Consider the following 55,713-nt stretch of genomic DNA (forward strand, 5'->3'; position numbering starts at 1 on the left):
TGCGAACAGGTTGCGAAAGATACGGAAGAAAAAATCCTCTGCCGTTCCCTTATTTCGCAGCGGTCACATGTCGGCAATCTGCGCCAAACTATCCAAGGGAAAGGGGTGATCCACAAGAGGGTGGAAACCGCAGTTTTTCAAAAGCAGTTTCCCTTCAATTATACGAAAAGTTCAAAGGTAGAACAAAAGTATAGCATTTCCCCTTTAAAATGCTTACAGTCTGTAATTTTGAAATCAGAAGTTTCAATAATGCAGTGTAAAGGATCTACGAAAAGCACCGTTTCAGGCCGTTTCAAAATTATAGTAGCCGAAATCTCTGGTGTCATTTGTGGTGTCAAAATCCAGGTGGCAGCAGCAGCTAACATGAAATGACACTATTTTAACGAAATTGATGTCATTTTTTAGATGATCTCGTCCGTATATCTAAGATGGGGATGGGCGAGTTTGCATTAAAATAAAGATTTAAGGCTCTAGTCTCCCTGTGTAAAAATTGATTAAATTTCCAAAATATGCAAAAACTGTTTGATAAAATCCACTGCATCTTTTAACAAGGGCCACAGCTTTGGTGCGTTGACGGATATCGAGCAAATTTGTGAAACCTTTGATAGCATATCAGAGAATCGTGATTTTTTCTTGTCCGTTTTACTTTCATGTGCCAATTCTCTTAAATCGACTTCTACTTTAGATAGTAGTTCCAGAACCTCTTTTTCCTTAACTACGTTGCTACGTTTTGCCGAATTAAATCCATATTGCACTTTTTCAAAAAGCGCCTCTAACTCATCGTTTTCGCCTTCAAAATATCCATCAAATTCACCGGCAACGACTTTTTCTTTTATTTGATTTACATCTTGCTGAATAGACTGCGGATTTAATGTCGAATCGGATTCTGTATAAAATAAAATATTATTTTGGTTTGCCATTGATATTCCTTCATTATTTTGAATATTTCCAACATTCCCGTTGATAACTATTCCCATATTAGATTCCTCCGTGATTATCCCTTCACGATACCATAATAATCTTCTCAATTCATCACAAGTTGTTGAATCGCTATAATCTTTCAATATTTTGGTGATTTCCCCGCTTTCTTTTTCATGATCAATTAGAATTTGAATAAATAGTATCACCAAGGGTAACTGTTTATCATCGTTCTCATCTAATTCTAAAAATGCACTTGCTATTGGATATAACATTTCCCCTAATGGATAATGTGCACTACAAATGCCTCTTAATATACCCATTTGCACAACTTGAGGGTAAATCAGAAAGTCTTCAAGAATATTTATAATATGATCCACATTTTCTTGAATATAATTTTCATCTTTAAATAATCCTGTATAGTACCATGCTAGACTTTTAGATGGTAATTTTTTTGCATCATATGGATTGATTTCAATTACTTTTACATTGACTTTTTCTAAAGTAGAAAAGGCCCATAAAGCATATCTTTGAATGCTGGTATCTTGCAACAAAGAATTCATCACGTTAGCGTTGATCAAATTCGAATAATCTCTCTTTTTTTGTCGATTATAATTACAGCCAAAAACTTTGGTTAACCACATTTTAGACAGAAAATCTTCCCCATCAACAATATGATTGATTTCTTGAGCGTTAAGCATATTTGAATTTGAAGAAAACAAGGTAGAGCATAAAGTATATGTTTGCTGTGATATTTTTGTATCTGGACATTTTTTATATAACTCGTGAAGCATATCCGAGTTATAAGATCTTGACACAATCGCCAATATCCAACTAATATTTTCTGCATCTTTTTCGAATCCAGATTTCAAGTTATGAATGCAACGATTTACCAATGCACGATTTTGTTTGTAAACAATGAGGTGATATGCCCATTTCCTGATTTTATAATCATCGTTCTGAACAACATCATATAGTACTGCACATAAATCTTTTGAACAGACATTATTCATACGTTGACCATATTCTAACTTAGTAATAAGATTCTGTAATGCAATTTTTATCAGTTGATTGTTGTTAGATACCAGATTTTTTCGTATTGAATCATATTCGGCCTTAGTGATATAAAATCCTCGCATTCCTAGCATAATGACCTCCATCATCATATCTAAAAATACGACACCCCGATCTTCAATTTTATGGAATTTATATCATAGCTCAATGATATACCATAAAAACTTAGATTAGGGTGCCACAGATATAATAATTATGGTGATATGAATCAAGGATTTATTTCTTTCTCACGTTTTTTGAAATCTAAATATCTTTCATAGTAATGAGTGGCTACTGCACTCTTCATATCAAAAGACTCAGTTTTATTGAAATAAATCCTTGTTTCTTTTTCATTAATAACAGTTTTTAAAACTTTTATCATGCCGATGCAACCCTGTTCTTTAACGATTAATGGAATTTGGAAACCTATTGGATAAATGCGTTTTTCACTCTTTATTGTATAGAATAGGTTTTCTTGCTCTTCAAGTATTTTATTTTCATTAGCGACAACCATAAACCAATTAAACTCAATAATCATACCCATGTAGCAAATCTCCTTTGAAATATCTTTTGATGTTAGAAATTATGTTAAAATTCTGTATTCTGCTTTTTCTAATAAAAGGATATCTTAGATTGCCTTTTTTGTCAAGGTGAATCATGTGTGACAAAAATATTATGTAGAAAGAATAAGTTTATGAACAACCGAACAATCCACCGAACCGCCCTGTCCGGGCGGTTATTTTTATGCCCTGAGATCGTCACTCACCATGCCCGCCCGCCGCCGGGATCTGTGCAGGCCATCAACCAACCATCAAAAGGAGGACAGCTTATGTACTATCACACCTGCCCCTACTGCGGGGCGAATTTGGACCCGGACGAACGCTGTGACTGCTTCTCCCGCATCCGTGGGAAATCCCCAAAGTGGAACAGCATGGACGGCGTGCGGGCGCGGGGGCGCAAGAGGTCCGGCCGTGTCCGCACTTAAACTCGGCAGTCTCTTTGACGGCATCGGCGTGTTCCCTCTCGCCGCGTCCCGCTGTGGCATTGTCCCCGTGTGGGCCAGCGAGATCGCCAGAGCGCCGGTATCCATCACCAAGCGGCATTTCCCTGAAATGCTGCATCTGGGCGATATTACGCAGATAGACGGCGGCAAAATACCGCCCGTGGATGTGGTCACGTTCGGCTCGCCGTGCCAAAATCTGTCGCAGATCGGCAACCGTACCGGTCTGGCAGGCAGTAAATCCGGCCTGTTCTATCAGGCCATGCGTATTATTGAGGAAATGAGGAATGCAACAGATAACCGGTATCCAGCTTTCGCTGTCTGGGAGAACGTCGCGGGAGCTTTTGTGTCAAATGACCGGCTGGATTTTGCAGCCGTGCTCCACGCATTCACAGGTACCGAGATTCCAATGCCTGATAGTGGTATCTGGGCGCACGCCGGAATGGTGCGAGGGGGACGGGCTGATACCGCTTGGCGGCTCATGGACGCCCAGTATTGGGGAGAACCCGCTCTTTCGCAGCGTAGGCGGCGGGTGTTCGTCGTGGCGGATTTTGCAGGAGAACGTGCCGCAGAAGTATTATTTAAGCCCCGCAGTATGCTCCCGTATCCTGCGCCTTGCGGCGAAAGCAGGCTGCCCGCCGCCCGCGGAGATCGAATACCTGCTGCTCAAGCAGGGCGGCAGGTACCCGTCGTGCGTCCCTTCCAGCTCCGGCGGATGCGGTCAATGGCAAAGCAGGGCGATCAAAAAGGTTTCCGCACGTGTTTCGGCAGAAACGGCGAACCCTTCCCAACTTTGCTTGCCAGTGTAGGTCAGCCCTTCGCATTCTGGTATGAGGGAAAAGAGCAGGACGGTTTTATCCGTGACCTTACGCCCTTGGAATGTGAACGGCTCATGGGCCTGCCCGAGGGCTGGACGGCATACGGCTGCAAGGATGAACCCATCAGCAACCATGCCCGCTGCTTTGCGCTCGGCAACGCGATCGCCCTGCCCTGCGCGGAGTATATCATGGCGGGTATCGCAGAAGTAATGACAGAATAAACCATAACAGCAGTTTGGAGGTAACATTATGAATTTACTGTTTGTAGTCCCGGACAAGGAAAAAGACCTTGGCAATCTGGAATTTGGCGGGCCGGAACAGGCCAGCCGTGAAGATAAAAAGCGTGTCGGGCGGCAGGAAGTTGTTGTCCAGCGGCGGTACAAGCTGTTTTCGGATGTACAGCGTGCGGACGATATCGAAGTCGTGATCCCGGCGCAGGCGGGCGAAAAACATTTTGACTATATGGAGCCGGTGCAGCTTGTCAACCCGTGGGTGACGGCGGAAGGTTACGCGATCAACGGGAATGGTTATATAGATTTTATTATCCACGCGGATGATATCATCAAGGCGTAAGGAAGAAAGGACGGGTATTGTTTATGGCAAGATTCGGAAATGGATTTACAGGGAGACATGTCCCTACGCTGGGTGAGCTGCGCTTTTCTTCCATGCGCCGTGAGGTCTATGTGCAGAATGAGGACGGTACGCGGTCGGATGTGGTAAAAGAACGTACCTACGATCTGAAAAGCAAAACGCAGGGCCGCATGATCCAGGTGAGTATCCCGGCCAGCGTCCCGGTCCGGGACTATCCGTATAATGCGGTGGTAGACCTCGTGGGCGCGAAATTCGGCGCTGTGGCGCACGCGACGTTCGGCGACAACGCAGATGTAGACTGGTATATCAAGGCGGAGGATATCGTATTGGTCAAGCCCGAACCGGCTTCTGCGCCGAACAGCGGGCAGCCCGCCCAGCCGCGCAAGGACAACCCGCCGGAGAAGAAAGCGTAAGTGATATGAAGCTTTTCCGGTATCGCGGCAAGCGTATCCGTCCGGCAGATAGGGATTTGGTGTTCCGGTCTGCCTGTTGTGTGGTGCTTCCGGTGTTCCTTGCGGCTTTCGCTTTACTCAACTTGAAAACCATCCTGCAAACAGACTGGCGCAGGCTGTTCATGCTGGGCGTCGGCGGCTTTGGTTGGCATATGCCGTATCTGCTGCTCAGTAGTATTGTGTCGGCGGCGGTTGCTGGGACAGTGCTTGTCCTGCTGTACCGTCTATTCCCGGATGTCGTGCGGCAGCTCATGCACCGTCAAAAGCTGGCGCGCATGGTGCTCGAAAATCAGTGGTACGAGCAGGCCGAACGGACAAAGCAGGACGGCTTTTTCAAGGATTTACCCAGTCCGGATACAAAAACGAAGATAGCCCGTTTTCCACGGATGTATTACCGCATGGAAAACGGGCTTTTGCATTTTCAAGTGGAAATCACGATGGGGAAATATCAGGAACCGCTGCTTCATCTGGAAACCAAGCTGGAAAGCGGCCTGTACTGCGAGCTGGTCAGCCGCGAGCTGCGGGACGGGTATGTGGAATATACCCTGCTTTATGACATGGTGGCAAACCGTATCCCGATTGCCGAAGCGAAAGCCGAGGGCGGGCGTCTACGGCTGATGAAGAACGTCTGGTGGGAGTATGACACGCTCCCGCACATGCTGATCGCAGGCGGTACGGGCGGCGGCAAGACGTATTTCATCCTGACGATCATCCAGGCGCTTTTACAGACCGATGCTGTGCTGCATATTTTAGACCCGAAAAATGCTGATCTGGCAGACCTGTCTACTGTGATGCCGGAGGTGTATTACCGCAAGGAGGATATTGCTGCCGGTGTCAGCCGGTTTTGCGACAGGATGATGCAGCGAAGCGAAAGCATGAAATCCATGCAGGGCTATAAGACCGGCGAGAACTACGCCTATCTCAGCTTGGAACCGCACTTTTTGATATTCGACGAATACGTCGCGTTCATGGAAATGCTGAACACGCGCGAACGTGAGGACGTATTAAACAAGCTCAAGCAGATTGTCATGCTGGGACGGCAGGTGGGATTCTTCCTGATCCTCGCCTGCCAGCGCCCGGATGCAAAGTATCTCGGTGACGGTATCCGTGACCAGTTTAACTTCCGTGTCGCGCTGGGGCGTATGTCCGAGCTGGGATACAGCATGATGTTCGGTGAAGTGAAGAAAGAGTTTTTCTTCAAGAACGTCAAGGGGTGCGGCTATGCAGATACCGGTAAGGGTGTCATTACCGAGTTTTATACGCCGGTCGTACCCAAAGGGTATGACTTCCTAAGGGAGATCGGCACACTGGCGGCTGGACTAAAGCAAGTGTGTTCAGATAGGGATATAATGGAGGATTTGCAGTGAATGACAAAGTAGAACGCTTCGTTACAACAAAGGATAGGGACGAAAATATTACGGGAATGGTGCTGTTTCCATACAATGAGGACAAGATAGCAACATGGTTTCATGTAAACGAGCTGGATGAATTGCAGTTCGTAGGAGGTTCGGCATCTGATCTCACCGTACCGGAATTTAATCAGGTCATGCGGGAAGCAGACGGACGGATGCAGAAGGTCGAAAGCAGTATTGACGCTGCTGTGCGTTTCCTTGAAGCGAAGATGCGGGATAATCCGGAGCAGAAAAAAGTTTCCGAAATGGTCTGGCTGGGGTTTGAGGATGCGGCAGTGTGGGAGTTCTGTATGCAGGACAGTTACCGTCCAGCGGATGAGCATGTCGAACTTTCCTTTTCCGGCATACTCCTGCAAGTGACATACCATGTATAGCATTTCTGTCTGCACGCCCCGCCCTGCCGCGCGCGGTGTGCAGCGCGAAAGCCGCCAGCGCGGCAAGGGCGGATGGCGGGCGCGGCGAAGCCGCGCCCGCGTGCCTGAACCCCCTGTATCTAACAGGGGGGTACAAATCGCCAATGGCCAGCCGCTTTACAAAGTAGAAACCCTGATGCCGTCTGGATTTTGGGCTTTTAAGGGTTATGTCAAAAACGGGCGTCAATGTCACATGACGCAGAAAGGAGACCATCTCATGGAAAACAACGAATGGATTTGGCATTTCCGTGAAGAACGGGAACGCAACGGTATTTCGCGCAAGGCGGTTGCCGCTGTTGCAGGTATTTCGCGTGAATACCTGTGCCGTCTGGAAACCGGAAAGCTGCCGGTGACAGACAAGACAAGGAAAAGGCTCGCCGCGGCGCTCAAGACCCTGTACCCAGACCCGCTTAACCTGATGATCGACTATGTGCGGGTGCGCTTCCCTACGATGGACGCAAGGCATATTATTGAAGATGTGCTGCGGCTCAAAATGAACTATATGGCGCAGGAAGATCACGGGCTTTATTCCTATTCCAGTATGTATGTGCTGGGCGATATTGCGGTCATGACTTCACCGATGGAGGAAAAAGGTGTGCTGCTTGAGCTTAAAGGCAAGGGCTGCCGCCAATTTGAAGCCTATCTGGATGGACAGAAAAGAAGCTGGATTGAATTGTTCCGGATGTTTCTCGATGAAAAAGCGGTTTTCAAGCGGATAGACCTTGCAATCAATGATCGGGCGGGGATTTTGGATATCCCCTATCTGTGTGATAAATGCGACCGCGGGGAATGTATCTCGGTATTCCGCAGTTTCAAGGCGTACCGCACGGGCGGGCTTGCACATCTGCGGGAGGAAAACAAGGAAAGCATGGGTGCGACGCTGTATATCGGCTCGATGCAGTCTGACTTGTATTTCTGCATTTACGAAAAGGCATATGAACAGCTTGTGAAAAAAGGAATCCCCGTTGAAGATGCGGAAGTCAAAAACCGGTTTGAAATCCGGCTCAAAAACGACCGTGCTTTCTATGCGGTTTATGATCTGGTGTCTAACGAAAGCCCCGAAGATACTGCATTCGGCATCATCAACCGGTATGTCCGGTTCGTGGATAGGGATAGCCGTAAGCCGCCCGAAGATTGGCCGCTGAATCATATGTGGTCGGTGTTTATTGGGGAACATCGTGACCGGCTCAAACTGACGACTGACCCTGAGCCGTACAGCCTTGAAAAAACGCTGAACTGGCTGTCCCATCAGGTCGCGCCGTCGTGGAAGATGCTGCTGGAGTTAGACCGCAAATGCGGGACAAATATCATGGAAGAAATGCTTGCGGCAACCGAGCTGGCAGATAAGCACCGCAAGATCATTGAACAGCAGCTTCAGGAAATCGGGGATGTTGTAATTACAGAATAAAATGCAAGCAAAAGTTTAATTACAAGCGGAATGGAGGAATATTAGCCTATGAATTTCGGCGTCAACCTTTACAACTGGTTTCTTACGAACGCCCAGTCTCTTGTGCTTATGGCGATCGTGGTGATTGGTATTTATCTCGGCTTTAAGCGCGAGTTTTCCAAGCTCATTGGTTTTCTGGTCGTGTCGCTGATCGCGGTCGGCCTTGTATTCAATGCGGCAGGCGTGAAAGACGTTCTGCTCACGCTGTTCAATCAGATCATCGGCGCATAAGGAATGGGGTGTGGATGTGCGCTATCGTCAAAACCGTATCAAGATGCTGCGCAGGGCGCGTGGTATCACAGTAAAACGACTTGCGGTACTGGTAGGCGTATCACAGAGTATGCTTACAAACTATGAAAATGGAAGCAGTATACCGAGAGATCAGGAAGTATGGGACAGGCTCGCAGTGTATTTCGGTGTGTCTGTCCCTTATCTCATGGGCTTTTGAGTTTGATGTAACGGCTGGTTTCAATGTGAGACCGGCCGTTTTTATGCCTGCATGGTGGAGGTGAGAATGGATTATGGAAGAAATGCGGGTATATGTAGCGAACCTCGGCAAATACAACGAGGGCGAGCTTGTCGGCGACTGGTTTGAACCGCCCATAGACTATGACGAAATGGCGGAGCGCATCGGCCTGAACGAATTTTACGAGGAATACGCCATCCACGACTACGAGCTGCCCTTTGAGATAGACGAGTACACGCCTATTGAGGAAGTCAACCGCCTGTGTGAAATGGTGGAGGATTTGCCGGAGTATATCCAGGATAATTTACGTGAACTGCAAGGCTATTTCAGCAGTATTGAGGATTTGTGCGACCATCAGGACGACATTATCTATTACCCCGGCTGCGAAGATATGGCGGATGTAGCGCGTCAAATGGTGGAGGAAGGTTATATCTCCGTACCAGACCACCTGATATACTACTTTGACTATGAAGCGTATGGGCGCGACTTATCTATGGAGGGTACGTTTGTTGAAACGCGGAATGGTGTGTTTGAGATCGCAGTTTAACCGTTTTCTCTTTCGCCCGCCGCTGTGAGAATGGTGTGGGGGTGTGTCCGGCTGTGGGTAACTGCATGGCAGTTATCCATAACCGGGCGCAGGGGGCGAGGAAAGACGCAGGCGGCGTGGGCCTCGTTCCTCGCCCCCTTACCCATATATTTTTGGAAAACAGGAGTTAGAACAAATGAATCATACTAAAGATGCCCGCCGTATCGGCCTTGTCGATGTGGACGGGCACAACGGTTTCCCGAACCTTGCGTTGATGCGGATTTCTGCATGGCACAAGGCACTGGGTGATATGGTCGAGTGGTGGGACGGGATGCTGCCCTATGACCGCATCTATATGAGCAAGGTGTTTACCTTTTCACCGGATAACGATACGGTCATGCAGTCGGATGAGATCATCAGGGGCGGTACCGGGTACAGGGATTACGGCAGCCTGCCGGAGGAAATAGAAGCCATGCCGCCGGACTACTCGATTTACCCGCGTTACCCGTATGCTGTCGGTTTCCTTACGCGCGGCTGTATCCGTTCCTGCCCGTGGTGTATCGTCCCGCGCAAAGAGGGCGGCATCCGCCCTGCCGCGACATGGCAGGAGATCAAGCGTCCGGACAGCCGGACGATCATTTTTTTGGACAATAATGTGCTGGCGCACGAGCACGGTTTGCAACAGATAGAGGAAATGGGCCATGCGGATGTGAAAGTGGATTTCAACCAAGGGTTAGACACCCGGCTTATTACACCGGAGATCGCCGCAATGCTCGCTAAGCTGCATTGGGTGAAGTATGTGCGGCTGTCCTGTGATACGTCTGATATGCTGCCTGTGATCGCGCAGGCCGTCGCCTATCTGCGGGAAGCCGGTATCGGTACACACCGCCTGTGGTCGTATATGCTGGTGCAGGATGTAGAGGAAGCGTATCACCGCGCGCTTGTCTTGAAAGCATTAGGCATCCAGCCATTCGCACAGCCGTACCGGGACTATGACGGCGGGTGTGAGCCGACAGCAGAACAAAAGCGGTTTGCCCGCTGGGTAAACCGCAAAGAAATATTCTATACCTGCGGCTGGCATGAGTACCGCAGACGGAAATAGAAAGAGGTGCAATGATGTGAAGAAAATACGAAGTTACAGCAGTATCTGGTCTGTTGAGAAAGTCATATACGCGATCAATGATATGCGCCTGCCGTTCCCCATCACCTTTTCGCAAATGGCTTGGTTTGTCGCCTGCGAGTTTGCGGTGCTGGCGCTGGGCGGACTGCCGCCGCTCTCCATGATAGACGGTGCGCTGCTCAAGTATTTCGGTATCCCCGTCGGCGTCACATGGTTTATGAGCCAAAAAACGTGGGACGGCAAGAAGCCGTTCAGCTTTGTCAAGTCGTATACGGCCTACCTGCTGCGCCCTAAACAGACCTTTGCAGGCAAGGCAGTAAAATTCCGCAAGGAGAAAACAGGACAGCCCATTACGGCGGTTAGGAGCGTGATAATAGATGCAGTATCCGATTAAATATATCGAAAACAACCTTGTCTGGAACCATGACGGGGAATGCTTCGCATACTATGAGCTTATCCCATACAACTACTCGTTTTTAAGTGTGGAACAGAAAGAAGCGGTACACGATGCGTTCCGTCAGCTTATCGCCCAGAACAGGGACGGCAAGATACACGCCCTGCAGATCAGCACGGAATCCAGCATCCGTGCGGCGCAGGAGCGTTCCAAGGCGTATGCTTCCGGCAACCTGCGGGAAGCGGCGCTGCGCCGCATAGACGGACAGACGGAAGCCCTTGTCTCCATGATCGGGGAAAATCAGGTGGACTACCGGTTCTATATCGGCTTCAAGCTGCTGCTGAACGAGCAGGACAGCGGGAATATCGGCCGTCAGGCGGCAAATATCTTTTCCGGTTTCCTGCGGGATGTGAACCATACCCTGATGGGTGATTTCGCATCCATGCCGAATGATGAAATACTGCGCTATCAGAAGATGGAAAAGCTGCTGGAAAGCAAGATTTCGCGCCGGTTTAAGGTGCGGCGGTTGGATAAGGATGATTTCGGCTATCTGCTGGAACACCTGTACGGGAAAAGCGGCACCGCGTATGAGGACTATGAATTTCATTTGCCCAAAAAGAAATTAAAGGGTGAAACGCTTGTCAAGCGGTACGACCTGATCAAGCCCACGCGCTGCCTGATGGAAGAATACGGGCGGTACCTGCGCATATCGCATGATGACTGTGAGGCGTATACTGCTTATTTCACGATCTCGGATGTGGTCGGGGAGCTGGATTTCCCGTCGTCCGAGATTTTCTATTATCAGCAGCAGCAATTCACGTTCCCCGTCGATACCAGCATGAATGTTGAGATCATCACCAACAAGAAAGCCCTGTCCACTGTCCGCAATAAGAAAAAGGAATTAAAGGATTTGGACAACCATGCGTGGGAAAGCGGGGACGAGACCAGCACATCAATTGCGGAAGCACTGGACAGTGTGAATGAGCTGGAAACCGAACTGGGGCAAAGCAAGGAAGCCATGTACAAGCTGTCCTATGTGGTGCGCGTCACCGCGCCGGACGAGGAAGAACTCAAGCGGCGGTGCAATGCGGTACGGGATTTCTACGACGATATGAACGTCAAGCTGGTGCGCCCGGTGGGTGATATGATCGGCCTGCACCATGAGTTTATCCCGGCAAGTAAGCGGTATATGAACGACTATATCCAGTATGTTACGAGTGATTTCCTTGCGGGTCTCGGTTTCGGCGCGGCGCAGATGCTCGGGGAAAAGGACGGTATCTATCTTGCCTATGGCGTGGACACCGGCCGGAATGTGTATTTGCAGCCCGCGTTGGCCAGCCAGGGCGTGAAAGGCTCGGTCACAAACGCGCTGTCTGCGGCGTTCCTCGGCTCGCTCGGCGGCGGCAAGAGCTTTGCCAATAACCTGCTGGTGTATTACGCGGTGCTGTACGGCGCGCGGGCGCTGATCGTAGACCCGAAAGCGGAGCGCGGGAACTGGAAGCGTGATTTCCCTGAGATCGCGGACGAGATCAATATTGTCAACCTGACCTCGGACGAGCGCAACCGTGGGATGCTGGACCCCTATGTCATCATGCGCCGCCCCAAGGACGCGGAAAGTCTTGCGATAGATATTCTCACGTTTTTAACCGGCATTTCCTCGCGGGATGGCAACCACTTCCCCATCCTGCGGCGGGCGGTGCGCACGGTCACGAACAGCAAACGGCGCGGCCTGTTCTGTGTCATTGAGGAATTACGCAAAGAGGGTTCACCGCTTGCGGTGAGTATCGCAGACCATATTGAGAGCTTCACGGACTACGACTTTGCGCACCTGCTGTTTTCGGATGGGAACATCAAAAAGTCCATCAGCCTTGAAAAGCAGCTCAATATCATACAGGTGGCCGATCTGGTGCTGCCGGACAAGGGTACTTCGTTTGAGGAATTTACGACGATGGAGCTTTTGTCTGTCGCCATGCTCATTGTTATCAGCACCTTTGCGCTGGATTTCATCCATACGGACAGGAGCGTGTTCAAGATCGTGGATTTGGATGAAGCATGGTCGTTCCTGAACGTGGCGCAGGGCAAGACGCTGGCAAACAAGCTGGTACGTGCAGGCCGCGCCATGAATGCAGCGGTGTATTTCGTCACGCAGAACGCGGCAGACCTCGCGGACGAAAGTCTGAAAAACAATATCGGTCTGAAATTCGCGTTCCGCAGTACGGACATTGTGGAGATCAAAAAGACGCTGGAATTTTTCGGCCTTGACCCTGAGGACGAGGGTAACCAGAAGCGGCTGCGGAACCTCGAAAACGGACAATGTCTGATGCAGGACTTATACGGGCATGTGGGCGTCGTGCAGTTCCATCCGGTGTTTGCGGATTTCCTGCATGGGTTTGACACAAAGCCGCCGATGAAAGCCGGGGTGGCAGTATGACGTACGGGAGATATAATTTCAGACAGATAAAGCGTACAGCGGTTGCCTTGCTGATGATAACGGCAATCGCTGTTTTGCTGTTTACTGCTTTTTGCCCGTCTGCGGGCGCGGTGGGGCTGGTGGATGATAGTGTGGATGCGGCGCACGAGTACAGCCGCTACCCGCTGGAAAATTACCAGCTTGACTTCTACGTTGACAACGGGTGGGATTGGCTGCCGTGGAACTGGATAGACGGCATCGGCAAGCAGGTCATGTACGGCCTGTACTGCATCACCAACTTTATCTGGACGATCAACCTGTATCTTTCCAACGCATCCGGCTATCTGGTGCAGGAAGCATACGGGCTGGATTTTATTTCAGATGCGGCGGACGAGATCGGCCGGAACATTCAGTCTATCGCAGGCATTTCGCCCAGCGGACTTTCTTCGGATGGGTTTTATGCGGGATTCCTCCTGCTGATTATCCTGATTGTTGGCGCGTATGTGGCTTATGTTGGTCTGATAAAAAGGGAAACCACAAAGGCCGTACGCGCGGTGATGAACATGGTGATGATCTTCGTGCTGTCCGGTGCGCTGATCGCCTATGCGCCGGACTGTGTGAAGCGCCTGAACGAGTTTTCCGAGGACGTCAGCACAGCGAGCCTTTCGGTTGGGACAAAGATCGTCCTGCCGGACGCGGAGAACAGCGGCGCGGACAGTGTGGATTTGATACGGGACAGCCTGTTTTCCATCCAGGTAAAGCAGCCGTGGCTGCTTCTGCAATTCGGCGATACGGACACGGACGCGGTAGGCGAAGAACGCATTGATAACATCCTATCCGCGAGCCCCAGTGAAAACAATGGCGAGGATCGGGAAAACGCAGTCAAGGCCGAGATCGAGGACAACGGGAATACAAACCTCACGGTTACGAAAACGGTGAACCGGCTCGGCACAGTGTTTTTCCTGTTCCTGTTTAATATCGGCATTTCGGTGTTCGTGTTCCTGCTTACCGGCATGATGATCTTCTCGCAGGTGCTTTTCATCATCTATGCGATGTTCCTGCCGGTGTCGTTTGTGCTCAGCATGGCGCCGACGTTCGAGGGCAGCAGCAGGCGCGCGGTAATCAAGCTGTTCAATACGATCCTGGCGCGGGCGGGTATTACGCTTGTCATCACGGTGGCTTTCAGCATTTCCACGATGCTGTACCGCATTGCAAGCGGCTATCCGTTTTTTATCATTGCGTTTTTGCAGGTGGTCGTGTTCGCGGGGATCTATTTCAAGCTGGGCGACCTGCTCAGCATATTCTCCCTCCATGACGACGGTGCCCGCGGCATGGGCAGGTATATCATGCACCGCCCGCGGATGTTCCTGCACCATCAGCTTCACAGGCTCAACCGTACCATGCGCGCGGCGACGGCCAGCAGACCGAATGATGGCGGCAGTGCGCAGAACAGCCGTTCCAGCAGCGCATCAGGGGGAGCATACCGGTACCGCAGTAACCGGCCGAACGGTGGAAGCAGCGGGGCATCACAGCCGGGTGCTGTACACAGTTTACCGGAAACATCTGCAAAGGAGATTACGTCTGGTGGGGTATCCCATACAGAGGGCTATGCGGATAAAGCCGTTTCGGCTGATGCAGAGAACCGCAGACCGGATGCCCCTGCGGTTTATCTGCTTGGCGCAGCGCGGCAAGTATCCGGACAGTCCGAAACGGATATGCCGCGGCAGGCAGCAGATTCGGATAGTGCAGCGCCGGACAGTGCGCACAGGGCGACAGAAAGCAATGCGCGCCCGATGGCAGTCCCGGTTTCTCACAACTATGATATTTCGGATAGGAAAAATATGAAACAGGCGGAGCAGTCGTCCATACACGCAAGGCCGGCCGTAGCAGCTCCAGCGGCAAAGCCGGTGCAGGAGGAAGGGCAGCGGACAGCGGCAAAACAGCCTGCCCCGCCACAGCAGGAGCGCCCTGTCAGCCCGGTACACAGTACAGAGACACAGCCGCATGAGCGTCCGGCAGCGGTGGCAGCGCCGAAACTCGTATCATCTACAGGTAATGCGTCAAGCAATCCAGCGCCGCACAAGCGTCCGCTGGCAGCACAGCCGGTAAGTACAGTCCAACAGGCCGCGCCGCAGACAGAAGCGGCAAAGCAGCCCGTCCATGTCGGGATCCGGAGGACGGATGCAGTAAACCGTCCGGCTGTGCGGCAGGACGCAGAGGGCAAGCCTGTTATGCCTATGCAGGAAAACCATGCCGCGCGGGAACAGGACAAACCGGCGGTTTCGCGGCCTGCGGTGAAGGGTTCGGTTGTATCAAAGCGGGCTTCCGCAAAAGGGAAGGCGGGAAAGGCACAGCGGAAAAATGCTTCCTCTCCGAAAAACAGGGGGGATAGCAATACCAGCCGTACAGACAGCACGAAGGACGGGGGCGGCGGCAGATGAAACTGAAATATCTTGCGCTGCCCCTTGCAGGGCTGTTTGCCGCCTTTTTCTGCCTGCTCCTGTTGGTTGCCCTCCTGTTTGCATCAGACGAGGACGGCGGCAGGGGCGGCATTTACTATGGCGGCGCAAACCTGTCTGCCGAGGTGCTGGCGCACAGGCCGATGGTGGAGCGGTACGCGGCGCAGTACGGCATTTCCGAGTACGTCGATGTCCTGCTTGCGATCATGCAGGTGGAATCCGGCGGTACGCTGGAGGACGTGATGCAGTCGTCAGAATCTATGGGCCTGCCGCCAAATTCTCTGGATACAGAAAGCTCAATCCGGCAGGGCTGTGAGTATTTCTCGGAGCTGCTTGCCAAGGCGGACCGGCTCGGCTGCGATCTGGACAGCGTGATACAGGCGTACAACTACGGCGGCGGGTTTCTGGATTATGTAGCGTCGCACGGCGGCAAGTACAGCTTCGAACTGGCGCAGGCGTTTGCAGAGGAAAAGTCCGGCGGGGTGCGTGTTACCTACAAGAATGAAATATCCATCGCGGAAAACGGCGGCTGGCGCTACAACTACGGCAATATGTTCTATGTCCGGCTGGTATCGGAGTATTTGTATGCCGCACAGTTTGATAACGAGACCGTAAATGCGATCATGAATGAAGCACTGAAATACCAGGGCTGGGAATATGTCTACGGCGGTGCGTCCCCGACAACATCCTTTGACTGCTCCGGCCTGACGCAATGGTGTTATGGCGTGGCGGGTATCACGCTGCCGCGCACCGCACAGGCGCAGTATGACGTGACCCGGCACATCCCGTTCGGGGACGCCCAGCCCGGCGATCTGGTGTTCTTTCAGGGGACGTATAACTGCGGCGATTATATCACGCACGTTGGGATTTATGTGGGCGATAACCGGATGTACCACGCAGGAAACCCGATCGGGTTTGCAGATTTGACCAGCGCCTATTGGCAGGCGCATCTGGTCTGTGCCGGACGGGTAGGACAATGAATGACGAAAGGCAGGAAAATGATATGTTCCAGAATAGAAACAAAAGTCAGGAGAAACAGAAAAAACCGCGTGTCCTCAGCATTGGGACGCGGCGGCCGGTGGTGATCGCGCTGTGGGCGCTGCTTATCTGCGCGTTTGCTTTCGCGGTGTATAAGGATTTTACAGCGGTGGATACGCATACCGTCCATGAAACGACGGTAGTGCAGGAGGAAGTCACGGACACGAATGCAATAGAGAGCTTTGTGACCAATTTCGCCAAGGTGTATTACTCATGGGAACAGTCTGCGGCTTCAATAGAGCAGCGCACGGAAAATCTGAAATATTATCTCACGGACGAGCTGCTGACCCTGAACGTGGACACGGTGCGCAGTGATGTGCCGGTATCTTCTAAAGTGGAAGATGTGCAGATTTGGTCTGTGGAAGAAATTGGGGATAAAGTGTATAAAATTGTCTATTCTGTGTCGCAAAATGTCATAAACGGGGAGGAAAGCAGTGTTATAACGTCTGTTTATGAGGTTTCCGTGTATGTGGACGATGCGGGCGATATGGTCATCATCCAGAGCCCTACAATCACGGGCAAGCCCCAAAAGTCCGGCTACGTTCCTGAAACTGCCGAGCCGGACGGTACGGTATCCGCGGAAGAAACTACGGAGATCACAGAGTTTTTGACCACGTTTTTCACGCTGTACCCAACGGCGACGGAACAGGAGCTTTCTTATTATGTCAGCGGTGGTGCGCTGCCGGTGATTGGGAACGACAGCTATGTGTTTGCGGGGCTGGTGAATCCGGTCTTTACCAAGAACGGCGATGCTGTGACGGCGAATGTGGCGGTGCAGTATCTTGACCAGCGGACGGGTATGACGCAGGTGTCGCAGTTTACGTTGCATCTGCGGCAGGTTGAGGGGAATTGGAAAATCAGTTGTTAATATTAGAAAAACCATCCGTCCAATGGGCGGATGGTTTCCTTTTTATCAGTCATAGCTGATTTTACCGTTCTTATCACAGGTTATAGACATAGTGAGTTTTTTCCCGCCTGCATAATTGAAAGTGCAGTAGCCGGATACTTTGTTCCCCGACCGCGACGAATCGCCGGAATAACCATACGAGGAGGAAGCGGACCAGCTATCGGCCGTTGCCTTAGAAGTTACAGTATCATACTGAAATGTTCCATTCAAATAGAACGTGCCGATATAGGTGTTTCCATGATAAGCATCAGCTTTAGATGTTGCGGTTTTCTGATAAATGGCTCTGGTTGCTGCTTCGGGAACATACTCAGTTAGCGTTACTTTCAGGTAATAGCCGTCTCCACAATCAATAATTGTGGTGTTGGAAACATCAGCAGCAAAGGCTGGAATTGTAAAACATACAAGCATAAGAACTGCTAAAACTATGGAACAAATACGCTTTTTCAAAATGAAGCCTCCTAATTTTCTAACATTTCATCAGAAATAAGTTGCCCGTCGCTTTCTGTGTTAGAACGAGTAAAATAGAAATCTCCGCGTATAACTTGCTGTGCATGTATGTAATATGCAGCCAGCAATAGTAACAATACGATTAAAATGCCTATTACGAGAGTAATGACAAATCGATGCTTGCGCTTGCTAACAGCAATTTCAGTCTCGTCAACGCTTTCCAGCAGTTGTTCTGCAATCTGCTCAGGATTACCAACTTTTGCACATAGTTCGTTGTATGACAATTCCGAATAAGCCGATAATTCCTGTTTCAATCCGTTCAATAACTTGGAGCGTGTTGCTTTAGAACAGATTAGTTTGCGGGAAACTGCACGTACATATTGACGCACAATCTTATCCTCCATCATGCGTTGCCACCTCCGGTGTTTTGATGAATTTGCTGTATCGCTTTAGACATTTCAGCATAAACGGCCTCTATCTGTCGCAAATACGATATCCCATCGGAAGTGATTTCGTAATACTGGCGGACACGGTTATCGTCTGAAATCGCTTTTTGGCCTTCGCACACATACCCTTGAGATAACAGGCGTTGGATTACAGGATAGAGCAGAGAAATAGTATATCTGCCATCACTGCGTTTAGATATCTCTCGCATCATCTCATAGACATACATTGGTTGCTCAGATAGCAACAAAAGCACGAGCAAGGGATTCAATGCGCGTTTGAAGTAATCTGCAAAGGAGTGGCCAGTATCCTTGGTAGATTTGCTTTCCTTTTTCATGGCGCCACCAAACATGTTTGTTGAAATTATACTATCACATCATTTCAGTTTCGTCAATATTTAGTATTGCTTAATAATTTGCATTTATATATAATTGGATTATCAAATTACATCATATAAAACAGTTTTTTACAAAGGGGTGATAGAAGAATATACTTTAGGAAGATTTACTATCTAATCGAGAAAGAAGGGTGAAGTATGTATAGTAAATGTAAAAGAATGGTTGGTTTATTACTGATCTGTGTCCTTGCATTGGGAGTTTCAGCCGCTGCGTTTGAAACGCAGATAGAGCCTCGTGATAATTGGCATGATTATACCGGTGAGCTTCCGGCGGATACTGGTGATGTGGAAGTTTCAACAGTTAAAAAGGCATATACAAACAACTATTTTGCTGTGTCTTGCAAATCATCGCGATCCGGATTAGGTTCTGTAAATGTTTGGACTGAAACCGGTTGGGGGGTAAATGCTTCATCTCCCAATCACCCCATTACCGCAAATGGAATAATTAATAATGTGAATTATACTAACAAACCGTCTATTCAAACTGAAGTCACACTGAATATTGATAATAATAGCGTTACCTCTACCACTTATCCAATTGAGGGTAGGTGGTCTCCATACTAAGCGTATTGCTATTATGAATTTAAGTTAAACGTATTGTATAACATATTATATGAAGATACCTTGGGGAGTGCTTATATGGCGACTTCCCAAGGTTATTTATGAGGTTAATATGAGTTGCTTAAGAATAGATATCAAAAGGTTATATAATTCAATTACTGTAAGGATAGTTTTGGGTGTGCTGTTTTTTTTAGCAATTGTAGATCCCTTATATTCTCGTTTTTTAACGCTTGATTCTATGTTTGCTTCATACTATGGAATCAACGCTTACCAGTATTGGCTTTTCAACTTTCCCGGTGGCATTGGATTTAAAGTTTATCATGCACTGTTTTTACTTCTTCCTGTATTATCGACTGGTTTTATTCTATTTTATGATCAGAAAACCTCTTTCAAAATATATAACATTGTTAAACAAGGTAGAGCAATATATTTGACTTCCAAGGTTATATCTGTGTTTCTTGTTACAATGGTAAACTCAATTGTCTCTTTTTCTATAAATATTTTAATAACATTTTCCATATTTCCACAAAATTCGATCATGACAGATGTCTATCGGATGTTTATTCCTATTGAACATTCTGCAGCAAATTTTTTTTACGAAATTTCACCTGTTTTATCAGCAGTTTTTTTCGCATTTTTAAATTCCCTGGCACTGTCTGTATTGGCGGCTTTAACTGTTATTATACATATGATATTTAGATTTCCAAACATATATGTGGCTTTTTTCGTTCCCTCTATTTTATGCCTATTAATAACTTATGGAAGTGACTTTTTACTACCTAAACGTTTTGTCTTACGAAATTTTTTGCAGCCGTTGAATTCGTGTTACGAAGGAGCTGCGCAGCTTAAGGACATACTATTGGTTTTAAGTGGATATTTTATTCTCGAAATATTATTATTTACGATTGCTTATAGAAGAAATAGGGATATAATATGATTCTATTTAGTCACAAAAGTAAATATTTTATTTGGGTGGGATTCCTTTACTTTATATTCCCGTTATTATGTATTTCTTTTTTTGCTGATACGCAAGATTTGTGGTTCAAAAACATTTTCTCAGACAAAACATTTGTTATGCTTATTATGCCTGCATTTGTGCTTGGTGCTGTCATAATAGATTCTTCTATCAGTCCAGTTATTATGGTACGTACAAAAAATAAGTTACATTCATTTACTTTGTTGCGTGATCAGCAGTATTGGTTTGCAATAATTTATACCATTATTTGGATGCTTTCTATCATTTTCATTACTCAGATTATTTTCGGAAAAATTTATGCAATATCCTTTTGGGGGTTAATTAGAGAATTTGCAAGATGTATTTGTGGATTTATTATATTTATAAATATATCTTTAATTATAAAAGTAAAATGCAAGAAAAAATATATGGCAGCATCATATATTGTAGTCTATATTTTTTTTACTGCAGAAATTTTTTCGATTGTTCCACTATTAAATAAGTTTTTCCCAATTAATATATATTTGATTTTTAGCTGGTTATTTAGAGATACTATAATAAGTTATTTAGTTATCGCCGGCTGGATAAGTGTTACATATTATCTTGGAAGAAAATCGTCCAAAAATATGGATGTCCTTTAAATGATAATAGTGTTGGAAAGAGGATATTATGCTTATTAAATTACAAGATGCTACAAAAATACTTGATCACAGATTTGTAATTAATAATATAAATTTTGAGTTTAAAAGTGGAAATATTTATGGGATTGTTGGACAAAATGGTAGTGGAAAGACAATGCTTCTACGAGCTATAGCAGGGCTAATCTGTTTAAATCGTGGTACTATTACTGTAGATGGCAAAGTTTTGAATAAAGATATATCTTTCCCGCCTGATATAGGAATCATTATTGAAAAGCCTGAACTATTACCATATCTTAGCGGGTTAGAGAATTTAAAATTACTTGCAGAGATAAGAAACATAATATCTTATGATGATATTAAGCATTATATGGATAAATTCGGATTAAATTTCAACTCCAAGCAGATTGTAAAAAAATATTCTTTGGGAATGAAACAAAAATTAGGAATTATTCAAGCAATTATGGAGGATCCTTCCTTACTTCTTCTTGACGAACCATTCAATGCGCTTGATGCAGAGTCGGTAGATATTTTGCGAAGTATATTACTTCAATACAAAGAACAGGGAAAATTAATCATTTTAACTTCCCATCATCAAGAAGATATAATGTCAGTCTGTAATCAAGTTATCCATTTACAGGATGGATGCATATTAAACTGATAGCAAAAATATCATAAAGATAATGCCGCTTCAAGATGAGGCGGCATCATTTCTGTTATAAGTGGTTATAATGTATTCTACTAATTCCGGCGTTAGTCCGCATATATCGGCTATTTGATAAAGAGTATAGCCGCATTGAGCATAGTCCTGAATCTCAGTTGCTGGATGCAACAGCAGCGCCATAAAACGGTTCGCTTCTGTTTCCAGCTTGTTTACAGAATAGAGCGTGTTTGCTCTCAGAAATGGTGTATTGCTTTTCGGGTGTAAGATTGCATGTCCTAATTCGTGCGCGCATACTTGCCGCTGTCGCTCTTTTGAAAGGTCTTGATTGATATGTATGAACTTGATTCTGTGTGTGCGGCTGTAATATCCTCTGATACTTCCAAGGGGTTCGTGGAGAACTCGAATACCGAGTTTTGCAGCGATTGTGAACGGGTCTCTGGTATCACATTTTCGGCATAACATATCGACCTTATGCTTTATTGACAATATGCAGCACCTCTATTTCATTTCCGGTACTTTTTTGGAGTAAACTTTTGCTTGGCAATCCGTTTGGAAATTTCAAGCTGGTTTTGCAGGCTAATGCGCAGGAGTTCCCGCGTTTCATCGTCGATTGGCTCACCATCAAACATCAGGCTTGCTTCGGCGTCGCCAAGATCACCTAAAATCATATCCAGTCTTTTTGCTATGTCACGCTCGTCCCGCCTTGTCAGGACGGGCGTTTCTTTTTGCTCCATGTTAAGTAAAAATTCAATCGGCACATTTAGGTAATCGGCAATTTTTGAAAGGTTTTTAGTAGAAAGGTTTTTCTTTCGTCCCACTTTGAGATCGGACAGCGATGCACGGCTTATTTTACATTGCCTGCATAGCTCTGTAACTGTAATTCCTTTTTCCGCGCACAATGCAGCTATTTTGTTGTACAACTCTGACATAAAATCACCCGTCCATTTGTAGTATATGCCAAAATTACGTAAAAACGAAATTTTACACGTTGACACTTACGCGACAGAATAATATAATTCACTCATAGATTTCGCTAAAACGTAATTTATAGAACAAATATATAATATTACACTTTTATGTAAATGTCAATAGAAAGGAAGTAGTTGACCATGAAAAAAAGGGAACTTTGCTCGTTTGGTAAAAAAATTAACCATCGGCTTATTGCTCTTGAGCAAAGCAAAGGCTGGCTGATCGAAGAAGTCAAGCGGCACACAGGGTTATATTTTGACCGCTCCTATCTTCGCAAAATCGAAACCGGACAGCTTGCGACGCCGAAAATCGTGGATGCGATATGCGAAATACTTGGCATCGCTGTTCAGGGTGATTATACCAAAAGGAAAGACCAATAAAATGTACTTTTTGAAAAAGGAAAGCGGATTACATATGCACCTTGAAAATTGAATATACAGGCAGCAGATACAAAACTGTTTGCGCCGAGCTGCGGTACCCATGCGCGGGGACGCCGGACAAGTCCGGCAGAGCGGTAAACCATGACGGTACGAAATACGGGGCGGCACCCGTAAAGCGACGACACGCAGACAGATAATGAGACTTCCGCCCAGCCACAGACACAAGCAATGGGGGCGGCTGATGTGAGAACCACGCAGAGGTAAAACGGCCTATGGAATCGTTCGCCAGCGATCATCTGTCTGCTTCCCCACAAGCCGGGGCGTTGAGAACAAATAGGCTTGGCAGCAGGAAAGGATGTGTCTAAAGTGTTTTAAGGTTTTGCGGCAGACGGGAGATTACTGTCTGTCGCGCGTACATCACAACAAGCAGACAGGATGTGAATGAAATGCCAGATTGGGAAATCCAACCAAAGAAACATAAATACGAGGTTGGCGAACGTGTATTAGTGCGGCCCGCAATCATAGATTGTATCTGGGCAAAAACCAGTTGCCGTAAGACCGTACCTGCTACTGTTATCTTTGTCCATCCGGACGACCGGTTCATTGTAGCAGAATATCAGGTATGTGCTTCGTTCTTTGGCAGGACGGTATCTACGATACGGGAAAGTTTTTTAATTCCAAAAGTTCAGTGTTTGGAGTGGGAGTGAAATAAATGTATAAACGTGGTGATGTGTTTTGGGCTGATCTCAGTCCTGTTATTGGTTCAGAACAGGACGGCGTGCGTCCTGTTGTAATTTTGCAAAATGATATTGGAAACAAATACTCGCCTACGGTGATTGTAGCGCCGCTTACAAGCAATTTGCATCGGGACAAGCATCTTGTTACTCATGTGCCCGTCTGTATGCAGGGCTTGCCGCAATATTCGGTTGTGTTGTTAGAACAGATACGGACAGTAGATAAAGCACGACTGGGGAATTTTGTCGGTGTAATGGATAAAGAGACATTGAATAAGATTGATGAAAGTGTGATGTGCAGTTTGGGGCTGACGGATGGATTTAGAACATAGAGCAATCGCCCGTCTGCGGTTGGCAGCGGAAATGAGCGAAGCCTATTACGGTAAGCCATTGATTATTACAGTGAGTGGCGGGAAAGACAGCGATATATGCCTGTACCTTGCCGCCGCTTCCGGTATCCGCTATGAGGTCATGCACAACCATACCAGCGTGGATGCACCGGAGACTGTATACCACGTGCGCGAGCAGTTCCGGCGTTTGGAGCTCGCCGGTGTGAAATGTACTGTCAATTACCCGACTTACAAGGGCGTACCGGTCAATATGTGGATGCTTATACCGCAAAAGCTGATGCCGCCCACAAGAACAGTAAGATACTGCTGTTCGGTGCTGAAAGAAAGCGGCGGCGCTGGCCGCATGATTACGACGGGTGTCCGCTGGGCGGAAAGCGCCAGCCGCCGTACCAAACGCGGCATTTACGAGAGTATGCCGCACGATCTCAGCAAAAAGGTCATTATCAACAACGATAATGCAGATACCCGCCTTTTGTTCGAGAGCTGCAAATTGCAGGCGAAGCGGGTCTGCAATCCCATTGTGGATTGGTCGGACTATGATGTGTGGTCGTATATCCATGCTGAGAGAATACCGATAAATCCGCTGTATTCGTGCGGCTTCCATAGGGTCGGTTGTGTGGGTTGCCCGATGGCAGGACGTCGAATGCGTCTGTTTGAGTTCGGCCGGTATCCCACGTATCAGCGCGCCTACATCCGTGCCTTTGAGCGAATGCTCGAAGAACGTGTTGCACGCGGCAAGCTCGACAGCACATGGCGTGCTGGGACAACTGGCGAGGATATATTCCGCTGGTGGATGCAGGACCGGAATATCGAGGGACAAATGAAGATTGAGGGCTTTGACGGATAGAGCCCAGGTATGTACCGTGCGGATTCCCGCGCGGTTTTATTATATACACGCCAAATTTCAAGGGGGTGGTTCCAGTGTGCTACTCGGTGCATGGTTAATCCATGCAGTATCGGTTTGGAAATAAGTTTGAGATGGAGGGATGAGGAAATGGATTTTTTGAAGAAACGGCTCAAGCGGCTTACGTCGATGGGGCTGGCATTGCTCTTGTCTGCGTCGGCGTTTCCGGCCACGGCCTTTGCCGCGTCGGACAGCACCAGCACGCTTGCCGAAGTAACGGCAAAGTATATCGACGCGGAAAACGGCAAGGAGATTGCCGAGCAAGAGATATATAGCGTAACACATGAGGAACGGCAGCCGCAGGAAATCGAGAACTACACCTACGTCGATTACACGGAAAACGTCGAGTACGTCTACTCCCATAAGGATCTGACTTATATTGTCGGCTACCCGGACGAAAGCGTGCGGCCGGATGCTTCCATGACCCGTGCAGAAGCAACTACGGTCTTTTACCGTCTCTATGACGGCGAGTATCCAGAGTTTGAGCGCCGCATGTCAAACGGCACGTTCGAGGACGTCAAGACGGATTACTGGTTCTACAAAGAAGTCGAAACGCTGTATAACATTGGAATTGTAGACGGCACGGATGAACACAAATTCTCGCCGGATGCGCCCGTCACCCGCGCGGAGTTTGCCGTCATGGCGGCGCGGTTCGCCAATTTGGACTACGAGGGCGGCAATCTCTTTGACGACGTTCCCAACGGCCATTGGGCGTACAGCTATATCAATGCAGCCGCAAACGCTGGCTGGGTAGAGGGCTACCCGGACGGCAGTTTCCGGCCGGATGAGCCGATCAGCCGTGCCGAGGTCGTGCGGCTGGTAAACGGTATGATTAACCGTAACGTCACGCTGGACAAGCTGAAAGAGCTGGGCATCGAATGTCCGTACAATGATCTGGTTGAGAATCACTGGGGTTACTGCGATCTGATAGAAGCCAGCATTCCGCACAGCGCGGAAGAATGGCACGGCCTCAGCTACAATGACGGTATTTACAACATCATCGTTGAAAAATTCATAGACCAGAACGGCAAGGAACTTGCTGAAACTGTCACCACAGCGGGCAAGGAAGAAAGTTCACCCAAGGTCATCCCGGCATACGAGTACCGCGGCTATATCCGCACGATCGTTTATCAGTACACGAACGGTGATGCGATCCCGTCCATTGAAAAGACGGCGAACGCCAAAACCGCCAATGTAGGCGATACCCTGACCTATACGGTGAAGCTGACGAATGATGAAGCAGCTTCTTCCGCGTGGAAAGAAGTCGTCCTCACCGACGAAATTCCGGACGGCTTGACTTTCGCGGATGGCAGCGTGTACGTAGAAAGCAAGGCGGCAAAGCACTCGTTTGAAAACGGATTGCTTTCTGTCCCTCTGGGCGACATTGCCGCAGGTCAGACGGTTTCAGTCACTTTCAAAGCAACCGTGAACAGCGATATGTACAACCAGACGATCTACAACACCGCAGTCGCCGAGGGCGCAAACGGTATCGTTAAGGATGAAAGCGGTAGCGAAACCGGCAAGTATGAGGACACAGACGACGGTGTTTATATCAACAAGGGCGACACCGCGCCCTATGTGGAAAAACGTGCGGACAAGCCTTCCGCCGAGGTCGGCGATAAGATCACCTATACCGTCACGCTCGGCAACGCAGAGGGTGCCGTTTATGAAATCGAAAACGCTTCCATGACCGACATTATCCCGGCGGAACTGGATTTTGTGGACGGCAGCGTGCAGGTAGACGGTGTAAGTACAGGTTATTCATTCGATAACGAGACCCGTACCCTGACCGTGCCGCTGGACAGAATTGCACCGAATACAAAAACGACGGTTACTTTTGCAGCGACCGTCAATGAATCGGCCTACGGCAAAACAGTTTACAACACTGCGGTCATGTCCGGTGACAATATTTCGGACACCGAGGGCACAGACGACGGTGTTGCCATCGGTGACGGTAAAGCCCGCCCCAGCATTGAGAAGTCGGCGGACAAGTCCTCTGCCAAGGTCGGCGACAAGATCACCTATATTCTGACGCTCTCTAACAGCGAGACCGCGACTGTACCCGTAGAAAATGCGGCCGTTACTGATGTTATCCCTGCTGGCCTGACGTTCGAGTACGGCTCGGTCATGCTGGACGGCAGCGGCACGAGTGATTTCACCTATGATGAAAATACCCGCCTGCTGACGGTAAACGTCGGCAGCATTGAGCCGGATACCAGCCGCACGGTTTCCTTTGTGGCGACCGTCAACGAAGATGCCTACAATACGACGATTCAGAACCTTGCCACCCTGACTTCGGACAACACCGAGCCGGTACAGGACAAGGACGACGGCGTTGTCGTTGCAGACGGTATGACCGACCTGTCCATCAACAAGAGTGTTGATAAATCTTCTGCTCGTGTCGGTGATACTCTGACCTACACGGTACAAGTCTCCAATGGTGCGGGTGCAGAGGTAAATATCCGCGACACGGTGATGCGGGATGCTATCCCGGATGGCCTGACCTTCCGCGGCAACGTCACAGTGGACGGCTACTCAACGGTATATCAGTATGACAATGAAAACCGAACCCTTTCTGTTCCGCTGGATGCGATCGCCCCCGGCCAGACGAAAACTATTTCGTTTGATGTGCTGGTGAACAGTGATGCCTACGGCATGATGATTGAGAACACGGCGGTCGCTTCCGGCAGCAATGCGCCGGATACGGAGGACACGGATGACGGCGTCACCATCGAGAACGGCACGCCGGACGGCCGTGCGGGTGCAAAGTCAGCCAATAAAATGACCGCGCGCGTGGGTGATACAATCACCTACACGATCACGCTGGAAAATAGCGCAATGGCAACGGCGGACTGGACCGGCGTTACCGTGACCGATGCTCTGCCGGATGGTGTGACTTTCACAGGCAACGTCCAGAAAGACGGTCAGGCAACGACGGAATATTCCTACGATTCATCTTCACGCACGCTGACGCTCACGCCTTACGCAATCGCACCGGATACGCAGGTGGTGTACACCTTTGATGTGACGGTAGACGAGGGTATGCAGGGCGAATTTATCGTCAATACGGCTATTCTGACGGATGGCAACGAGCAAACGCCGCTTCCGGATGCAGGCGTGCAGATCAACAAGGGCGAAGCCGACCCGATTGTAACTAAGTCCGCGAGCGTGACCAAAGCTGATATTGGCGATATGTTCACCTATGAGATCACGGTCAAAAATGGCGATAAGGCTACTGCGCCGTGGAAAAACGTCGTGGCATACGACACGCTTCCGGCTGGCGTGAAGTTGATCGGCAACGTGTATCTGGATGGTAAGGTGGCGCTGCATAAGCTGAACGGTAACGCGCTGTCCGTGCTGGTGGGTGATTTGGCTGCAGGCGAAAGCGTAGTAATCTCCTTTGATGTGCAGGTACTTGACACAGCGGCCGGTACGACCCTTCAAAACAGCGTGGATGTGACCGGCGATAACGGCATCGGCACGGCAACAGATGACGGCGTAACCGTACCGGAGGTTGAGCCGCAAAACCCTAATGATGCCACCGGCTTCTATGTCACAAAAGATGTGGATAAGACGGTGGTTGATGTAAGTAAGGATGCCGACGAAGTATCCAGAACGGCAACATTTACGGTTATTGTTGGAAATCACAGTGATATAATGTGGGAAAACGTCGTGCTGAAAGATACGCTGGATACCTCTGTGGTAACGCCTGTTTTGCAAAACAATGTTTATGTGAACGGAGTCCTAAGTAATAAATGGAGTTTTTCAGGCAAGGCATTCACTCTGGAATTGGGTGACATTGCACCCGGCCAATCGCATAAAATTTTGCTTACCGTCCGCTTTAAGAACGATGCAGGCGGCAAGACCTACGTCAACTATGCGACCGGAGAGGGCGATAACGGCAATGCTATCGGAAAGTCGCCGGAAGTTGAAATTATCAGCTCAGTTGCTGATTTGATAACTGATATTCATTATCAGCTTTATAATGGTTATGACGAAAATATGTGGCGACCCGCAGACCGTATTTCACTGCAAGAAGCGTGCATCGTAGCATATCGTCTGATTTCCAACGGCGGGAACACGTGGCTGGACCGTGGCACGGTGACGGTGCCGGACTACGAGTTCAGCATCCCCGAAGAAGCAAAATATTTTGTCTCTATCGGTGTGCTGCCCGCAAGCGTATTCGACACAACGAAAATGACCGAAGATGTTGATTACGAAATCAATTATGAGGTTTCGGAAAAAGGCTATCTGCGAATCTGGGCTACCTCGGAACAGCTTAATACGCTTGTGAAGTATATCACTGGCACGAATGCAGGGCTCAGCGGTGATGTGTCCCGCCTGAATTTTGCCAAGCTGATTTGCCAGCTTACCGGACGGGATACCGACCCGGATACCTCGGCTTACAGCGGCCATATCCAATATTTCACGGATAGTGGTTCTTCTGAGGACCTGATTACTGAAGTCTCGCACGAACACGATTATGTGCTTGACACAGACGGGAATGAGTATTGGATTTAACAATTTTATAGGAAAAGGCAATCCCTCGTTTCGTTGTGAAACGAGGGATTTGCTTACCGATTATTTAATTCTGTTATTGTTAGTTTATCAAAAAGCTGCAAAGCGTACACTTTCTCACCTTGGACATAGGCAGAGACAGCAGTAGTTTTTGAACGGGTGTTGAGCATATTTTCTCGATGACCTTGTGAGCCATACCATTTGTTTAAGTTTTCCTGCGCATTGGTTGTAATTAAACCTATGAGTGCATTTTCAGCATTGCATCCATAACCAACAGATGCGAACACCGAGCCATCCGGTCTTGTATGAGAAATATCCCCGTCTCGTTCGTCAACAATCCAGATTTCGCGGGAACGAGTGTCCGCCCATTCCTGTACTTTCAACGAGTAAGTCAGACGTGGCAAACCGTTTTCTTCGCGCAGGTCGTTGATGGCGTCAAAGGTGGCATTGGACAGGTCATAATCCCAATAGCCGCCGTACTCGTCTACCGCAGATTTGCCGATAGGGCGTAGACTGATTTCATCTGTTACGGTCTGGTTATCGTCTGCGGTTTCGTTGTCGGTATCATCCGGCACAGGCTGTCCGTCTGGTGAAACCGGTGTTTCCGGCTCCGTCGGTTCATTTGCGTCCAAGATGTTTTCCGCGTTCATCAGCATTGTTGCGACTTCGGCACGAGTAGCTGTCCCGTGCGGATTTAACTTTCCGTCCGAGCCGCTGACAATGCCCTTGTTGACGCACCAGCTCATGGCGTTTGTTGCGTAACGGGAAACTGATTGATAGTCCGAGAAATCATAGTATTTATCTGGTATAAAGCCGGTATCTGTATCAAGGCCAAGGTGGTCCGCGTAGCGGTACAGGATGGCCGTAAGCTGCTCGCGGGTGATCGCATCATTCGGGCCGAACTGCGTATCGCTGTACCCGGTAACGAGGTCATTCATGCGCGCCCAGTAGACAGGCGCGCTGTAATAGGCGTTTGTATCTACGTCTGCATAGGGGTATCCCCAGTTGCTTTCGGGCATATCAGGTGAACCTGCCAGTCGGTACAGGATGGTCACGATCATGCCGCGGCTGGTAGTTGCGTTCGGGCTGAACGCCGTATCCGATGTACCATTCATCAGCCCGTTTTCGCAAACATAGTTGACCGCATCGTGATACCAGTCCGACGGACGGACGTCCGAAAAGTTTGAAACATTGGCGGCGCCTGCCGAACAGGTAATAGCTGCCGCACACAAGATAGATGTGATTTCTTTTTTCATAAAGTCATACCCCACAATAAAGAACAGAAAAGTTTATCATGGTTTCATTATATCATGTTGCTGTCCGTTCCGGTAGCGGGCATGGCGCACAAAAACCATGTGGGGATTTTGAATTGCAAACGAGATGCAGTAAATTGTTGCTGCATAGATGATAACCAATACGCAGGAGGGCTGTGGTTTATGGATTATAAAATTTTGACGCAGGACGATTTGCTTGAGTTGTTCCCTTTTGGCAAAACCAAGCTAAAATGCCTGCTGGAAGCAGGCGTATTGCCTGTGGTGAAAGTGGGACGGGATTATTTGACGAATGAACGTGAACTTGACCGGTGGTTTGAAGCAAATAAAGGGAAAGAGATATTTTACTGATTGAATTGCCTTTACAGAGGGACGGCGTTATAATATATGCGTTAGCTGTTTATGCTGCCGCCCCTGTTTATTTGATAGGAGCGATACGCATGAATACAGTAGAAAATATCAATAAAGTTAAGAGAATCCGCGGATATGGGGAGGGTAGTGTATATCAGCGGAAAGATGGCCGCTGGGTCGGCAAATATAAGGACGAAAAGATGTTGAAACCGCGTTATGTCTATGGTAAGACAGAAGCGGAAGCAAGACGGAAATTGCGTGAATTTAAGAAAACAATAGTGCATGGCATTACGGATTGTAGAAAAGTATTGCTTAGCACTTATATTGAGCGATGGTTATATACTTTCAAGGCCGCAGCCGTGGAGAATACCAGCTTTGATCGGTTGGAGTCTGTCTATTACACGCATATCAAGCCGACGCTTGGCGGCTTCCAACTTGGGAATATCAAAGCGGTTGATATTCAAACACTGTTAAACCAGAAAAGCACTGAATATTCTTATACTATCGTCAAGATGATCCGGCAGATACTTTCTGAGGTTTTCCAACATGCCTATACTGAGGGTGACATTCTTAAAAACCCAATGGCAAATGTTATCATGGCAAAACGGAGCAAGTTTAAGCCAGAGCGGAAAATGCTGATATTAGAGGATGCAGAGGTTAAACGGTTGGAGGAAGCAGCCAGAGAGAAGTATGGTACAGGCCGTCCGCTTTTTGTTCACGGAAACCTGATCGTATTTATGCTGCATACCGGCCTGCGGTGTGGTGAACTGCTTGCGCTGGAATGGTCTGATATTGACTTTGAAAGCAAGACGGTATCCATAAATAAAAATCTGGCAAAGATCAAGAACAGGGATACCGGAAAAGATACGTCCAAAAGCACCTTACAGGTAAAAGGCACTAAGACATCCAGCAGCAACCGGATTATCCCACTAAATAGTAAAGCAATCAACGCACTTAGGGAATTGCAGATGATTTACAGGCAATGCGGCATCAAAAGCAAATATGTTGCCTGTTCGCAAAAAGGCGGCTTCCTCACTAATAACCGTATGCACAATTTACTTGAGCGTATGTTGAAGCACACGGGGATAGACAAGCCGCTCACGATCCATCAGCTACGTCACACTTTTGCAAGCCGTGCGTTAAATGCTGGCGTAAGCATCAGCGTAGTAAGCAAATGGATGGGGCATGCCAGTATTTCCACCACATATAATATCTACATTCACGCTATGGAACAGGAACGGCTGACAGCGTTAGACGTTCTTGAAGCTATGTAGCGAAAAGGTGTAACATTGGTGTACGCCTCTCGAAAAAACGACTTAAAGCCCAGTAATATAGGCGTTTAAGGGTGCAAGAGGGGGAAAACCGCAGGTGTCTACCCTCTTGTGCGCCCGCGCGGCGTCAGCGCAATTTCCCTCGCTTCTCAAGCGACACTCTGCCGTTCTGCACCAGAACGCAAAAGAGGAACACTGCTGCCTCGCAGTGTCCCTCTTTGCGCATATTACTGGTTTTTGTTTTCCTGATCTTTCTGCTGTGCCGCACGGCGGCGCTCTTTTGCGCTCACAGGAGGCGTTGTCTCCTGCGCTTCAACGAACGCGTGTGTCTCCGGGTCGATGCGCTTATGCCCGCGATAGTCGTTCGTATCCACGGACAGGCCGCGCTTTTTCAGCAGATGATTGATCTTCTCGGTCAACACGCTGTACAGCACGGCAAACAGCGGCACGCCGATCACCATGCCCGCGAAGCCCATCACGCCGCCGAACAGCAGAATGGCGAACATGACCCAGAAGCTCGACAGTCCGGTGGCGTTGCCGAGGATTTTCGGTCCGAGGATATTGCCGTCAAACTGCTGCAGCAGCAGCACAAAAATGACGAAATACAGCGCCTGCACCGGACTGATGACCATGATCAGAATGGTGCTCGGAATCGCACCGATGAACGGCCCGAAAAACGGGATGATATTGGTCACGCCGATGATAACCGCAATCAGGAGCGCGTACGACGTCGGCATGGTCATCCAGCCGAACGAAATCATAAGACGCATACCGATAAAGCACAGCACGCCGATGATCGACGAGTCCATCAGCTTGCCGGTGATGAAGCCGCCGAACACGCGGTGGATATGCGCCACACGCGCCATGATGGCATTTGCCTTTTCAACCTTGAAAAGGCTGTACGTCATCTTTTTCGCCTGTGCACAGAAGGTGTCCTTGCTGTTGAGAATGTACAGCGCGATAATGACACCGATCAGCAGGTTCATCAGCACATTTACGGTCGTAACAACGCCGCTCATCATGCTGCCGAGCTGCGGCAGCAGGTCATTTTGCGCCCAGTTCATCATCTGTGCGGAGAACTGATCGTACAGGCGCATGAAGCTGTGCTCAAGTTCCGGGTTGTTGTGCAGCAGCGACGCTACCCAGCCGGATATCTCGTTCATATACAGGTCCATCGAGTCCACCAGCGAGGTGATACTCGTGACCAGCTGCGGCAGCACCATCCACAGCAGCACGCCTACAACCGCCAGACCGAAGGCCAGCGTCAGCGCGCTGCACAAGCCTTTGGCAAGCCGTGTGCCGTTTTTAAATTTACGCGACATCGGCGGCTGCAGATTGCGGTACAGCATGTTGAACACCGGCATGAGCAGGTACGCCATCACAAAGCCGTAGATGAACGGGCTGAGGATGCTGAAAAATTTCTTGATTACGCCCCAGATTATTGTCATGCGGAACAGCACGAACACGACCAGCACGCAGGCTACAATGACGCCTAACGCAGTCAGCCCCCACTCAATATAGTGCGGCTGCAGGTCAAGCCGGGACTTTTTTTCCTGATTGGGATCTTCCAACAATAAACTCCTTCCTGTCAGCTGTCAGCGGATGAAAACGAAGATTGAATACGCTTAGTCCTCATCCTCATCAAAGAACACGCGCCACAGCAGGTACAGCCACGTTGCGGCAAACGCTGCGAAGATGATCGCGCGGAACTTCTTGAAAAATTTAGAGAAGCAGGTGCCCAGCCACAGACCGAACGACAGCAGGCAGGTCTCGTAGATGAAGAACTCGATGAGCGAGAAGCCGCGGATCTTTTCGGTCGTGGTGTTCATGAAGCGTCCTGCCTGATCGCAAGCGTTTCCTGCGGTGTGCAGCATCTGCTCGGCACGGCTGCGCAGTGCATCGCGGTCAATACTATCCAGATAGTTTTTCATAGCTTGTTCTCTCCCTTTCGTTTTACCGTATTACGCGGACGCGCTGTCCGCCTGTGCTCCCTGGGTTTGGGGTCCCCGGCGATGCTGCACGGCGTTTTCCCCATCGAGGAAATACGGCCGAGCCGCATGCCGATTTTTTCTGCCAGTGCGTCGGCGTCCACGCTGCCCGTCCTGCGCAGAGCCGCCTGCAGGATCAGTCCCGCAGCCCGCGCATCTGATCCGGCCTCGTGGTGGTTCAGGTCGATGTGCAGCGCGGCGGATACCGTATCCAGTTTATGATTTTCCAGCTCAGGCCATACCCGCTTGGACACCTTTACCGTGCATAAGTACCGGCATTCGGGCATTTTCAGTCCGTAATGCGCCAGACAGCTGCAAAGCACATTCGTATCGAACATAGCGTTGTGACACACGATGACGCAGCCCTCCGCGATGTCGGCGAGCGGCTCCCATACCTCGGCGAACGACGGTGCGTCCGCGACCATCTTCTCCTTGATGTGGTTGACGCGAACATTGCCCCAGTGGAACTTGCCCACGCATTCCGGCGGACGGATGAGCGAGATTTTCTCATCTACCAGCTGATTATCCTCAAACACGCTTGCGCCGAGTGCGCACGCGCTCAGCGGCGAGGCGTTTCCGGTCTCGAAATCCAGTGCAAGATATCTCATTGCAGCGCCTCCCGTCCGGCCGCGTCCGCGCGTTCCTTCGCCGCGAGCAGCAGTCTGTACAGCGGCGCAAGCTGCCGCATGGTCTTCAGCATGAACGGAACAAACGTGCCGTCCAGCACCGGAGTAAAATCCTCACCGTTCGTGTAGTCCACGCCGATCTCCTTGCGGTTCAGCCAGTCCTGATATTCCGGCTTTGCGTCCGGGAATTTCGGGCGCTTGTACATCTCGCCCGCGAGGTGCACCTGCGGACAGCTGTTCACCGCACGAAAGGCGTCAAGAAACAGCCTGTCTTCTGCGAGGATCATTTCGCGCAGCGCTTCCATTTCACCTCTGCCCCACGCGCCCCAACAGCCGAAGGCCCAGTATTCGGGATGCAGTTCAAAGTAGTATGCGGGAACGGATTCGCGTTCCCGTCGTGCTCTGCGGAAGAACAGCCACATGTTCGCCCGGTAGAGCGTTTTATCCTTGGTATATCGGGTATCGCGCCGCACGCGGGATACCATGCGGGACGGCACGGTGACGAACTGCGGATCGATCTTGACCATCTCCGGCGTCATTTCTGCGATCAGTTCGTGAAAGGGCCGGATGGATAACCGCTTGATCTCGTCCTTGTGTGCATCGTAAAATTCTTTGCTGTTTTGCAGGCGATTCAGTTGCAGAAGATCCACGCCTTCTGCGGAAAAACCGTGAAATGCCATTTGTGTTGTTAGCCACCTTTTTGTTTTTGACGATTGTGAATCGTCCTTGAAGGTATAGAATACCTAAGGCAATACCACATAATTGAACAAGAGCGATTTACGAGTAATTTTTGCGGACTGGCGAGGCGTGGTTTTGCGGTAATACTTTGTGTATTACCGTGAAATCACAACGAAGTCAGGGCACAAAATTTCCGTAAAGCGCCGCGGCAGCGCGACCGGAGCCTGCGCAAGGAGCCGCGGCAGCGCGACCAGAGCCTGCGCAAGGAGCCGCAGCTTTAATTGTGTGGTGTTGCCTTATTATATTTTACCGCTTTTTTTCGCTTTCTGCAACAGGAGTTTGACAGTTTTCCGTTCATAACACGTTAATCTCCCTGTGTATTTGTGCAATTTGTTGACCGTCGCTTGACAGAAAGGGTTGTTCCCTGCCGAAAATTCTGGTATACTGAGGATAAGTATATTGATAGAAAAAGGTGGAACGATCATGCTTACTGCTGCCAAAAAAGAATTTATCGAATTTATGATGAGTGCCGACGTACTGCGTTTCGGCGATTTTACAACCAAATCCGGCCGAAAGACCCCGTATTTCGTCAATACCGGCAACTACAAGACCGGTCTGCAGAACTCCCGTCTGGGTGAGTTTTACGCAGCTCTGGTCAAGGAGACCGTCGGCGATCAGTTCGACGCAATGTTCGGTCCGGCGTACAAGGGCATCCCGCTTGCTACCTCTGTTTCCGGTGCGCTGGCCCGCAATTACGGCATCGACAAGCCGTTCTTCTTCAACCGCAAGGAGGCAAAGGACCATGGCGAAGGCGGCAATATCGTCGGCTACAAGCCGCAGGACGGTGACCGCGTTATCATCATCGAGGATGTAATCACCGCAGGCACCGCTATCCGTGAGACCATGCCGGTGCTGCAGGCCTGCGCAGATGTGAAGGTTACCGATATGTTCATTTCGGTAAACCGCTGTGAGGTCGGCCAGAACCCAGGCAAGACCGCTGTTATGGAGGTCGGCGAGGAGTTCGGCATCAAGGTGCACGCACTTGTCACCGTGCAGGATATCCGCGAGTATCTTGCGGATAAGGAGGAGTATGCTCATCTGCTGCCGCTGATGGATGCTTATATGAAGCAGTATTGCGTATTTTAACTATCGCGGCACAATCGCATAAGAAAAAAGAACGCTCGATGGAGCGTTCTTTTTGTTTGCCTTTTTTCCACTAAGCACCGCCCATTTCGGGCGGTGCTTTCATTTTATCTCACTTTTCCGCCTGCAAAGTCTGCAAAAACTTACGCATCCTGCGGCAAGCCTCGCGCAGATGGTTCATCGAGTACGAATACGAAATACGCACATGACCCTCGCCGCTCTCGCCGAAGGCGCTGCCCGGAATGACCGCGACCTCCTGCTCGTGCAGCAGTCTCTCGCAGAATTCGTCACTCGACAGGCCGGTAGACTCGATCGACGGGAACATATAGAACGCGCCCTGCGGCTCAAAGCACTCGAGGCCCATGCTTCGCAGCTCGCCGAGCAGGTAGCGGCGGCGCAGGTCATACTGCTCGCGCATGCGCTCGATATCGTCCTCGCCGGTGCGGATAGCCTCAATGCCCGCGAACTGCGCGGTCGTCGGCGCGGACATAATACCGAACTGATGAATCTTGCAGATGTGGCGCATCAGCTCCTTCGGCCCCATTGCCCAGCCGAGACGCCAACCGGTCATCGCATAGGACTTGGAGAAACCGTCCACAACAATGGTGCGCTCCTTCATGCCGTCCAGCTCCGCAAAGCAGACGTGGCGATCCGGGCCGTAGGTCAGGCTGTTGTAAATCTCATCCGACAGCACGATGATGTTCGTGTCCTTGATGACCGTCGCAATCGCCTGCAGCTCATCGCGCGTCATAATCGCGCCGGTCGGGTTGTTCGGGTACGGCAGGATGAGCAGCTTGGTGCGCGGCGTAATAGCAGCGCGCAGACTGTCCGCCGTCAGCTTGAACTGGTCCTCCGCGCGGGTCGGCAGCGGCACCGGAACACCGCCTGCCATCTGCGTCAGCGGCTTGTAGCATACAAAACTCGGCTCCGGAATGAGCACCTCGTCACCCACGTTGACAATCGCACGGATGGTGTTGTCGATCGCCTCAGAGCCGCCGACCGTCACAAGGATCTCCTTGTCCGCATCGTAGCACAGGCGGTACTTGCGGCGCACGAGCGCGGCAATCTGATTGCGCAGCTCGGCAAGACCCCAGTTGGAGGTATAGAAGGTCTGTCCTTTTTCCAGAGACTGAATGCCGGCGCGGCGAATCTGCCACGGCGTTTCAAAATCCGGCTCGCCCACACCGAGCGAAATCGCGTGCGGCATTTTAGCCGCCAGTTCAAAAAAGCGGCGAATGCCGGAAGGCTGTACTTCTTTTACACGCGCAGAGAGAATCTGCTCGTAGTTCACCATGCCATGACCTCTCTCTTATCGCTGTCTGCCGGGTCAAATTCCACACTGTTGTCCTTGTATTTTTTGAGGATGAAATGCGTACCGGTGGACAGCACGTTCTCCATCGGCGCCAGCTGCTCGGAGACAAAGCGGGCAACCTCGCGCATGGTGCGTCCCTTGATGATAACGGTCAGATCGAAGCCGCCGCTCATCAGATACACGCTCTCCACCTGATGGTGCGAATAGATCTGACGGGCGATCTCATCAAAGCCCATACCCTTCTGCGGGGTGATCTTGACCTCGATCAGCGCGGTTACGCTCTCCTTGGATGTTTTATCCCAATCGACCACGGTCTTGTAGCCGAGGATGGTCGAATTCTTCTCATACGCGTTGATCGCAGCAGCCACATCCTCCTCGGTCTCACCGAGCATCGCGGCCAGCTGTGCCGGAGTCAGGCGCGCGTCCTGCGCCAGCAGATCAAGCAGCTTTTCAGGGTTTTTCATAATAAATGACCTCCCTTTTTCGTTTTTCAAGAATTACTTTATTATAGCACTGCGGTGCAGTTCTGTCTACGCTTGGAGCAGAAATTTTGCGATTGCGGAATGGAGAATTAAAAGAAGTCCGAAAAATTTTCGGACTTCTTTTCATTACGCAAAAATCAACGAACCACAGCGCCCTGATCTGCAGAGGTGACCAGACGCGAGTAGCGGTACAGCCAGCCGGACTTGACATTCGGCTCACGCGGAACGTACTTGGCACGGCGCGCCTCCAGCTCCTCGTCGGAAACATTGACATTTACCTTGCTGTTCGGGATATCGATGGAGATGATATCGCCTTCCTGCACCAGACCGATCTCGCCGCCGGAAGCAGCCTCCGGCGAAACATGGCCGATGGATGCGCCGCGGGACGCACCGGAGAAACGGCCGTCGGTGATGAGCGCAACCGTGGTATCCAGCTTCATGCCGGCCAGCGCAGAGGTCGGGTTGAGCATCTCGCGCATGCCCGGACCGCCCTTCGGGCCTTCGTAGCGGATGACAACAACGTCACCCGGCACGATCTTGCCGTTGTAGATGGCGGAAATTGCGTCCTCCTCGCAGTCGAACACGCGTGCCGGACCTTCGTGCACCATCATTTCCGGCGCAACTGCCGAACGCTTGACAACGCAGCCGTTCTTTGCGATGTTGCCCCACAGAACAGCGATGCCGCCGGTCTGCGAATACGGATTCTCGAGCGGACGAACGACCTCTGGATTCTTGTTGACAACGCCCTCGAGGTTCTCGCCGACCGTCTTGCCGGTGCAGGTGATGAGCGACAGGTCGAGGAAATCGCGCTTGGTCAGCTCCTTCATGATGGCCGGAACACCGCCCGCCATGTAAAGCTGCTCAATATGGTGCGGGCCTGCCGGAGCCAGATGGCAGATGTTCGGCACCTTGCCGGACAGTTCGTTCAGGGTCTCAAGCTGCAGCGGAACACCTGCTTCGTTTGCGATTGCCAGCAGGTGCAGAACCGAGTTGGTCGAGCAGCCGATCGCCATCTCACAGGTCAGCGCGTTGCGGAATGCTGCCGGCGTGAGGATGTCGCGCGGCTTGATGTCCTTCTCGATCAGCTCCATGATCTTCATGCCGGCGTGCTTTGCCAGATGAATACGGGCAGCCGAAACCGCCGGGGTCGTGCCGTTGCCCGGCAGCGCCATGCCGATGGCTTCAGACAGGCAGTTCATCGAGTTTGCGGTGTACATGCCTGCGCATGAGCCGCAGCCCGGGCAGGAATTGCACTCGGCTTCGTAGAAGGTCTCCTCGTCCATCATGCCGGCCTTGTAGGCACCAACCGCCTCGAAGGTCTTGGACAGGGATACCTCCTCACCGCCGAAATGGCCTGCAAGCATCGGGCCGCCGGAAACCAGGATGGACGGAATGTTCAGACGAGCGGCAGCCATCAGCATGCCGGGCACGATCTTGTCGCAGTTCGGGATGAGCACCAGACCGTCCAGCTGATGCGCCTGCGCCAGCGTCTCTACGCTGTCCGCGATCAGCTCACGGCTTGCCAGCGAGTACTTCATGCCGATGTGACCCATGGCAATGCCGTCGCATACGCCGATGGCCGGAACGAGCACCGGCGTACCGCCAGCCATGCGAACGCCCGCCTTAACCGCATCCGCGATCTTATCGAGGTTGATGTGGCCCGGGATGATCTCGGAATATGCCGAAACCACACCGATGATCGGCTGCTTCATTTCCTCGTCGGTCATACCGCAGGCACGCAGCAGCGAACGGTTCGGCATGCGCTCGGGACCTGCAGTGATGTTATCACTTCTTCTCACGGGGATTTTCCTCCTTTGAAAGCAGTCCAGCGGACTGCCTGATAGAAAAAACAGGCGGACGGGAAAATCCGTCCGCCCGTTCGGGGTAACTAAAAGCTGACGATCAGCACGCGAAATGCTTCACGTCTAACCGCAACCAAAGGTTGCGGCAATCATTCGGCACACAAAGTGTGCCGTAAAAAGTCAGGACATGCGCCTGACTTTTTACACCCCGACTCAGCGCCCGTGGGGCGCGTCATTGGGGTATTGACCAGTGGTTTCTACGGAACCGCTGGTCATATATAGGGGGCTTTTGAAGCCCCCTATAAGAAATAGTCTCAAGCGGAGCGCGAGATTATTTCTTCAGCCAGCTCATCATGCCGCGCAGCTTCTTGCCAGTCTTCTCGAGCTCGGTGTCTGCTTCCAGAGCACGGGTAGCGAGGAACTTGGCACGGCCGCCTGCACGGTTCTCCTGAATCCACTCGGTAGCGAAGGTACCGTCCTGGATCTCGCGCAGGATCTTCTTCATCTCCTTGCGGGTCTCCTCGGTGATGATGCGCTTGCCGGTGCGGTAATCGCCGTACTCAGCGGTGTCGGAGATGGAGTAACGCATCTTAGCGAAGCCGCCCTCGTTGATCAGGTCAACGATCAGCTTCATCTCGTGAACGCACTCGAAGTAAGCGTTCTCCGGAGCGTAACCAGCCTCAACCAGGGTCTCAAAGCCAGCCTTCATCAGCTCGCAAACGCCGCCGCAGAGGACAGCCTGCTCACCAAACAGGTCGGTCTCGGTCTCGGTCTTGAAGGTGGACTCGATGATGCCGGCACGGCCGCCGCCGATACCGCAAGCGTATGCCAGAGCGATGTCCATAGCCTTGCCGGAAGCGTCCTGATATACACAAGCCAGATCCGGTACACCCTGACCCTCTTCGTATGTACGGCGAACGATGTGACCCGGGCCCTTCGGAGCAACCATGATAACGTCAACGTCAGCCGGCGGAACGATCTGCTTGAAGTGGATGTTGAAGCCGTGAGCGAAAGCCAGTACGTTGCCCGGCTTCAGGTTCGGCTCGATAACGTCCTTGTAGATGTCAGCCTGCTTCTCGTCCGGGGTCAGCATCATGATGATGTCGCCTGCTGCTGCAGCCTCAGCCGGAGTCATAACCTCCAGGCCGTAGTCCTTAGCCTTCTTCTCGTGCTTGGAGCCCGGGCGCAGACCTACTACAACGTGTACACCGGAGTCCTTCAGGTTCATTGCGTGAGCATGACCCTGGGAACCAAAGCCGATGATTGCAACGGTCTTGCCGTCGAGCAGAGACAGGTTGCAGTCTGCGTCATAAAACATCTTTACCATTTTTATTTCCTCCTAAAAATTTATAAAGAGTCAATTATATGAATCAGCAGTCAGTAATCAGTGATTGCAAGGTGCTTCCTCCCCGGTTATGAAACATTTCTCCGGCGCGGCAGCGCTTTTCATTCCCAATTTCCAACTCCTAATTAACCAAAATTATTTTTCAATTGCCGTAACACCCGAACGGCTCATCTCGAGGATCTTAAAGTTCGAGATGACGTCGAGGAAGGCATCGATGCGGCTCGGCACTTCGGACAGCTCGATAATGATCTCACTCTCCTGCGTATCGACCACGCGCGCGCCATACAGGTCGCACAGCTGCCGGATATCATTTCGAACGCTTACATCCGGCGTATGCAGCTTGACGAACACCAGCTCACTGCAGCAGGAGCTGTCTTCTTCGAGGTGTACAACGTGCATGACCTCTTCCAGCTTTGCCAGCTGCTTCATGATCTGCTCAAGCACCATATGGTCGCCCTGCACGATGATAGACATGCAGGAAACCTTCGGATCAGTCGTGGCCGAAACGGTCAGCGAGTCGATGTTGTAGCCGCGGCGGCCAAACAGGCTGGATACGCGGGCCAGAACACCGGCGTTGTTCTGTACGGTGACAGAAAGGATATACTTTTCCATAATTTCTCCTTCCTTATTCCGTTACAAGATCGTCAACCGTGCCGCCTGCCGGGATCATCGGCAGGACGCGCTCGTCCTTGTCGATCTGTGCGTCGATCAGCACAGGACCGGTACGCTTCATCGCTTCCCGCAGCGCGTCGCGCAGCTCGGCGATATTGGTAACACGGACGCCGCGTGCGCCGAAGGCGTCGGCCAGCTTGACGTAATCTGTCTTGCGGTGCGGGTCGGTCTGCGAGTAGCGGCTGCCATAGAACATGGTCTGCCACTGACGCACGTTGCCGAGCACGCGGTTATTCATAATGATCGTGATCACCGGCAGGTTATAGGAAACCGCGGTGCAGATTTCGTTAAGATTCATGTGGAACGAGCCGTCGCCCGTGATGTGGACAACCGTTCTGTCCGGGAAGGCCACCTGCGCGCCGATTGCCGCGCCGTAGCCGAAGCCCATCGTACCCAGACCGCCGGACGTCAGGAACTGACGAACGTGCTTACGGCCGTTGTACTGCGCACTCCAAAGCTGGTGCTGACCAACGTCGGTTGCGATAATGGTGTCCTCCGGGGTCTCCTCCGCAACCGTGTGGAGCAGCTGGTGCGGATGGATAACGCTCTCGTCGTCCTTCGGCACATAGTCGAGCTTTGTCTGCCACTCGGCAATCTGCGCGCGCCATGCGTCGTGCTTTGCCTCCTTAATATACGGCATAACCTTTTCGAGGAAGGTCTCCGCATCGGAAACAATGGCATAATCAACGCCGATGTTCTTATTGATCTCCGCATTGTCAATGTCAATATGGATAACCTTTGCCGACGGTGCAAAACGCTTGGTGTTGGTCGCAACGCGGTCGGAGAAGCGGGCACCGATGCAGACCAGCAGGTCGCAGCGCTCAACCGCCCATGCGGCAGAAACCGTACCGTGCATGCCGATCATGCCAAGGCTGAGCGGCTCGGTATCCGGGATACAGCCGATGGCCATCATGGTGTGCGCCGACGGAATATCCGCCTTCCGCTGCAGCTGCAGCAGCATGTCGCCTGCGTCAGAGGTTTCAACACCGCCGCCGTAATAGATCATCGGACGCTCGGAGGCGGCAATCATATCCGCTACGGTCTGCATCTCTTCGTCCGAAATCTCGTAGGTCTCGTTGATCTCAACCTTGCCCTTCGGGATAAACTCACACTTAGCGGCGGTAATATCCTTCGGGATGTCGATCAGCACCGGACCCGGACGTCCGGAAGCGGCAATGCGGAACGCATCGCGCACGGTGTCCGCCAGATCCTCCACATCGCGCACAACGAAATTGTGCTTGGTGATCGGCATGGTGATGCCGGCAATGTAAACTTCCTGAAAGGAATCACGGCCGATGAGGCTGGTGCCGACGTTGCCGGTGATGGCAACCATCGGGATGGAATCCATATACGCGGTAGCAATACCGGTTACGAGGTTGGTCGCACCCGGTCCGCTTGTTGCCAGGCAGACGCCTACCTTGCCGGTCGCACGGGCGTAACCGTCCGCTGCGTGTGCTGCGCCCTGTTCGTGCGCGGTCAGAATATGTCGAATGCGGTCGCTGTTTTTGTAAAGTGCGTCATAGATGTTCAAAACCGCACCGCCGGGATAACCGAAAATGGTATCAACTCCCTGCTCTACAAGTGCGTCGATCAGAATCTCTGCGCCGTTCTTTACCATTGCGAATCCGCCTCCTTTCTCTCATTTCAACATAGCATACATACTTATGCAGCAGCCGGATAACGATTGCCGCAAGATACCGTATAAACAAAAAAGCCCTTGTCTCACAAAGAGACAAAGACCAAAAACTCTGCGGTACCACTCTTTTTGCCACACTGCCCTATTCGGCGGTATGACCACTCACCCGATCGTTTAACGCAGATCATGCGGGATAGCTTACACTGAACCCTGTTTCATTTCATTTCAGCAATCCGGCTCCCGGAGGACTTTCGCACTTTCCGTTTCCCACTGTCTTACACCAGCCGACAGCTCTCTATCATGGGTCCGGGACGCTACTTTTCCGTTCGCAGCCTGTATCTTTTTGAATGTTGTTTATATTATAAAGGCGTTTCCTCAGAATGTCAACGTCTTTCCGACTGCAAATATGCGAAAACTGTCGTGCATATTTCTTTGTTTTTTCGCCATACTACACAATGCCAAACATATACAGTTTTTACTTCGGTAAACTGTGCGATTTTCACAAGCGAAGGAGGTGCGGGCGTATGGCAGTGCCGCTGCTGCGCACGCTGATTTTATACTGCGCGGTCATCTGCGCCGTGCGGCTGATGGGGAAACGGCAGATCGGCGAGCTGGACCCGTCCGAGCTGGTCGTTACCATTCTGGTATCCGATCTGGCGGCTGTGCCCATGCAGGATTTAGGGATTCCGCTGCTCTCCGGTCTGGTGCCGATCGCCACGCTCGTGGTGCTCGAGATTTTTCTCAGCTTCGCCGCACTCAAAAGCCGCAGATTCCGACGGCTGCTGAACGGTCAGCCGGCCATCATCATTCGCAAGGGTCAGCTCGATATTGACAAGCTGCGGCAAATGCGGCTGACGACCGACGAGGTGATAGAAACACTCCGCAAGCAGAATGTCGCAGCCGTGTCCGATGTGAAATACGGCGTCATCGAGCCGGACGGCACGCTGACGGTTATCCTCAAGCAGCCGCAGCAGCCGGTCACGGCGGAAATGCTCGGCATTACGCCCAAGGATACCGGTCTGCCGCTCGTTGTCGTGTCGGACGGCAAGATGGTTCCGCGCTCGCTCGAGCTGCTGCACCTCTCCCCTGCGGATATCGAGCGGCGGCTGAAAAACCAGAGTATCGCGGTCGAGGATGTGTTCCTGATGACGCTCGACGACTGCGGCAACACGTTCCTGCAGAAAAAGGAGGGCCGTGTATGAAGCGATTGCTGACGGCTGCCGTGCTGTGTACCGTGCTCATCCTCGGCAGTGTGTGGAGCGTAAGAGCCGTGGATAACACGGCACAGGCGGTCGCCCTCGACGTAGAGAACGACCGCCTGAATGAAGCGCGGGAGACATGGGACGCAGCACAGACCCTACTCGGCGCTCTGCTGCTGCACAGCGAGATCGATCAGGCTGACCGGCTGTTTGACCGCATGCTTGCCGCGCAGCAAAACGGCTTGACGGACGAATTGGCGCTCGACCGTGCGGAGCTGCTCGCTCAACTGAGACATTTGCCGGATGTGCAGCGTCCGACGCTTAAAAATCTGTTTTAAGGCAACACCGCACAATTAAAGCTGCGGCGCTTTGCGGAAATTTTGTGTCCTGACTTTGTTGCAGTTTCACGGTAATACATCAAGTATTACCGCAAAACTGCGCCTCGTCAGTACGCAAAATTTGCTCGCAAATCGCTCTTGTTCAATTATGCGGTATTCCCTTAACGGTATTCACGCACCTGCACGGACAGACCGTCCGGATCGTAAACGTAGAAATAGCGCGCGTCCGGCTCCGGCTGACGGATATCGGACGGATTCATGCCGTGCAGGACGGCACGCTCATGTGCCTCGGCAATATCCTCCGTACCGAAGCAGAGGAACATGCCGGACGCCTTGACGGTCTCGCCCTCCGGCATGCCGATCAGCTCCAACTGGGTTTCGCCGGAGGCGTTCTGCAGATAAGCAATGCTGCCGCCGTTCGCGGAGAACTGCGTGTGGATCTTGAGCTCGGTGAGCGTCTGGTAAAAATGCAGCGATTTCTCGAAATCGCGCACGCGGAGTGCTAAATGGTGGATGTGCATAGCAGGCACCTCGTTTCGTTGTTTTGTTTTATTGTATAAAACTCTGCGACAGGCTGTCAATAGGAAAGTCTCTGCTGAAATGGTGATTTGTTGCTTACGAAGCAAGCGGAATCCTGCCTGCCCGGCAGGGGCACAAGAGGGTAGCCAACCCGTGGTTTTCCACCCTCTGATTTTCTCCCCTTTTCCCTTAGAGGGTCTGGCGCAGATTGCTGGCATGTGACCGCTGCGAAATAGGGGAACGACAGTCCGGTTACCACAGCGTGTCTTTCGTAAAATATTTGCAGTTCACAGATAGATTACTGCTACACATACGGGCTACTCTGCGCAGGCGCGACACAAGATGAATTGCCCGTAGGGCAAGAGAAGGTCCCCTGGGGGGATAACAGTGTCGCGCCATTTTTGCCCGTTATACCGGAAGGCACCTGCGAATTTAGGCGTTTGATACAATTTATCCTCGTAGGTGCTGTCTATAATAACGTGCTCACGAATTGCGCGGCACGGTTATGCCGCGCCCTGCGTGGATGAACTCACATGTGTAGCAGTACGCTGTCTGTGAAATGCGAAAAGGCGGAGAAAGACACGCTGCGGTAACCCGACTGCCGTTTCCCTATTTTCGTAGCGGTCGCCGGTCTCCGATCTGCGCCAGACTAAGAAATAAAAGGAAGTGGGAGTTAAGAGGGTAGAAACCTTGGTGTCTACCCTCTTGCCCTGCCGCGGGGCGCGGCGACGCTCCCGCTGAGATTCAGCGGAAAACTCTCCGCCCCGTCAGGGCGAACCCGCCTGCGGCAGTTCGTGTTCCCCAGTCATCCGGTGCAGGAAAAAGAAGCCGTCCGGACGGCTCCCATCTCCCCGGACAAGCAGTAAAATTTCCTCTTGACCTCCCGCAATCACCGGCTATAATATTACTTAGGAAACGAAGTAATTAAACGAGGTGATTTCATGGATACCGGGCGGCTTATCAACAAGCTATCCAACTGCCTGCGTCGCCGATCAGCGGAAACGCAAAAACGCATTCATATCAGCGGCACCAAAGGTCAGATTCTCAACTATATTTTGATAGAAAGTCAAAAACACCCGCTCGTACAGCGCGACGTCGAGCAGGAATTTGGCCTGCGGCCTTCCACCGCAACCGAAATGCTGCAGGCCCTGCAGGCTGCCGATCTCATCCGCCGCGAACCCGATCCTGCGGACGCACGGCGCAAGTGCATTGTCTGCACCGAAAAAGCCGAAGCCTTCCGTCCCGCCTGCCTGCAGGAGATTACGGAGACCGAAGCCATGCTGCTCCGCGGCATCTCGCCCGAGGAGCGGGACACATTTATGCGGATCGGACTGAAAATGCTTTCAAATTTTGAAAAAAACGATTAACCATTACCGCAGGGCGGGCTGCCCTGCCGCTTCGATGAAAACAACCGTTAAATTTCCAAAGGAAGGAACGTGTACAACTTGGACAACGATACTCTCCTCGGCAAAGCGCCGATACCTCGTGCAGTAGCCGCAATGGCGATTCCGAGCGTCATCAGCAGCCTTGTCACCGTGGTGTACAACATGGCGGACACCTTTTTCGTCGGACAGACCGGCGACGCCCTGCAGGTAGCCGCCGTCAGCCTGACCAACCCGATCTTCATCCTGCTGATGGCGTTCGCCAACATGTTCGGCATGGGTGGCAGTGCGATGATCTCGGTCGCGCTCGGCGAGAACAATCACCAAAGCGTGAAGAAAATCTCCTCGTTCATCTCATGGGCGAGCTTGGTCGTCGGCGCAGCGTTTGCCGCCGTACTGCTGTGCTTCACCGCGCCCATCCTGCATCTGTTCGGCGCGGACGCAAGCACATTTGAGTTTGCCCGCGGCTACACGGTTTACATCGCGTTCGGCGCACCGTTCGTCATCTGGTCGGCTGCAGCCAGCTTCGTTGTGCGCGCGGAAGGCGCGAGCAAGGAGGCCATGATCGGCAGCATGATCGGCACGATTGCAAACATCGTACTCGACCCGGTTTTCGTCTCCGGTCTGGGACAGGGCGCGGCGGGCGCGGCCATTGCAACCACCATCGGCAATATGCTTGCGGCGCTGTACTACCTGTGGTATTTTCTCAAAAAGTCGCGGCGGTTTTCGCTTGCGCCGAAGGACGCGCTCTGCGGCACGCACATTGCCGTGCGCGTGTGCTCTGCCGGTTTCCCGACCGCCATTTTCTCCGCGCTGATGTGTGTTTCAACCATTGTGCTCAACCTGATTCTGGTCGTCTACGGCAACGCGCCCGTTGCGGCGATCGGCATCGTATTCAAAGCGAATATGTTCATCACCTTCCTGCAAATGGGCCTTGCAAACGGTGTACAGCCGATTTTCGGTTACAGCTACGGTGCGGGTGATATCAAGCGTTTTGCCGATACCGAGCGTTTTACCAAGCTGTGCTGCTTTGTCGTCGGACTGGCGGCAACCGCACTCTATTTCTTCCTGCGCAAGCCGATCATCGGCCTGTTCGTGGATGACAGCGGCGTTATTACATATGGCGTGCAGATGCTGATCGCCTACATGCTGTCCGGCCCGTTCATCGGTTTTCTGTTCGTCAATATGAACTGCATGCAGTCGGTCGGACGCGCCCTTCCTGCTACCGTGCTGTCCGTGCTGCGGCAGGGTCTGCTGCTCATCCCCCTGCTGTATCTGCTGAATGCGGTTTTCGGTCTGAATGGCGCAGTTCTCGGGCAGTCCATCACGGATTATGTCACGATTGCGCTGTCGTGCGTGGTTTGGAGAAGGATTCGGCGTGGATTGGAACAGTGTACCTAATAGGAAACCATACAACAAAAGAGGTCTGCAATGCAGACCTCTTTTCAGTCTATCAAAAAAGTATTATTTTAATTTTTACGCTTCGTGCGGCAGCACGCATAAAATAGAATTTGCGAAGTAAATTCATAAAAAGTCAGGGCGTGTACCTGACTTTTTATACAAGGGAAGAAAAAATGTGCCCGTCAGGGCGCGGTTTTTCTTCAGTATTCGCTCGAAAGCGTAGTTTCGAGCGAGAGGCTGCTCGAAAAGCGAAGTTTTTCGACAGCCTCAAAAAGAGGTCTGCCCCGCAGACCTCTTTTCCTATTTACTTCGCCAGCATAAAGTGTGCCAGCACGGCGATACCGAGGATAATCCGATACCAGCCGAACACCTTGAAATCGTGCTTCTTGACGAAGCCCATCAGGAAACGGATGATGAGCAGTGAGGACACGAACGCGGTGATTGTACCGATGCCGAGGATCATCAGCTCGGTGGATGTAAACGCAAAGCCGAACTTGAGAATCTTGAGCAGGCTTGCGCCGAACATGACCGGAATGGCCAGGAAGAACGTAAACTCCGCAGCCACGGTACGCGACACGCCGAGCAGCAGTGCGCCGACGATGGTCGCACCGGAGCGCGAGGTGCCCGGGAACACAGCCGCGATCAGCTGAAACATACCGATCATAAACACGGTCGGGTAAGTAAGCTCCGTGAGTGCGTTGATGCGCGCCGGCTTGCCCTTGTGCGCGTTCTCCACCAGAATGAATGCTGCGCCGAATACAATCAGCGCGATGGAAACCGTTTGGTAATTGTAGAACAGTTCTTCAAACAGGTCGTTCCACTTGAGACCGACGATCGCCGCCGGAACACAAGCTACCAGAATTTTGATCCACAGCTTGACGGTATCCATATTCAGCACGATGGACGCGCCGCCGTGACGGCCCTTTCGCCGTTCAAACGGGAAAATCTGTCCCCAGAACAGGACAACGACCGCGAGTATCGCACCGAGCTGAATAACCACCTCGAACATGCTGTAAAACGCTTCCGACACGTCCAGCTTTACAAACTCATTGAGCAGAATCATGTGTCCGGTACTGCTGATCGGCAGCCACTCGGTGATGCCCTCTACAATGCCAAACAGAAATGCTTTGAGCAATTCTATCACAGGGTTTTCCTCCTTAAAATTTTTGTTCAGTTTTTTTATGTTATTTTATACCTTACCACAACTTATGCCATCCCGCAAGCAAACAAGCGGAAATGTCATAAAAAAGTTATACTTTGCAGCGGGCTGACTTGCCATTCCGAGTGTACCGTGGTATATTATAAATGTATAGTTATGATTGACAGAAAGGTGTTTTCATGGAATATATCACCCACTCACCCGAGGAGACCGAAGCACTCGGCGCAGAATACGCAAAAAGCCTCAAGGCAGGCGATGTCGTTGCGTTCTCCGGCGACCTCGGTGCCGGCAAGACCGCATTCACGCGCGGCGTGCTGCACGGACTCGGCTACGAGGGCCGCGTCACCAGCCCGACCTTTGCCATTGCAAACGAATACGAAACGCCGACGGTCAAGGTCGCGCACTTCGACCTGTACCGCATTCTCGACAGTGAAGCACTGTTCGAGATCGGCTTTGATGAATATCTCGACGGCAGCCGCATTGTGCTCATCGAATGGAGCGAGAACGCCGCGGACGTTCTGCCGGAAACCTACAAAACCGTCCACATTGCCTATGGCGATGCGGACAATGACCGCCGCATTACGATTGGAGAAGTGACTGTATGAAAATTCTTGCACTGGAATCCTCGGCGGTCAGCGCGTCTGTCGCGCTCACCGAGGACGAAAAACTGGTGGCGCAGTCCTTCCAGAACTGCGGCCTGACACACTCGCGCACGCTGCTGCCGATGGCAGAAAACCTGCTGGCAAACTGCGGCGTATCGCTCGCTGACGTGGACGCGATCGCTGTCGCGCACGGTCCCGGCTCGTTTACCGGTGTGCGTATCGGCGTAGCCACGGTCAAGGGTCTGGCACTCGGCGCGGACAAGCCGTGCATCGGCGTCTCCACGCTCGAGGCGATGGCATGGGGCGCCCGCGCACTCGGCAGCGACCTGTGCTGCGTGATGGATGCGCGTGCGGGTCAGGTCTACAACGCGCTTTTCACCGTGGAGAACGGCAGGGTACGCCGTCTGTGCGATGACCGTGCGATCAAGCTGACCGAGCTTGCCGAAGAAATCGGAGAAGCGCCGTATTTTCTGGTTGGAGATGGCGCGGATCTGTGTTATAATACTATCAAAGAGAACTGCACCGGTCTGCGGCTCGCACCTGCCGAGCTGCGGTTTGCGACCGGATTTGGTGTTGCCGCCGCCGCACTCCCCCTGTTCCGCGAAGGCAAATCCTGCTCCCCCCAGGAGTTGGACGCCTTCTATCTGCGTCGTCCGCAGGCAGAGCGCGAGCGCATGGCGCGTCTGGCACAGACCAAATAGCAGACAACACCGCACAATGAAAGCTGCGGCTTCTTGCGCAGGCTCCGGTCGCGCTGCCGCGGCGCTTTGCGGAAATTTTGCGCCCTGACTTCGTTCCGATTTCACTGTAATACACCAAGTATTACCGCAAAACCGCGCCTTGTCAGTGCGCAAAACCCACTCGCAAATCGCTCTTGTTCAATTATGCGATATTGCCTGAAGCAAAAAAGTTTTAGGATAAAGGAGATTTTTACTATGGCAACCGTACATGAAATGGACCACCCGCTGATCAAGCACAAGCTGGCGCTGATGCGCGACAAAACCACCGGCGTTAAGGAGTTCCGCGAGGCTGCTGCTGAGATTGCAATGCTGATGTGCTACGAGGCTACCCGCGATCTGCCGCTCAAGGAGATCACCATCGAGACTCCGGTCTCTGATGCGCGCGTACAGGTTATTTCCGGCAAGAAGATTGCGCTCGTGCCGATCCTGCGTGCAGGTCTGGGCATGGTTGAGGGCATTCTGGAGATGATTCCGGCAGCTAAGGTCGGCCACATCGGTCTGTACCGCAACCCGGAAACCCTGCAGCCGATCGAGTATTACTGCAAGCTGCCGAACGACATCGAGGAGCGTGACGTACTGCTGCTCGACCCGATGCTGGCTACCGGCGGTTCCGCTATCGCTGCGATCGACGGCCTCAAGCGCCGCGGCGTAAAGCACATTAAGCTGATGAACCTCATCGCTGCTCCGGAAGGCGTTGCCGCTGTTCAGAAGGCACATCCGGACGTTGAGATCTTCGTTGCCGGTATCGACGAGAAGCTGAACGACCACGGCTATATCGTTCCGGGTCTGGGTGACGCCGGCGACCGTATCTTCGGCACCAAGTAAGCAATATACCGCTGAATTTTTCGGTATCTGCAGTACAATTTCACACCGACCGTTCCTGCAGAGGAGGGTGAACCGTATGACATTTGATGGCATCAAACGCTTTTCTCCATACTGGAATTTTGTCCTTTGCTATGGTCTTGTGACGGCGGTCGGGCTGATCCCCGGTCTGCTGTACGGCAACGAAATGGGGTACTGGCTGCTCGGCTTCTGGCTGATCCTGCCGTTTTCGGCGTTGCTGTGCACATTTCGGGCGGCATACCGCGCCCTGCCGCGATACGGTCTGATGCCCGTGTTCGTCGGCCTGTGGGCGATTGTTCTGCCGCTTGCCACGTTCCGCTCGACTGAGATGCAAAGCCTGTTTTACGGGCTTGTTCCCTCGCTGGTCGGCTTAACGCTGGGCGTACTGGTGCGCAAATTTGTATTCTGGTATCGAAACAGATAGAGACACTTTTAAGGACACTTTTGCGGTGCGGCTTTCGAGCCGCACCGTTTTGTTGGGAGAAAATTGAACCTATGCAATTTTACGAACTAAACTCCAGCCGCATGGACTACCGCGAGCTGAGTGCGGACGACCTCAACCTGCTGACGCCGCTCCTGCGCAGCGAGGAGACCATGCAGACGCTCGGCGGCGCACTCTCCTACGAGCAGACGCTGGACTGGCTGGTGGATACGCTGCGCCGCTATCAGGCCGAGGGCTGCGGCTGGCTGCTCGCACTTGATAAGCCGACCGGCGTTCCCGCGGCTCTGTGCGGCCTGACTTACGAGCAGGTCGGCGCGGAACGCGTGCTGACCGCGAACTGCATCGTCCGGCATGAGCTGCGCGGCATCGGCGTCGGCCGCGAGTGCATCGCCGCGTGCCTGCTGTACGCGTTCGAGTCCATGCACGCCGACGAGGTCAGCACCTTCGTGCAGAAGGATGATCTCGCAGGACTGCATACTGCCGTTGCCTGCCGTATGCAGCCGACCGAAAAGGTCAGCCATACCGCCTTCGGCAAGACTGCACCGTGTGTACGGTGTGTGGTCCGGAATCCGCACCTCGCGGAGAAGGCAAAATCAGAAAATGAACTGTCGGAAGATGAAAAGAGCACCGAAACGTGAGTTTCGGTGCTCTTTTATTATCATTTTGTGCGATACACATTGTTTAGCAATGGTGCATGCGGTTTACACGGTGCGCCCGCGCGGCATCAGGGCAGATTCCGCTCGCTTCGCAAGCGACCAGCCTCACCGATACTGCTCCGCCCAGACAGCCTCATTCGCCTCCAGCGACTTCGGCACATCCAGTACCCGCTGGTTCGCGCTGCCGCGAAACCGCAGCTCGATGTTCTTCTCCGCCATGATAAACGGCCCGTCTACCAGTAAATCCAGCTGCCCGAGCAGCTTTTTCACAAACGGATCGCTCAGCTCCAACAGCTGCTCAAACGTATAGCCCGAGTACGCCATCAGGTGCTTGCCCTTGCGCTTCAGCTCCACCGCAAGATAATACAGCGGCTCCGCCTTACAAAACGGCTCGCCACCCGAGAACGTCACACCCTTGATGAACGGATTGCGGCACATATCCTTCAGCAGCGTGTCCAGCTCAATATCCTGCCCGCCCTCAAAGTCGTGCGTCTGCGGATTGTGGCAGCCCGGACAGCCATGCGGACAACCCTGCACAAACAGCGTATAGCGGAAGCCGGGGCCGTCCACAATGGACTCCCCGACTGTACCTGCAATGCGAATTTTACCTTCCATCAGGCGGTGTGCTCCTGACGCATGGAGCAGCAGCTCGGAACGCTGTGCTTTACGCGGTCGTGCTCCTCCGCGCGCTTGCCGTTGTTGAAGCGGTCGAGCGTACCTACCAGATAACCCGTAATGCGGCGGATACGTTCAAAGCCTACACCTTCACCAATCATCGGCTCCTGTACAGCGATATTCTTAGTTTCCATGATAGAATTCTCCCTTTCCTGTCACTTTTTGACGATTTTCAATGTATTCGGCTGACGGTCGGCTTCTTCGGCGGGGTCGCCGTGATAGCCGATCGTGGTGCTGTTGTAATTTTTATACAGTCCCAGCTTCTGCAGCTTGGACAGCGGAACGCCTTCGCCCTCGCGGCGGCCGCAGCGCGGACATACTTCGCCGATAATGCCGGTATAGCCGCAGATCGGATCGCGGTCGATCGGGTGGTTGATCGCGCCGTAGCCGATGCCGGCTTCCTTCATCGCCCGAACGACAGCCTCAAACGCTTCGAGGTTCTGCGTCGGGTCGCCGTCCAGCTCAATGTAGCTGATGTGGCCTCCGTTGGTCAGCTCGTGATACGGTGCCTCGCGGGCGATCTTCTCAAACGCCGAAATCGGATAGTAAACCGGCACATGGAAGGAGTTGGTGTAGTAATCACGGTCGGTAACGCCCGGAATCGTGCCGTATTTCTCACGGTCGATCTTGACAAACCGGCCGGACAGACCCTCTGCCGGGGTAGCGATCAGCGAGAAGTTGAGGTGGTATTTCTCGGTTGCCTCGTCCATGCGCTGACGCATGTGACCAACGATTTCAAGACCAAGGTTCTGCGCCTCGTCGCTCTCGCCGTGGTGTACGCCGATGAGCGCCTTGAGGCACTCTGCCAGACCGATGAAGCCGAGCGTCAGCGTTCCGTGCTTAAGCACCTCGCCAACCTCGTCATCCGGACCCAGCTTTTCGGAATCCAGCCATACGCCCTCGCCCATCAGGAACGGGTAGTTGCGCACGCGCTTGCCGCACTGGATGCGGAAACGGTCGAGCAGCTGATCGATTACGAGGTCGATCTTGCGGTCGAGATCCTCGAAGAACCAGTCCAGATCGCCGTGGCTGCGGATTGCGATGCGCGGCAGGTTGACCGACGTGAACGACAGGTTGCCGCGGCCGTAGGTGATCTCACGGGTCGGATCGCACACATTGGACATAACACGCGTGCGGCAGCCCATGTAGCCGACCTCGGTCTCCGGATGACCCGGCTTGTAATACTGCAGGTTAAACGGCGCATCGAGGAACGAGAAATTCGGGAACATACGCTTCGCGGAAACGCGGCATGCCAGCTTGAACAGGTCGTAGTTCGGGTCGCCCTCGTTGTAGTTGACGCCTTCCTTGACCTTGAAAATATGAATCGGAAAAATCGGGGTCTCACCGTTGCCCAGACCGGCCTCGGTCGCAAGCAGCAGCTGCTCCATGACCAGACGGCCCTCCGGAGAGGTATCCGTGCCGTAGTTGAGCGACGAGAACGGAATCTGCGCACCTGCACGCGAGTGCATAGTGTTCAGATTGTGAACCAGCGCTTCCATCGCCTGATAGGTGCCCTTGCGTGTCTCCTTATCCGCGTACTTGCGAGCAAACTTCATGCACTTTGCAACCGTCTTTTCGTCAAGCGTCTCGGAAAGTGCCTTAGCCATCGCCTCGTCGTAGCCGTTGCCGCCTGCCAGACAAGCCCACTTGCCGGTCTCCTGCTCAACACGCTCGGTCAGCGCACGCGCATCGACCTCGTTGTTGTCGTCCTCACCGAACACCTCGAGGGCCTTGGCGAGATTGTCGCGGAACAGCTTGCGGAAGGTCTTGCGCACACCCGGCGCCATCGAGTAAT

At 51.6% G+C, this 55,713-nt stretch carries 59 protein-coding genes, 1 pseudogene and 1 other annotated feature (1 of these 61 only partly in view); of the genes and pseudogenes, 37 read left to right on the forward strand and 23 right to left on the reverse strand.

From position 1 onward, the window contains the following. Positions 1 to 372: hypothetical protein (locus PGY33_RS09505; RefSeq protein WP_270478386.1), on the forward strand; the 372-nt coding region annotated here is incomplete at its 5' end. A 122-nt stretch (positions 373 to 494) separates the two neighbouring features. Here PGY33_RS09505 and PGY33_RS09510 read toward each other — a convergent pair. Both PGY33_RS09510 and PGY33_RS09515 read right to left on the reverse strand, forming a co-directional pair. Continuing rightward, entirely contained in the window at positions 495 to 2,066 is a 1,572-nt protein-coding gene (locus PGY33_RS09510; RefSeq protein ID WP_117492392.1) for a hypothetical protein, read from the reverse strand. A gap of 134 nt (positions 2,067 to 2,200) precedes the next feature. Beyond that, positions 2,201 to 2,515 carry a DUF2584 family protein gene (locus tag PGY33_RS09515; protein WP_117492390.1) on the reverse strand — a complete coding sequence of 105 codons (315 nt, stop codon included), beginning with the start codon at positions 2,513 to 2,515 and terminating at the stop codon, positions 2,201 to 2,203. A 285-nt stretch (positions 2,516 to 2,800) separates the two neighbouring features. On the opposite strand from PGY33_RS09515, the gene PGY33_RS09520 reads away from it, so the two are divergent. From PGY33_RS09520 to PGY33_RS09590, 16 genes are all read left to right on the forward strand, one after another. Next, positions 2,801 to 2,956, forward strand: coding sequence for a hypothetical protein (locus tag PGY33_RS09520; protein ID WP_158557260.1), 156 nt, complete (start codon positions 2,801 to 2,803; stop codon positions 2,954 to 2,956). Then, the gene (locus PGY33_RS09525; RefSeq protein WP_117492388.1) at positions 2,943 to 4,010 is read left to right on the forward strand and encodes a DNA cytosine methyltransferase; all 1,068 of its coding nucleotides are present in this window, start codon (positions 2,943 to 2,945) and stop codon (positions 4,008 to 4,010) included. The genes PGY33_RS09520 and PGY33_RS09525 overlap by 14 nt, the downstream gene beginning before the upstream one ends. 28 nt (positions 4,011 to 4,038) lie before the next feature. Next, positions 4,039 to 4,362, forward strand: a complete 324-nt coding sequence (locus PGY33_RS09530; protein ID WP_117492386.1) for a YdcP family protein — start codon at positions 4,039 to 4,041, stop codon at positions 4,360 to 4,362. 23 nt (positions 4,363 to 4,385) lie between these two features. After that, the gene (locus tag PGY33_RS09535) at positions 4,386 to 4,793 is read left to right on the forward strand and encodes a YdcP family protein (RefSeq protein ID WP_117492384.1); all 408 of its coding nucleotides are present in this window, start codon (positions 4,386 to 4,388) and stop codon (positions 4,791 to 4,793) included. A 5-nt stretch (positions 4,794 to 4,798) separates the two neighbouring features. After that, positions 4,799 to 6,199, forward strand: a complete 1,401-nt coding sequence (locus PGY33_RS09540; RefSeq protein WP_117492382.1) for an FtsK/SpoIIIE domain-containing protein — start codon at positions 4,799 to 4,801, stop codon at positions 6,197 to 6,199. Next, positions 6,196 to 6,618, forward strand: coding sequence for a hypothetical protein (locus PGY33_RS09545; protein ID WP_117492380.1), 423 nt, complete (start codon positions 6,196 to 6,198; stop codon positions 6,616 to 6,618). Before PGY33_RS09540 ends, PGY33_RS09545 begins: the two co-directional genes overlap by 4 nt. Before the next feature lie 256 nt (positions 6,619 to 6,874). Next, positions 6,875 to 8,065 (forward strand): XRE family transcriptional regulator, encoded by a 1,191-nt coding sequence (locus PGY33_RS09550; RefSeq protein WP_117492378.1) that lies wholly within the window; start codon positions 6,875 to 6,877, stop codon positions 8,063 to 8,065. A gap of 48 nt (positions 8,066 to 8,113) precedes the next feature. After that, the gene (locus tag PGY33_RS09555; protein ID WP_110436175.1) at positions 8,114 to 8,335 is read left to right on the forward strand and encodes a hypothetical protein; all 222 of its coding nucleotides are present in this window, start codon (positions 8,114 to 8,116) and stop codon (positions 8,333 to 8,335) included. A gap of 43 nt (positions 8,336 to 8,378) precedes the next feature. Then, positions 8,379 to 8,552 carry a helix-turn-helix domain-containing protein gene (locus PGY33_RS14510; protein WP_382737162.1) on the forward strand — a complete coding sequence of 58 codons (174 nt, stop codon included), beginning with the start codon at positions 8,379 to 8,381 and terminating at the stop codon, positions 8,550 to 8,552. A gap of 70 nt (positions 8,553 to 8,622) precedes the next feature. After that, the gene (locus tag PGY33_RS09560) at positions 8,623 to 9,117 is read left to right on the forward strand and encodes an antirestriction protein ArdA (RefSeq protein WP_442861144.1); all 495 of its coding nucleotides are present in this window, start codon (positions 8,623 to 8,625) and stop codon (positions 9,115 to 9,117) included. Positions 9,118 to 9,292: 175 nt separating this feature from the next. Further along, a complete protein-coding gene (locus tag PGY33_RS09565) occupies positions 9,293 to 10,198 on the forward strand; it encodes a radical SAM protein (protein ID WP_117492376.1) in 906 nt (301 codons plus the stop codon). A gap of 16 nt (positions 10,199 to 10,214) precedes the next feature. After that, a complete protein-coding gene (locus PGY33_RS09570) occupies positions 10,215 to 10,610 on the forward strand; it encodes a conjugal transfer protein (RefSeq protein WP_117492374.1) in 396 nt (131 codons plus the stop codon). Further along, positions 10,594 to 13,041 carry an ATP-binding protein gene (locus PGY33_RS09575; protein ID WP_117492372.1) on the forward strand — a complete coding sequence of 816 codons (2,448 nt, stop codon included), beginning with the start codon at positions 10,594 to 10,596 and terminating at the stop codon, positions 13,039 to 13,041. Before PGY33_RS09570 ends, PGY33_RS09575 begins: the two co-directional genes overlap by 17 nt. Then, a complete protein-coding gene (locus tag PGY33_RS14515; protein ID WP_382737126.1) occupies positions 13,038 to 15,461 on the forward strand; it encodes a CD3337/EF1877 family mobilome membrane protein in 2,424 nt (807 codons plus the stop codon). The genes PGY33_RS09575 and PGY33_RS14515 overlap by 4 nt, the downstream gene beginning before the upstream one ends. After that, the gene (locus PGY33_RS09585; protein WP_117492370.1) at positions 15,458 to 16,459 is read left to right on the forward strand and encodes a bifunctional lytic transglycosylase/C40 family peptidase; all 1,002 of its coding nucleotides are present in this window, start codon (positions 15,458 to 15,460) and stop codon (positions 16,457 to 16,459) included. Before PGY33_RS14515 ends, PGY33_RS09585 begins: the two co-directional genes overlap by 4 nt. Positions 16,460 to 16,482: 23 nt before the next feature. Beyond that, positions 16,483 to 17,385: a conjugal transfer protein gene (locus PGY33_RS09590; protein ID WP_117492395.1), complete on the forward strand. Its 903-nt coding sequence runs from the start codon at positions 16,483 to 16,485 to the stop codon at positions 17,383 to 17,385. 45 nt (positions 17,386 to 17,430) lie between these two features. On the opposite strand, the gene PGY33_RS09595 is transcribed toward PGY33_RS09590, so the two are convergent. Genes PGY33_RS09595 through PGY33_RS09605 form a run of 3 tightly spaced genes read right to left on the reverse strand, consistent with a single transcriptional unit; the run spans position 17,431 to position 18,652 of the window. Then, the gene (locus PGY33_RS09595) at positions 17,431 to 17,871 is read right to left on the reverse strand and encodes a hypothetical protein (RefSeq protein WP_110436182.1); all 441 of its coding nucleotides are present in this window, start codon (positions 17,869 to 17,871) and stop codon (positions 17,431 to 17,433) included. Between the two features lie 11 nt (positions 17,872 to 17,882). Next, on the reverse strand, positions 17,883 to 18,278 hold the full coding sequence (locus PGY33_RS09600; RefSeq protein ID WP_110436183.1) for a hypothetical protein: 396 nt from the start codon (positions 18,276 to 18,278) through the stop codon (positions 17,883 to 17,885). Then, positions 18,275 to 18,652, reverse strand: coding sequence for a PadR family transcriptional regulator (locus PGY33_RS09605; protein WP_158574423.1), 378 nt, complete (start codon positions 18,650 to 18,652; stop codon positions 18,275 to 18,277). The genes PGY33_RS09600 and PGY33_RS09605 overlap by 4 nt, the downstream gene beginning before the upstream one ends. Before the next feature lie 198 nt (positions 18,653 to 18,850). Between PGY33_RS09605 and PGY33_RS09610 the strand changes: the two genes are divergently transcribed. From PGY33_RS09610 to PGY33_RS09625, 4 genes are all read left to right on the forward strand, one after another. Beyond that, positions 18,851 to 19,276 carry a hypothetical protein gene (locus tag PGY33_RS09610; protein WP_147323851.1) on the forward strand — a complete coding sequence of 142 codons (426 nt, stop codon included), beginning with the start codon at positions 18,851 to 18,853 and terminating at the stop codon, positions 19,274 to 19,276. A gap of 109 nt (positions 19,277 to 19,385) precedes the next feature. Further along, positions 19,386 to 20,210 carry a hypothetical protein gene (locus tag PGY33_RS09615; RefSeq protein ID WP_110436185.1) on the forward strand — a complete coding sequence of 275 codons (825 nt, stop codon included), beginning with the start codon at positions 19,386 to 19,388 and terminating at the stop codon, positions 20,208 to 20,210. Continuing rightward, positions 20,207 to 20,869, forward strand: a complete 663-nt coding sequence (locus tag PGY33_RS09620; protein ID WP_118285584.1) for a hypothetical protein — start codon at positions 20,207 to 20,209, stop codon at positions 20,867 to 20,869. The genes PGY33_RS09615 and PGY33_RS09620 overlap by 4 nt, the downstream gene beginning before the upstream one ends. 28 nt (positions 20,870 to 20,897) lie before the next feature. Continuing rightward, a complete protein-coding gene (locus PGY33_RS09625; protein WP_117555250.1) occupies positions 20,898 to 21,527 on the forward strand; it encodes an ABC transporter ATP-binding protein in 630 nt (209 codons plus the stop codon). Positions 21,528 to 21,557: 30 nt separating this feature from the next. Here the strand turns inward: PGY33_RS09625 and PGY33_RS14520 are convergent, their stop codons facing one another. Both PGY33_RS14520 and PGY33_RS09630 read right to left on the reverse strand, forming a co-directional pair. Continuing rightward, complete coding sequence (locus PGY33_RS14520; protein WP_110437197.1) at positions 21,558 to 21,992, reverse strand: ImmA/IrrE family metallo-endopeptidase; 435 nt, start codon at positions 21,990 to 21,992, stop codon at positions 21,558 to 21,560. A gap of 41 nt (positions 21,993 to 22,033) precedes the next feature. Next, on the reverse strand, positions 22,034 to 22,459 hold the full coding sequence (locus PGY33_RS09630) for a helix-turn-helix domain-containing protein (RefSeq protein ID WP_117492477.1): 426 nt from the start codon (positions 22,457 to 22,459) through the stop codon (positions 22,034 to 22,036). Between the two features lie 180 nt (positions 22,460 to 22,639). Here PGY33_RS09630 and PGY33_RS09635 point away from each other — a divergent pair, with 180 nt between their 5' ends. The 4 genes from PGY33_RS09635 to PGY33_RS09650 all read left to right on the forward strand — a co-directional run bounded on the left by PGY33_RS09635 (position 22,640) and on the right by PGY33_RS09650 (position 29,388). Further along, positions 22,640 to 22,879 carry a helix-turn-helix domain-containing protein gene (locus tag PGY33_RS09635; protein ID WP_117492475.1) on the forward strand — a complete coding sequence of 80 codons (240 nt, stop codon included), beginning with the start codon at positions 22,640 to 22,642 and terminating at the stop codon, positions 22,877 to 22,879. Positions 22,880 to 23,591: 712 nt separating this feature from the next. Beyond that, on the forward strand, positions 23,592 to 23,945 hold the full coding sequence (locus PGY33_RS09640; protein WP_117492473.1) for a type II toxin-antitoxin system PemK/MazF family toxin: 354 nt from the start codon (positions 23,592 to 23,594) through the stop codon (positions 23,943 to 23,945). Continuing rightward, entirely contained in the window at positions 23,929 to 24,810 is an 882-nt protein-coding gene (locus PGY33_RS09645) for a phosphoadenosine phosphosulfate reductase family protein (RefSeq protein ID WP_118285583.1), read from the forward strand. The genes PGY33_RS09640 and PGY33_RS09645 overlap by 17 nt, the downstream gene beginning before the upstream one ends. 147 nt (positions 24,811 to 24,957) lie before the next feature. Beyond that, positions 24,958 to 29,388, forward strand: a complete 4,431-nt coding sequence (locus PGY33_RS09650; RefSeq protein ID WP_158557315.1) for an S-layer homology domain-containing protein — start codon at positions 24,958 to 24,960, stop codon at positions 29,386 to 29,388. Between the two features lie 53 nt (positions 29,389 to 29,441). On the opposite strand, the gene PGY33_RS09655 is transcribed toward PGY33_RS09650, so the two are convergent. Then, positions 29,442 to 30,641 (reverse strand): S-layer homology domain-containing protein, encoded by a 1,200-nt coding sequence (locus PGY33_RS09655; RefSeq protein ID WP_117492470.1) that lies wholly within the window; start codon positions 30,639 to 30,641, stop codon positions 29,442 to 29,444. A 180-nt stretch (positions 30,642 to 30,821) separates the two neighbouring features. Here PGY33_RS09655 and PGY33_RS09660 point away from each other — a divergent pair, with 180 nt between their 5' ends. Both PGY33_RS09660 and PGY33_RS09665 read left to right on the forward strand, forming a co-directional pair. After that, the gene (locus PGY33_RS09660) at positions 30,822 to 31,007 is read left to right on the forward strand and encodes a helix-turn-helix domain-containing protein (RefSeq protein WP_110436195.1); all 186 of its coding nucleotides are present in this window, start codon (positions 30,822 to 30,824) and stop codon (positions 31,005 to 31,007) included. 89 nt (positions 31,008 to 31,096) lie between these two features. Further along, entirely contained in the window at positions 31,097 to 32,281 is a 1,185-nt protein-coding gene (locus PGY33_RS09665) for a tyrosine-type recombinase/integrase (protein ID WP_117492469.1), read from the forward strand. Positions 32,282 to 32,505: 224 nt separating this feature from the next. On the opposite strand, the gene PGY33_RS09670 is transcribed toward PGY33_RS09665, so the two are convergent. The 4 genes from PGY33_RS09670 to PGY33_RS09685 are packed head-to-tail and all read right to left on the reverse strand — an operon-like array spanning position 32,506 to position 35,572. Beyond that, positions 32,506 to 33,849 carry an AI-2E family transporter gene (locus PGY33_RS09670; protein ID WP_270478393.1) on the reverse strand — a complete coding sequence of 448 codons (1,344 nt, stop codon included), beginning with the start codon at positions 33,847 to 33,849 and terminating at the stop codon, positions 32,506 to 32,508. A 54-nt stretch (positions 33,850 to 33,903) separates the two neighbouring features. After that, positions 33,904 to 34,209, reverse strand: coding sequence for a hypothetical protein (locus PGY33_RS09675; RefSeq protein WP_116705103.1), 306 nt, complete (start codon positions 34,207 to 34,209; stop codon positions 33,904 to 33,906). Further along, complete coding sequence (locus PGY33_RS09680) at positions 34,206 to 34,874, reverse strand: 3'-5' exonuclease (protein ID WP_117751126.1); 669 nt, start codon at positions 34,872 to 34,874, stop codon at positions 34,206 to 34,208. The genes PGY33_RS09675 and PGY33_RS09680 overlap by 4 nt, the downstream gene beginning before the upstream one ends. Further along, a complete protein-coding gene (locus PGY33_RS09685) occupies positions 34,871 to 35,572 on the reverse strand; it encodes a DUF2461 domain-containing protein (RefSeq protein ID WP_110437066.1) in 702 nt (233 codons plus the stop codon). Before PGY33_RS09685 ends, PGY33_RS09680 begins: the two co-directional genes overlap by 4 nt. Before the next feature lie 481 nt (positions 35,573 to 36,053). Between PGY33_RS09685 and pyrE the strand changes: the two genes are divergently transcribed. Then, positions 36,054 to 36,716 (forward strand): orotate phosphoribosyltransferase, encoded by a 663-nt coding sequence (gene pyrE / locus PGY33_RS09690; RefSeq protein ID WP_116705106.1) that lies wholly within the window; start codon positions 36,054 to 36,056, stop codon positions 36,714 to 36,716. 109 nt (positions 36,717 to 36,825) lie between these two features. On the opposite strand, the gene PGY33_RS09695 is transcribed toward pyrE, so the two are convergent. The 6 genes from PGY33_RS09695 to ilvB form a co-directional block, all read right to left on the reverse strand. Beyond that, positions 36,826 to 38,007, reverse strand: coding sequence for a pyridoxal phosphate-dependent aminotransferase (locus PGY33_RS09695; RefSeq protein WP_116705107.1), 1,182 nt, complete (start codon positions 38,005 to 38,007; stop codon positions 36,826 to 36,828). Then, positions 38,001 to 38,489 carry an Lrp/AsnC family transcriptional regulator gene (locus PGY33_RS09700; RefSeq protein WP_118361494.1) on the reverse strand — a complete coding sequence of 163 codons (489 nt, stop codon included), beginning with the start codon at positions 38,487 to 38,489 and terminating at the stop codon, positions 38,001 to 38,003. Before PGY33_RS09700 ends, PGY33_RS09695 begins: the two co-directional genes overlap by 7 nt. A 155-nt stretch (positions 38,490 to 38,644) precedes the next feature. Beyond that, complete coding sequence (gene ilvD, locus PGY33_RS09705) at positions 38,645 to 40,306, reverse strand: dihydroxy-acid dehydratase (protein ID WP_270478396.1); 1,662 nt, start codon at positions 40,304 to 40,306, stop codon at positions 38,645 to 38,647. Positions 40,307 to 40,640: 334 nt separating this feature from the next. Beyond that, positions 40,641 to 41,636 (reverse strand): ketol-acid reductoisomerase, encoded by a 996-nt coding sequence (gene ilvC / locus PGY33_RS09710; RefSeq protein WP_227108984.1) that lies wholly within the window; start codon positions 41,634 to 41,636, stop codon positions 40,641 to 40,643. 153 nt (positions 41,637 to 41,789) lie between these two features. Further along, positions 41,790 to 42,266, reverse strand: coding sequence for an acetolactate synthase small subunit (gene ilvN / locus PGY33_RS09715; RefSeq protein WP_117487865.1), 477 nt, complete (start codon positions 42,264 to 42,266; stop codon positions 41,790 to 41,792). 13 nt (positions 42,267 to 42,279) lie between these two features. After that, positions 42,280 to 43,944 carry a biosynthetic-type acetolactate synthase large subunit gene (gene ilvB, locus PGY33_RS09720; RefSeq protein ID WP_270478399.1) on the reverse strand — a complete coding sequence of 555 codons (1,665 nt, stop codon included), beginning with the start codon at positions 43,942 to 43,944 and terminating at the stop codon, positions 42,280 to 42,282. A 107-nt stretch (positions 43,945 to 44,051) separates the two neighbouring features. Then, positions 44,052 to 44,301, reverse strand: a binding site (T-box leader). A gap of 185 nt (positions 44,302 to 44,486) precedes the next feature. On the opposite strand from ilvB, the gene PGY33_RS09725 reads away from it, so the two are divergent. Next, positions 44,487 to 45,164 (forward strand): DUF421 domain-containing protein, encoded by a 678-nt coding sequence (locus tag PGY33_RS09725; protein WP_158575105.1) that lies wholly within the window; start codon positions 44,487 to 44,489, stop codon positions 45,162 to 45,164. Beyond that, positions 45,161 to 45,499: a DUF4363 family protein gene (locus tag PGY33_RS09730; RefSeq protein WP_118479450.1), complete on the forward strand. Its 339-nt coding sequence runs from the start codon at positions 45,161 to 45,163 to the stop codon at positions 45,497 to 45,499. The genes PGY33_RS09725 and PGY33_RS09730 overlap by 4 nt, the downstream gene beginning before the upstream one ends. 161 nt (positions 45,500 to 45,660) lie before the next feature. Here the strand turns inward: PGY33_RS09730 and PGY33_RS09735 are convergent, their stop codons facing one another. After that, positions 45,661 to 46,020, reverse strand: coding sequence for a VOC family protein (locus PGY33_RS09735; protein ID WP_158578128.1), 360 nt, complete (start codon positions 46,018 to 46,020; stop codon positions 45,661 to 45,663). 939 nt (positions 46,021 to 46,959) lie between these two features. On the opposite strand from PGY33_RS09735, the gene PGY33_RS09740 reads away from it, so the two are divergent. Both PGY33_RS09740 and PGY33_RS09745 read left to right on the forward strand, forming a co-directional pair. Beyond that, positions 46,960 to 47,385, forward strand: coding sequence for a MarR family winged helix-turn-helix transcriptional regulator (locus PGY33_RS09740; RefSeq protein WP_118361509.1), 426 nt, complete (start codon positions 46,960 to 46,962; stop codon positions 47,383 to 47,385). A gap of 78 nt (positions 47,386 to 47,463) precedes the next feature. Continuing rightward, positions 47,464 to 48,801, forward strand: a complete 1,338-nt coding sequence (locus tag PGY33_RS09745; protein WP_243038489.1) for an MATE family efflux transporter — start codon at positions 47,464 to 47,466, stop codon at positions 48,799 to 48,801. Positions 48,802 to 49,105: 304 nt separating this feature from the next. On the opposite strand, the gene PGY33_RS09750 is transcribed toward PGY33_RS09745, so the two are convergent. Continuing rightward, positions 49,106 to 49,945: an undecaprenyl-diphosphate phosphatase gene (locus PGY33_RS09750; RefSeq protein WP_118361513.1), complete on the reverse strand. Its 840-nt coding sequence runs from the start codon at positions 49,943 to 49,945 to the stop codon at positions 49,106 to 49,108. 194 nt (positions 49,946 to 50,139) lie between these two features. Between PGY33_RS09750 and tsaE the strand changes: the two genes are divergently transcribed. The 5 genes from tsaE to PGY33_RS09775 all read left to right on the forward strand — a co-directional run bounded on the left by tsaE (position 50,140) and on the right by PGY33_RS09775 (position 53,225). Next, the gene (gene tsaE, locus PGY33_RS09755; RefSeq protein WP_118753369.1) at positions 50,140 to 50,565 is read left to right on the forward strand and encodes a tRNA (adenosine(37)-N6)-threonylcarbamoyltransferase complex ATPase subunit type 1 TsaE; all 426 of its coding nucleotides are present in this window, start codon (positions 50,140 to 50,142) and stop codon (positions 50,563 to 50,565) included. Beyond that, positions 50,562 to 51,263: a tRNA (adenosine(37)-N6)-threonylcarbamoyltransferase complex dimerization subunit type 1 TsaB gene (gene tsaB, locus PGY33_RS09760; RefSeq protein ID WP_118753370.1), complete on the forward strand. Its 702-nt coding sequence runs from the start codon at positions 50,562 to 50,564 to the stop codon at positions 51,261 to 51,263. The genes tsaE and tsaB overlap by 4 nt, the downstream gene beginning before the upstream one ends. A gap of 234 nt (positions 51,264 to 51,497) precedes the next feature. Further along, a complete protein-coding gene (gene upp, locus PGY33_RS09765; RefSeq protein ID WP_118479444.1) occupies positions 51,498 to 52,127 on the forward strand; it encodes a uracil phosphoribosyltransferase in 630 nt (209 codons plus the stop codon). A 76-nt stretch (positions 52,128 to 52,203) separates the two neighbouring features. Continuing rightward, positions 52,204 to 52,569 (forward strand): hypothetical protein, encoded by a 366-nt coding sequence (locus PGY33_RS09770; RefSeq protein ID WP_118479442.1) that lies wholly within the window; start codon positions 52,204 to 52,206, stop codon positions 52,567 to 52,569. Between the two features lie 71 nt (positions 52,570 to 52,640). Continuing rightward, positions 52,641 to 53,225 (forward strand): GNAT family N-acetyltransferase, encoded by a 585-nt coding sequence (locus PGY33_RS09775; RefSeq protein WP_118479440.1) that lies wholly within the window; start codon positions 52,641 to 52,643, stop codon positions 53,223 to 53,225. A gap of 123 nt (positions 53,226 to 53,348) precedes the next feature. Here the strand turns inward: PGY33_RS09775 and nrdG are convergent, their stop codons facing one another. The 3 genes and pseudogenes from nrdG to PGY33_RS09790 all read right to left on the reverse strand — a co-directional run. Continuing rightward, positions 53,349 to 53,858 (reverse strand): anaerobic ribonucleoside-triphosphate reductase activating protein, encoded by a 510-nt coding sequence (nrdG, locus tag PGY33_RS09780; protein WP_117487896.1) that lies wholly within the window; start codon positions 53,856 to 53,858, stop codon positions 53,349 to 53,351. Beyond that, positions 53,858 to 53,998: pseudogene (gene nrdD, locus PGY33_RS09785) on the reverse strand (anaerobic ribonucleoside-triphosphate reductase); the annotation flags it as partial. The gene nrdG and the pseudogene nrdD, both read right to left, overlap by 1 nt. 75 nt (positions 53,999 to 54,073) lie before the next feature. Beyond that, on the reverse strand, positions 54,074 to 55,713 hold the 3' portion of the coding sequence (locus PGY33_RS09790) for an anaerobic ribonucleoside triphosphate reductase (protein WP_118753429.1). The gene runs 694 nt beyond the window's last position; 1,640 of the gene's 2,334 nt are visible here — the last part of the coding sequence; its start codon lies beyond the right edge, outside the window — the gene reads right to left on this strand; it ends in the stop codon at positions 54,074 to 54,076.

Origin of the sequence: Butyricicoccus sp. AF18-9LB, assembly GCF_027684505.1 — a bacterium.
GTDB lineage: Bacteria > Bacillota > Clostridia > Oscillospirales > Butyricicoccaceae > Agathobaculum > Agathobaculum butyriciproducens.

What these genes read in the sequence shown, in the direction of transcription:
- PGY33_RS09510 (WP_117492392.1), bottom strand. Translation starts at nt 2,066, where the DNA reads ATGCTAGGAATGCGAGGATTTTATATCACTAAGGCCGAATATGATTCA.
- PGY33_RS09515 (WP_117492390.1), bottom strand. Translation starts at nt 2,515, where the DNA reads ATGGGTATGATTATTGAGTTTAATTGGTTTATGGTTGTCGCTAATGAA.
- PGY33_RS09520 (WP_158557260.1), top strand. Translation starts at nt 2,801, where the DNA reads ATGTACTATCACACCTGCCCCTACTGCGGGGCGAATTTGGACCCGGAC.
- PGY33_RS09530 (WP_117492386.1), top strand. Translation starts at nt 4,039, where the DNA reads ATGAATTTACTGTTTGTAGTCCCGGACAAGGAAAAAGACCTTGGCAAT.
- PGY33_RS09535 (WP_117492384.1), top strand. Translation starts at nt 4,386, where the DNA reads ATGGCAAGATTCGGAAATGGATTTACAGGGAGACATGTCCCTACGCTG.
- PGY33_RS09540 (WP_117492382.1), top strand. Translation starts at nt 4,799, where the DNA reads ATGAAGCTTTTCCGGTATCGCGGCAAGCGTATCCGTCCGGCAGATAGG.
- PGY33_RS09550 (WP_117492378.1), top strand. Translation starts at nt 6,875, where the DNA reads ATGGAAAACAACGAATGGATTTGGCATTTCCGTGAAGAACGGGAACGC.
- PGY33_RS09555 (WP_110436175.1), top strand. Translation starts at nt 8,114, where the DNA reads ATGAATTTCGGCGTCAACCTTTACAACTGGTTTCTTACGAACGCCCAG.
- PGY33_RS14510 (WP_382737162.1), top strand. Translation starts at nt 8,379, where the DNA reads ATGCTGCGCAGGGCGCGTGGTATCACAGTAAAACGACTTGCGGTACTG.
- PGY33_RS09565 (WP_117492376.1), top strand. Translation starts at nt 9,293, where the DNA reads ATGAATCATACTAAAGATGCCCGCCGTATCGGCCTTGTCGATGTGGAC.
- PGY33_RS09575 (WP_117492372.1), top strand. Translation starts at nt 10,594, where the DNA reads ATGCAGTATCCGATTAAATATATCGAAAACAACCTTGTCTGGAACCAT.
- PGY33_RS14515 (WP_382737126.1), top strand. Translation starts at nt 13,038, where the DNA reads ATGACGTACGGGAGATATAATTTCAGACAGATAAAGCGTACAGCGGTT.
- PGY33_RS09585 (WP_117492370.1), top strand. Translation starts at nt 15,458, where the DNA reads ATGAAACTGAAATATCTTGCGCTGCCCCTTGCAGGGCTGTTTGCCGCC.
- PGY33_RS09590 (WP_117492395.1), top strand. Translation starts at nt 16,483, where the DNA reads ATGTTCCAGAATAGAAACAAAAGTCAGGAGAAACAGAAAAAACCGCGT.
- PGY33_RS09600 (WP_110436183.1), bottom strand. Translation starts at nt 18,278, where the DNA reads ATGATGGAGGATAAGATTGTGCGTCAATATGTACGTGCAGTTTCCCGC.
- PGY33_RS09605 (WP_158574423.1), bottom strand. Translation starts at nt 18,652, where the DNA reads ATGAAAAAGGAAAGCAAATCTACCAAGGATACTGGCCACTCCTTTGCA.
- PGY33_RS09610 (WP_147323851.1), top strand. Translation starts at nt 18,851, where the DNA reads ATGTATAGTAAATGTAAAAGAATGGTTGGTTTATTACTGATCTGTGTC.
- PGY33_RS09615 (WP_110436185.1), top strand. Translation starts at nt 19,386, where the DNA reads ATGAGTTGCTTAAGAATAGATATCAAAAGGTTATATAATTCAATTACT.
- PGY33_RS09620 (WP_118285584.1), top strand. Translation starts at nt 20,207, where the DNA reads ATGATTCTATTTAGTCACAAAAGTAAATATTTTATTTGGGTGGGATTC.
- PGY33_RS09625 (WP_117555250.1), top strand. Translation starts at nt 20,898, where the DNA reads ATGCTTATTAAATTACAAGATGCTACAAAAATACTTGATCACAGATTT.
- PGY33_RS14520 (WP_110437197.1), bottom strand. Translation starts at nt 21,992, where the DNA reads ATGTTATGCCGAAAATGTGATACCAGAGACCCGTTCACAATCGCTGCA.
- PGY33_RS09630 (WP_117492477.1), bottom strand. Translation starts at nt 22,459, where the DNA reads ATGTCAGAGTTGTACAACAAAATAGCTGCATTGTGCGCGGAAAAAGGA.
- PGY33_RS09635 (WP_117492475.1), top strand. Translation starts at nt 22,640, where the DNA reads ATGAAAAAAAGGGAACTTTGCTCGTTTGGTAAAAAAATTAACCATCGG.
- PGY33_RS09640 (WP_117492473.1), top strand. Translation starts at nt 23,592, where the DNA reads ATGTATAAACGTGGTGATGTGTTTTGGGCTGATCTCAGTCCTGTTATT.
- PGY33_RS09645 (WP_118285583.1), top strand. Translation starts at nt 23,929, where the DNA reads ATGGATTTAGAACATAGAGCAATCGCCCGTCTGCGGTTGGCAGCGGAA.
- PGY33_RS09650 (WP_158557315.1), top strand. Translation starts at nt 24,958, where the DNA reads ATGGATTTTTTGAAGAAACGGCTCAAGCGGCTTACGTCGATGGGGCTG.
- PGY33_RS09655 (WP_117492470.1), bottom strand. Translation starts at nt 30,641, where the DNA reads ATGAAAAAAGAAATCACATCTATCTTGTGTGCGGCAGCTATTACCTGT.
- PGY33_RS09660 (WP_110436195.1), top strand. Translation starts at nt 30,822, where the DNA reads ATGGATTATAAAATTTTGACGCAGGACGATTTGCTTGAGTTGTTCCCT.
- PGY33_RS09665 (WP_117492469.1), top strand. Translation starts at nt 31,097, where the DNA reads ATGAATACAGTAGAAAATATCAATAAAGTTAAGAGAATCCGCGGATAT.
- PGY33_RS09675 (WP_116705103.1), bottom strand. Translation starts at nt 34,209, where the DNA reads ATGAAAAACTATCTGGATAGTATTGACCGCGATGCACTGCGCAGCCGT.
- PGY33_RS09680 (WP_117751126.1), bottom strand. Translation starts at nt 34,874, where the DNA reads ATGAGATATCTTGCACTGGATTTCGAGACCGGAAACGCCTCGCCGCTG.
- PGY33_RS09685 (WP_110437066.1), bottom strand. Translation starts at nt 35,572, where the DNA reads ATGGCATTTCACGGTTTTTCCGCAGAAGGCGTGGATCTTCTGCAACTG.
- pyrE (WP_116705106.1), top strand. Translation starts at nt 36,054, where the DNA reads ATGCTTACTGCTGCCAAAAAAGAATTTATCGAATTTATGATGAGTGCC.
- PGY33_RS09695 (WP_116705107.1), bottom strand. Translation starts at nt 38,007, where the DNA reads ATGGTGAACTACGAGCAGATTCTCTCTGCGCGTGTAAAAGAAGTACAG.
- PGY33_RS09700 (WP_118361494.1), bottom strand. Translation starts at nt 38,489, where the DNA reads ATGAAAAACCCTGAAAAGCTGCTTGATCTGCTGGCGCAGGACGCGCGC.
- ilvC (WP_227108984.1), bottom strand. Translation starts at nt 41,636, where the DNA reads ATGGTAAAGATGTTTTATGACGCAGACTGCAACCTGTCTCTGCTCGAC.
- ilvN (WP_117487865.1), bottom strand. Translation starts at nt 42,266, where the DNA reads ATGGAAAAGTATATCCTTTCTGTCACCGTACAGAACAACGCCGGTGTT.
- ilvB (WP_270478399.1), bottom strand. Translation starts at nt 43,944, where the DNA reads ATGGTAAAGAACGGCGCAGAGATTCTGATCGACGCACTTGTAGAGCAG.
- PGY33_RS09725 (WP_158575105.1), top strand. Translation starts at nt 44,487, where the DNA reads ATGGCAGTGCCGCTGCTGCGCACGCTGATTTTATACTGCGCGGTCATC.
- PGY33_RS09730 (WP_118479450.1), top strand. Translation starts at nt 45,161, where the DNA reads ATGAAGCGATTGCTGACGGCTGCCGTGCTGTGTACCGTGCTCATCCTC.
- PGY33_RS09735 (WP_158578128.1), bottom strand. Translation starts at nt 46,020, where the DNA reads ATGCACATCCACCATTTAGCACTCCGCGTGCGCGATTTCGAGAAATCG.
- PGY33_RS09740 (WP_118361509.1), top strand. Translation starts at nt 46,960, where the DNA reads ATGGATACCGGGCGGCTTATCAACAAGCTATCCAACTGCCTGCGTCGC.
- tsaE (WP_118753369.1), top strand. Translation starts at nt 50,140, where the DNA reads ATGGAATATATCACCCACTCACCCGAGGAGACCGAAGCACTCGGCGCA.
- tsaB (WP_118753370.1), top strand. Translation starts at nt 50,562, where the DNA reads ATGAAAATTCTTGCACTGGAATCCTCGGCGGTCAGCGCGTCTGTCGCG.
- upp (WP_118479444.1), top strand. Translation starts at nt 51,498, where the DNA reads ATGGCAACCGTACATGAAATGGACCACCCGCTGATCAAGCACAAGCTG.
- PGY33_RS09770 (WP_118479442.1), top strand. Translation starts at nt 52,204, where the DNA reads ATGACATTTGATGGCATCAAACGCTTTTCTCCATACTGGAATTTTGTC.
- PGY33_RS09775 (WP_118479440.1), top strand. Translation starts at nt 52,641, where the DNA reads ATGCAATTTTACGAACTAAACTCCAGCCGCATGGACTACCGCGAGCTG.
- nrdG (WP_117487896.1), bottom strand. Translation starts at nt 53,858, where the DNA reads ATGGAAGGTAAAATTCGCATTGCAGGTACAGTCGGGGAGTCCATTGTG.